At 42.0% G+C, this 41438-nt stretch carries 37 protein-coding genes; 13 read left to right on the top strand and 24 right to left on the bottom strand.

The features are described from left to right. Positions 1–189: 189 nt before the first annotated feature. Genes ACTB00_RS16930 through ACTB00_RS16900 form a run of 7 tightly spaced genes read right to left on the bottom strand, consistent with a single transcriptional unit; the run spans position 190 to position 6593 of the window. The gene (locus tag ACTB00_RS16930; protein WP_463301094.1) at positions 190–1356 is read right to left on the bottom strand and encodes a hypothetical protein; all 1167 of its coding nucleotides are present in this window, start codon (positions 1354–1356) and stop codon (positions 190–192) included. A gap of 24 nt (positions 1357–1380) precedes the next feature. After that, the gene (locus tag ACTB00_RS16925) at positions 1381–2043 is read right to left on the bottom strand and encodes a CAP domain-containing protein (protein ID WP_463301093.1); all 663 of its coding nucleotides are present in this window, start codon (positions 2041–2043) and stop codon (positions 1381–1383) included. Positions 2044–2045: 2 nt separating this feature from the next. Beyond that, positions 2046–2735 carry an ABC transporter ATP-binding protein gene (locus ACTB00_RS16920; RefSeq protein WP_463301092.1) on the bottom strand — a complete coding sequence of 230 codons (690 nt, stop codon included), beginning with the start codon at positions 2733–2735 and terminating at the stop codon, positions 2046–2048. A 23-nt stretch (positions 2736–2758) separates the two neighbouring features. After that, positions 2759–3979: an ABC transporter permease gene (locus ACTB00_RS16915; RefSeq protein ID WP_463301091.1), complete on the bottom strand. Its 1221-nt coding sequence runs from the start codon at positions 3977–3979 to the stop codon at positions 2759–2761. Between the two features lie 18 nt (positions 3980–3997). Continuing rightward, entirely contained in the window at positions 3998–5218 is a 1221-nt protein-coding gene (locus ACTB00_RS16910) for an ABC transporter permease (RefSeq protein ID WP_463301090.1), read from the bottom strand. 23 nt (positions 5219–5241) lie between these two features. Next, complete coding sequence (locus ACTB00_RS16905; RefSeq protein WP_463301089.1) at positions 5242–5991, bottom strand: outer membrane lipoprotein-sorting protein; 750 nt, start codon at positions 5989–5991, stop codon at positions 5242–5244. Then, positions 5988–6593, bottom strand: coding sequence for a TetR/AcrR family transcriptional regulator (locus ACTB00_RS16900; protein ID WP_463301088.1), 606 nt, complete (start codon positions 6591–6593; stop codon positions 5988–5990). The genes ACTB00_RS16905 and ACTB00_RS16900 overlap by 4 nt, the downstream gene beginning before the upstream one ends. 243 nt (positions 6594–6836) lie before the next feature. On the opposite strand from ACTB00_RS16900, the gene ACTB00_RS16895 reads away from it, so the two are divergent. Further along, positions 6837–8156, top strand: a complete 1320-nt coding sequence (locus tag ACTB00_RS16895; RefSeq protein WP_463301087.1) for a Gfo/Idh/MocA family protein — start codon at positions 6837–6839, stop codon at positions 8154–8156. A 26-nt stretch (positions 8157–8182) separates the two neighbouring features. Here the strand turns inward: ACTB00_RS16895 and ACTB00_RS16890 are convergent, their stop codons facing one another. The 3 genes from ACTB00_RS16890 to porQ form a co-directional block, all read right to left on the bottom strand. Next, entirely contained in the window at positions 8183–9049 is an 867-nt protein-coding gene (locus ACTB00_RS16890) for a 4-hydroxy-3-methylbut-2-enyl diphosphate reductase (RefSeq protein ID WP_463301086.1), read from the bottom strand. 97 nt (positions 9050–9146) lie between these two features. Beyond that, positions 9147–9854, bottom strand: coding sequence for a (d)CMP kinase (gene cmk / locus ACTB00_RS16885; protein ID WP_463301085.1), 708 nt, complete (start codon positions 9852–9854; stop codon positions 9147–9149). Positions 9855–9997: 143 nt separating this feature from the next. Further along, positions 9998–11023: a type IX secretion system protein PorQ gene (porQ, locus tag ACTB00_RS16880; RefSeq protein ID WP_463301084.1), complete on the bottom strand. Its 1026-nt coding sequence runs from the start codon at positions 11021–11023 to the stop codon at positions 9998–10000. A gap of 417 nt (positions 11024–11440) precedes the next feature. On the opposite strand from porQ, the gene ACTB00_RS16875 reads away from it, so the two are divergent. The 3 genes from ACTB00_RS16875 to ACTB00_RS16865 all read left to right on the top strand — a co-directional run bounded on the left by ACTB00_RS16875 (position 11441) and on the right by ACTB00_RS16865 (position 14525). Continuing rightward, positions 11441–11827, top strand: coding sequence for an HYC_CC_PP family protein (locus tag ACTB00_RS16875; RefSeq protein WP_463301083.1), 387 nt, complete (start codon positions 11441–11443; stop codon positions 11825–11827). Between the two features lie 80 nt (positions 11828–11907). After that, positions 11908–12270: a heavy-metal-associated domain-containing protein gene (locus ACTB00_RS16870; RefSeq protein WP_463301082.1), complete on the top strand. Its 363-nt coding sequence runs from the start codon at positions 11908–11910 to the stop codon at positions 12268–12270. Between the two features lie 11 nt (positions 12271–12281). After that, positions 12282–14525: a TonB-dependent receptor gene (locus ACTB00_RS16865; RefSeq protein ID WP_463301081.1), complete on the top strand. Its 2244-nt coding sequence runs from the start codon at positions 12282–12284 to the stop codon at positions 14523–14525. 128 nt (positions 14526–14653) lie between these two features. Here ACTB00_RS16865 and ACTB00_RS16860 read toward each other — a convergent pair whose 3' ends face one another. The 5 genes from ACTB00_RS16860 to ACTB00_RS16840 form a co-directional block, all read right to left on the bottom strand. Then, entirely contained in the window at positions 14654–15238 is a 585-nt protein-coding gene (locus ACTB00_RS16860; protein ID WP_463301080.1) for a c-type heme family protein, read from the bottom strand. 487 nt (positions 15239–15725) lie between these two features. Beyond that, positions 15726–16706 (bottom strand): flotillin-like protein FloA, encoded by a 981-nt coding sequence (floA, locus tag ACTB00_RS16855; protein WP_159518050.1) that lies wholly within the window; start codon positions 16704–16706, stop codon positions 15726–15728. A 3-nt stretch (positions 16707–16709) separates the two neighbouring features. Then, positions 16710–17180, bottom strand: a complete 471-nt coding sequence (locus tag ACTB00_RS16850; protein WP_463301079.1) for an NfeD family protein — start codon at positions 17178–17180, stop codon at positions 16710–16712. Between the two features lie 16 nt (positions 17181–17196). Next, positions 17197–17478 carry an ATP-dependent Clp protease adaptor ClpS gene (locus ACTB00_RS16845; RefSeq protein WP_463301078.1) on the bottom strand — a complete coding sequence of 94 codons (282 nt, stop codon included), beginning with the start codon at positions 17476–17478 and terminating at the stop codon, positions 17197–17199. 13 nt (positions 17479–17491) lie between these two features. Beyond that, a complete protein-coding gene (locus ACTB00_RS16840; protein WP_463301077.1) occupies positions 17492–18808 on the bottom strand; it encodes an SPOR domain-containing protein in 1317 nt (438 codons plus the stop codon). 163 nt (positions 18809–18971) lie between these two features. On the opposite strand from ACTB00_RS16840, the gene bcp reads away from it, so the two are divergent. From bcp to ACTB00_RS16805, 7 genes are all read left to right on the top strand, one after another. Next, positions 18972–19439 carry a thioredoxin-dependent thiol peroxidase gene (gene bcp, locus ACTB00_RS16835; protein ID WP_463301076.1) on the top strand — a complete coding sequence of 156 codons (468 nt, stop codon included), beginning with the start codon at positions 18972–18974 and terminating at the stop codon, positions 19437–19439. Between the two features lies 1 nt (position 19440). After that, entirely contained in the window at positions 19441–20463 is a 1023-nt protein-coding gene (gene recA, locus ACTB00_RS16830; protein WP_463301075.1) for a recombinase RecA, read from the top strand. Positions 20464–20659: 196 nt separating this feature from the next. Beyond that, positions 20660–23089 carry a bifunctional aspartate kinase/homoserine dehydrogenase I gene (gene thrA / locus ACTB00_RS16825; protein ID WP_463301074.1) on the top strand — a complete coding sequence of 810 codons (2430 nt, stop codon included), beginning with the start codon at positions 20660–20662 and terminating at the stop codon, positions 23087–23089. A gap of 77 nt (positions 23090–23166) precedes the next feature. Beyond that, the gene (locus ACTB00_RS16820; RefSeq protein ID WP_463301073.1) at positions 23167–23340 is read left to right on the top strand and encodes an acetolactate decarboxylase; all 174 of its coding nucleotides are present in this window, start codon (positions 23167–23169) and stop codon (positions 23338–23340) included. Positions 23341–23477: 137 nt separating this feature from the next. After that, positions 23478–24683 (top strand): cofactor-independent phosphoglycerate mutase, encoded by a 1206-nt coding sequence (locus tag ACTB00_RS16815; RefSeq protein WP_463301072.1) that lies wholly within the window; start codon positions 23478–23480, stop codon positions 24681–24683. 95 nt (positions 24684–24778) lie between these two features. Then, positions 24779–26083, top strand: coding sequence for a threonine synthase (gene thrC / locus ACTB00_RS16810; RefSeq protein ID WP_463301071.1), 1305 nt, complete (start codon positions 24779–24781; stop codon positions 26081–26083). Positions 26084–26311: 228 nt separating this feature from the next. Then, positions 26312–26575: a DUF1456 family protein gene (locus ACTB00_RS16805; RefSeq protein ID WP_463301070.1), complete on the top strand. Its 264-nt coding sequence runs from the start codon at positions 26312–26314 to the stop codon at positions 26573–26575. 121 nt (positions 26576–26696) lie between these two features. Here ACTB00_RS16805 and ACTB00_RS16800 read toward each other — a convergent pair whose 3' ends face one another. From ACTB00_RS16800 to ACTB00_RS16780, 5 genes are all read right to left on the bottom strand, one after another. Then, a complete protein-coding gene (locus ACTB00_RS16800; RefSeq protein WP_463301069.1) occupies positions 26697–28256 on the bottom strand; it encodes a glycoside hydrolase family 28 protein in 1560 nt (519 codons plus the stop codon). Positions 28257–28462: 206 nt separating this feature from the next. Next, a complete protein-coding gene (locus tag ACTB00_RS16795; RefSeq protein ID WP_463301068.1) occupies positions 28463–29464 on the bottom strand; it encodes a cytochrome d ubiquinol oxidase subunit II in 1002 nt (333 codons plus the stop codon). Then, positions 29457–30767 carry a cytochrome ubiquinol oxidase subunit I gene (locus ACTB00_RS16790; protein WP_463301067.1) on the bottom strand — a complete coding sequence of 437 codons (1311 nt, stop codon included), beginning with the start codon at positions 30765–30767 and terminating at the stop codon, positions 29457–29459. The genes ACTB00_RS16795 and ACTB00_RS16790 overlap by 8 nt, the downstream gene beginning before the upstream one ends. Positions 30768–30868: 101 nt before the next feature. Further along, entirely contained in the window at positions 30869–31447 is a 579-nt protein-coding gene (locus tag ACTB00_RS16785) for a uracil-DNA glycosylase family protein (protein WP_463301066.1), read from the bottom strand. 54 nt (positions 31448–31501) lie between these two features. Continuing rightward, on the bottom strand, positions 31502–33076 hold the full coding sequence (locus ACTB00_RS16780; protein ID WP_463301065.1) for an SGNH/GDSL hydrolase family protein: 1575 nt from the start codon (positions 33074–33076) through the stop codon (positions 31502–31504). Positions 33077–33280: 204 nt separating this feature from the next. On the opposite strand from ACTB00_RS16780, the gene ACTB00_RS16775 reads away from it, so the two are divergent. Beyond that, positions 33281–33748, top strand: a complete 468-nt coding sequence (locus tag ACTB00_RS16775; protein ID WP_463301064.1) for a hypothetical protein — start codon at positions 33281–33283, stop codon at positions 33746–33748. A gap of 25 nt (positions 33749–33773) precedes the next feature. On the opposite strand, the gene ACTB00_RS16770 is transcribed toward ACTB00_RS16775, so the two are convergent. Then, positions 33774–37538 (bottom strand): hydantoinase B/oxoprolinase family protein, encoded by a 3765-nt coding sequence (locus ACTB00_RS16770; protein ID WP_463301063.1) that lies wholly within the window; start codon positions 37536–37538, stop codon positions 33774–33776. Positions 37539–37574: 36 nt separating this feature from the next. On the opposite strand from ACTB00_RS16770, the gene ACTB00_RS16765 reads away from it, so the two are divergent. Then, entirely contained in the window at positions 37575–38105 is a 531-nt protein-coding gene (locus ACTB00_RS16765) for a hypothetical protein (RefSeq protein WP_463301062.1), read from the top strand. On the opposite strand, the gene speA is transcribed toward ACTB00_RS16765, so the two are convergent. From speA to ACTB00_RS16750, 3 genes are all read right to left on the bottom strand, one after another. Further along, a complete protein-coding gene (gene speA, locus ACTB00_RS16760; RefSeq protein ID WP_463301061.1) occupies positions 38038–39930 on the bottom strand; it encodes a biosynthetic arginine decarboxylase in 1893 nt (630 codons plus the stop codon). The two genes, ACTB00_RS16765 and speA, sit on opposite strands and share 68 nt — an antisense overlap. 176 nt (positions 39931–40106) lie before the next feature. After that, positions 40107–41165 carry an ACR3 family arsenite efflux transporter gene (gene arsB / locus ACTB00_RS16755; protein WP_463301060.1) on the bottom strand — a complete coding sequence of 353 codons (1059 nt, stop codon included), beginning with the start codon at positions 41163–41165 and terminating at the stop codon, positions 40107–40109. 2 nt (positions 41166–41167) lie between these two features. Then, positions 41168–41438 (bottom strand): low molecular weight phosphatase family protein (locus tag ACTB00_RS16750; RefSeq protein ID WP_463301059.1); only part of this gene is annotated, 271 nt, incomplete at its 5' end.

Genomic DNA, 41438 nt, shown 5'->3' with positions numbered 1-41438 from the left:
TTTAGCTTTTAATGAGTAAGTCATCGGTATTTTATTTTCTAATCCTTTAATTTTAAATTTCCGGTCATCAATCTTCACGGTGTTCTCAAAACAATCATATCCGGCAACCAACCAATCACTCCGTAAGAGGGATACGCTGCCACACTGGAATCTACTCCTCCTGCAGATTCATAGCCATCTGCGTCTAAACTAAAAACTCCATTTCAACCTTCCAAACAGCAATTGTCCGATGTCGCCAAACTCAGAACCGTTTTTGCCGAAAAAGAGCTGGCTGGTGGCCATCAGCTCCAGGTTGTTTTGCAGCGAATAAGTCAGTGATGGGCCAAAGTACCACGAACCATCATTGGGATTGACAATGCCGGAAATGCTTGTGGAAAGCAATGGCGTAACGGAGTAGGAGCATTGTCCGAATAACGAATATTGCGCAAACGAAAGGTATTTGGCTGACAGCTGATTGTTGAAGAAAGGATCAATTCCCCCAGCATTTCCCTTTTTTCCATGGCTATTGTACAGCACACTTGTTTGGAAGTAAAGAGAGCTCGGGAAAGTGTAGTCGGCAGAAATCGATGCGACGGTCGCTTTTTCAGAGCCTAAACTGTTTTCTCTGGGCATGAAATGAGTGATTTCTCCCCGGAATCCCGCACCTCGAATATCGCCTGCCCAGCCGGCGCCAATCACATAGTCAGCTCCAACCCATCCTCCCATAAATTGAAAATCGTAGCTCCATTGAGAGAAATGATAAAGCCCGGCCAAGGCCATCTCATTTTCGTTTTCCCCAATTTGGTAAACCAATTCTGCTGACGAAGTCGTACCGGTGTAGTACTGCACTCTCAGTGCATCGGTTCCCGGGCGTTCTTCATAATCGAAATCAAAATAAGAAAAGGAGTTGAACACGTCATTGGGATTCCACACCAGATTAATTCCCCAGTTAACACGCTGGCGGCCCGCACGAACCTGCCAGTTGCCCGAAATCCAATCAATATAAGCTCGGTCGAACATGGAGTGCATAAACCAACCGTTTCCGTCTATTGGGACAAACGACAGGTCGAAATAACCATTGTCAACATCTACGGTTGATTGATAGGCCGGAAATTTTTTTACAAGACTACCGAACAGAATGCGATTGCGCATTTCCGCCACCACTGTAATTTCATTGCTGGTATACCACTCAAAATTGAGTCGGTTATGTATCGTGTTTGTGGTCAGGTGATCTAAGTTCAAACCCGGAATTTGTTGCTCGGGTGTGTAGTACATAAACAGTTCTTTGACGTAGCCGTTTAGTGTCCAATTTCTCTCTTGGGCAAAAGCCGAAACCGCAAAAATAAGGAGCAGCAGAAGCGTGTAAAAATGTTTCATCGCGTTTTTTTTCTGATCAATTCTTTATTTCGATTGAAAACCGCCAGCCATTTCCATGACGCACATCTTGGTGTATTTGGGATGATCTCCGGCGGCAATTCCAATGGTGCGAAATGCCGTATCCAGAATATTTTTCCGGTGGTTTCTGGAAGGAACACCATCATCAATGAGTAAGTTGACAACCACCCGAAAAGGCGAGTTGTTGCCATAGGTGATATTTTCTGCAAGCTTACCTTTCCAATCTCCAAACTGTTCTACTCGTGTTTGCGGGTTGGAGCCTCGGCGTCCGGTGTGACCAATAGCTCCGGTTTTTTGCTGTTCTTTTACTAAAACATTGGCAGCCTTGCTCAGCCCCTCCGAAGGAGAAAGTAAGGGCAGCGGCTTTTGTTTTTTCATGACACGAATGCATTCAAACAACGCTTTTTTCCCTTCGTGGGTTTTTATTGGAATGGTACCCGGCCAGATAAATAATCGACCATCGAAAGCTTTTAATAGCGGTTCCAGATTCTCTTCAGCGTATTGTGCAGGGTTTGCCCGCACCTTATTCAGTTCGATTAGTACCTGTTTTTCGAAAGCAGTGAGATAAGTGGCACGCTGGATGAGTTGAATGTTCGGTTGCGCTTTGGCATTGAATATGAACAGGCTGAATAAAATCAGGAAGAAAATGGGAAAAATACGTTGGCTCATGATTATCCGTTTTTTCGATCGTCGCTAATTATTTTTCCATCTTCAAGTGTGATCACTCGGTGGGCTTTGTTCACTACGCGTTGATCGTGTGTGCTAAATATAAACGTGATTTCCTCTTGCTTATTGAGTTCCTCCATCATGCTTAGCAAATTCTCTGTTGACTTGGAATCGAGGTTGGCAGTTGGCTCATCGGCTAACACAAAGGTTGGTTTTGATGCCAATGCACGGGCAACCGCCACGCGCTGTTGCTGACCTCCTGACAGTTTCGAAGGCCGACTGTTAATCCGGTCGCCAAGTCCGACTTGGATGAGTAGATCTTTGGCGCGCTGCTGCCGTTGTTTTTTATCCACTCCTTGCATTTGCATGATGAATTCCACATTTTCGAGTGCTGTTAAAACCGGTATCAGGTTGTAAGCCTGAAATACAAAACCGATGTTTTGTAGCCGGAAGTCAATCAATTTTGATGAGCTCAGTTTTCCAATCTCGGTGCCACCAATATTAATATCACCACTGGTTGGTGAGTCTAATCCCCCAAGCATATTCAGAAAAGTTGTTTTCCCCGAACCTGACGGTCCGACAATTGCTGTAAATTCTCCTTTTTCAATGGTCAAATCGATACCATTTAGTGCGTTTACTTTTACTTCAGTGCTGTTGTATATTTTCTTCAGGTCTTTTACTTCTATAACGTTCATGACAATTGGATTTTAGTTATTTGTTAAAGGTCGATTCGAATGGCCTCGGCCGGTTTCAGTTTAAGTGCTTTTAGGGCTGGGTAGATGGCCGCAATAATTCCTGTAATGATGACCATCAGTGCGATTTGCATGGAAACATAAAATGGCAATTGGGTATAAACCAGCGTGTCGAATCCCATCGATTCGTAGGCTGTTGACCAGGTTCCCAAATCAATGCCCTGGTAGCCAAAATAGAAAGTCAGGAGCCATCCCAATGCAATTCCGAACAATCCTCCAACTAGAGAAAGCATCACTGTTTCCAGTAAGATCATGGTGAAAACCCTCGTTTTATTTAATCCGACAGCCATTAGCATCCCCAATTCTTTTTTTCGTTCTAAAACAGCCATTAACATGGTATTAATAATCCCAAAAAGCAGGGCGAGTAAAATGATGCCGATAAAGACAAACATGGTTATTCCAAAGCTGCTTTCAACCAGACTAACTTCAGGCATGATTTCACGCCACGTTTTTATATCCAGGGTTGATAACTCCTCGGTCAATGATGTATTTGTTGATGCTAAATTCTCGTTTTTATCCAGCAAAATTGCAATTTCGTGACTGGCCTGATTATCCAACTGCATAATTCGGCTGATATCCGATTTCCGAACAAATACGCTGGCTTCATCAAAAGCCGTGTTTGATGTTCGGAAAATACCTTCAACCTTAAATGCTGCACCAGTTAAATTTCCTTGCATATCTTGTAAGGTGACAACCACTTTCGACTTCAATTTAACGTTTAGCTTGTTAGCTAGTTCTTCACCAATTACAATCGGGTTTCGTTTCACTTTTTCAAAGTAAGTTCCTTCAATTAGTTTGGTTGAAAGGTTGGTTACTTGTTTTTCTTCTTCAGGATTAATACCTGTAATTTTCACACCGGCTCCGGTTTTTGCCGATTGCGCCATGGTGTTTATAATCACCCGGCTGCTAATTGCTTTTACATGCTCATTAGAGCGGATGATTTGTACCGCTGAGTCTGTATTTGAAATGACGAATTTTTTATCCGGATTATTTAGATATTCTTTGTGGTGAACCTGAATGTGTGAAGCCTCGGTTTTTATGGCTGTGTTGATCCGTTGAACGACCATACCTTTATAAAAAGCCATGTAAAAAATTCCGGAAGCTAAGCCCAGGCAAATAGCAATTAGGATAACCAGGCTTCTGGTTTTATTGCGCCAAATGTTTCTCCAAGCAACTGCTAGTATCATGATTTCAGTTTTTTTAGGTTATGAATGAAGTGCTTTGGTTAGCTTTAAACGGTAGGTTTTAAATAATGGGTAGAGGTAGACCACCATGGTTAAAATGAAGATGATCAATACTTGGCGCGCGAAAATGAACCATTTTGCTGAAAAGTACATGACCGCCTCCAGTCCAAATTGTTCGTAAGCTTTTGCTGCTTCTCCCGTAAGAGGAATAGGATGATAAACCAGGTAGATGATAAACGGTAATGAAATGGCAAATCCGAAGATAACACCAACCAACCCAATTAGCGTTGTTTCGTAGAAAAGGATTTTGCTTAGCCTGCTTTTTTGCATGCCTATTGCAATCATGATTCCCATTTCTTTCCGGCGTTCGGCAATCATCATAATTACCGTCCCAAATATGCCAAAGCCGACAAGAGCATAAAGGATTCCCTTGGTCAGGTAGGCTCCTGAACGATCAGCTTCAATCATATTTTTAGTCACCGGATCCATTTCATCCCAAGTCATAATTTCGTAACGATCTTTCAATTCTGTTTGCAGTTGATGCTTGATTTGATCGACTTTGGAATAATCGTCAATCATGAGTACCAGAGAGGTGAGTTTTTCCGGCACTGAAAAGAATTCCTGTGCGGCTTTGATATCAATATATCCACCGAGATTATTCATTGCCGGGGAGGGGAATTTCAGAATTCCTTTTACCGGAAATAATGCTGCGGCACTGGCTCCATGGTAGCCTTGGCTGATTAAAACCACGGTGTCGTTCACATCAACTCCAAGGTTTTTGGCCAGGTTTAAGGGCAATAGGATTCCATCATCTCCCTGTTTCAGGTATTGGCCTTTTTCAATCCAATGTGACAAATTGGTCATCTGATCTTCTTTCGTTGGATCGATGCCGATTAAAGCTGCTCCCTTGGTGCTATTCCCATACGACATGAGCGTAAATGATTCCAGTCGCGGGACGTAGCTGGTCAGGTGCTGATTTTCTGACAGAACCTCGATTAGCGAGTCATTGGGTTGAAAGGTGTATTCAATGGTTTTATTATCCCAATAATCGTTTTGGTGAATTTGAATATAACCCGAATAGAAACTGACAACATTGTCGATCATTTTCGAATAGGTGCCTTCCTGCATCGATGTCATGAATGTACTGAGCAGAACACCAAAGAAAATAGATGCAACGGTAATGAATGTTCTTCTTCGGTTTCTCCAGATATTCCGCCAGGCTATTTTTAAATTTGTTTTCATTACAATCTAAGTTGTGAGTAGAATTAGCGTAACCTTTTCATATTTTGAATGGAGAAGAATGATTCGTTCAGATCAACGTTGAAATCAATCTCGTCAAAAGTCATGATTGTTTTATGACCTTCTTCGTTTGCCGGTATCATTTCCAGGTGAGTAGGGATCTCCCGGTCATCCATCATTTTAACATCGGTGAGAATTTCAGTATTGACAAGCATGTCATCTTCGTCAAAGTATTCAGCCTTCAACCACAGCAGCTTCTCTTTTGAAACCCACATATAAATCTTTCCCCAAACCACTGCAGCATCTTCGTTCGGAATCAGCTCAATCTTGTAGCACTCGTATCCTTCAATTGTTTCTTTGCCAACGAGTGAGTGCTCATAGTCTTTGACCAGCGAAGATTCTTTTACCAGATCATCGTTGGTAAAGTCCGATCCCATCCAGCTTTGCATCATCATGGAAGGCGGTATTTTAATCATCCGGTCGATATTGGGCACCCAGTTCCACATTTCGTTGTGGCGTTTCAGGAAAACTTGCCCTTTTTCCTTGGCGGGAGCGGTTATTAAAATTAGCGAGTATTCATTGCCAAGGGTCCAGTTTTTCATGGAAATGGTTCGTTCCCATGATGGTCGTTTAATGGTCATCGTAATTTCACCGATACTGGAAGTGCCTCGGAGTTTTTCATCGGCTTGACGAACAATTTCTTTAATGTCGATATCCTGAGCTGATGAAGAGACTGCAATCAGGAGGAGAAAAAAGATGTTTGTAATTGTTTTCATGGCTGTTTGTTTGTGTTGGTGTCAATAATTCGGTGTATCGTTGAGATTATTTTTTCGACAAGTTGGTCGATGGGGAAGATGTCCGGGGTAACTACCGCGTAAAGCATGGCGCCTTCTAACATACTGCCGATGGCCATCAGATCACCTTTCGGGTCCTGACTTCCTTTGGTAACAATGAAGTTGTACATCATGGCCATCACTGGTTTACTGCGATCGATAAACTCATTCGACAGACTATCAGTAACAACAGGTTGGAGCATTAAAGAATAATAGAGTTTCCAGTAGCGTGGATTTTGTTTGACCAGTGCAAAGCTTTTTCGAATGAAAGCATAGAATTCTTCATCAGTAACCTTGTTGTCCTGGTTGACATCGAAACCCCCGAAAAACTCATCAAATCCATTGTATATAATGTCTTTTAGAATGTCAAATTTGCTTTCGAAATAATTGTATGCAAGTCCTTTCGAAATTTTCGCCTTTTGGGCAATTTGGCTGATTGACGTGGCATGAAATCCATTTTCAGCAAATAACCCTAATGCCGTTTCTCTGATGAGCTTCTTCTTTTCGTTCCTGAGTTTTTCAAGTTGTTCTGAGCTACGAGGCATGGTGTTTTGTTTATGATTGAACGTTCGGTCAAATATAAAATACAGTTATTTTATGCGCAACTATCCGGTGTTAAGTAAATGTTAAAATGACCGACCGGTCAATTTAAGTGATGAAATCGTTTTTTTGTGCGGATATTGATTGTGAGGGAAATTTTTTAGCTGGAAATCTACCATTCTGATTCGCTTTTTATTCATTTCAGTTATCTTTATGGCAATCTTTAAAAACCAACTAACAGAATAAACATGGATAATACCCGTAGAAATTTTGTCAAGCAATCTGCTGTAGTTGCAGCCGGAATAGCAGCGTTTCCAACGATTATGAACGCGGGCTGTGCTTCACCAAACGAGAAAATTACTGTTGGATTAATTGGATGCCGGGGTATGGGATTCAGCGATCTCCAATCATTTTTGAAAAACAAGGAAGTTGAATGTATCGCTCTTTGTGATGTTGACCAGCGAGTACTGGATAAACGTGCTGAAGATGTTGAAAAGCTGACCGGAAAACGTCCCCTCTTATATAACGATTTCAGACAAATTATTGACAATAAGGATATTGATGCGGTAATTGTTGGAACTCCTGATCATTGGCATTGTCTACCTATGGTTTATGCCTCGCAAGTTGGAAAACATGTTTATGTTGAAAAGCCTCTTGGAAATACCATTGAGGAATGCAATGTGATGGTGGCTGCGCAAAAACGATATGGAAATGTAGTTCAGGTAGGGCAGTGGCAACGAAGTCATCAGCACTGGAATGATGCTGTGGAGTATTTGCATGCTGGAAATATCGGGCGTATTCGCTCAGTAAAATCATGGTCTAATGTTGGTTGGAAGAATTCCATTCCGGTTGTTCCTGATTCTGACGCTCCTGATGGGGTAGATTACAATATGTGGTTGGGACCCGCTCCTGATCGGCCTTTTAACAAGAATAGGTTTCATTTTACTTTTCGATGGTTTTGGGATTATGCCGGCGGATTAATGACTGACTGGGGGGTTCATCTGCTCGACTATGCTTTGTTTGGGATGAATCAGTATGTCCCCAAATCGGTAACAGCTGTGGGCGGAAAATATGCATTTCCCAAAGATGCTATGCAGACACCGGATACCATGTCAGCTGTTTTCGATTTTGGCGATTTTGGGTTGATTTGGGATCATACCATTGGAATTTATGGAGCCAACTATGGAGGCCGCGGGCATGGCGTTGCTTTTGTGGGAGAATATGGCACGTTGGTCGTTGATCGAAATGGTTGGGAGGTTATCCCAGAAACAAGAAGTACAAGTGCCAAGGAAGGGTATGATGGGGTGGAATTGCATCATGCGGTTGGAAATGGATTAGATTTGCATGTTCAAAATTTTCTGGATTGTATAAGAACAGGGAATAAACCTAATTGTGATATTGAAACCGGAGCACATATTGCCCGCTTTGCACACTTGGGAAATATCTCATACCGTTTAGGACGTAAAGTAAACTGGAATTCGGAAAAACAAGAGTTTGAAAATGATGCCGAAGCGAATCGATTGGTAAAAGCAAATTACCGATTGCCCTGGACTTTGCCAGAAATTTAAAAGGGAATTCGGACTCAAGAAGAGCGTTAGGTGTCCGATGTTTCGTATTTCTTTATTTGGCCTGCTACTATTTCCATCAACCATTGTGGGGTTGAAGTGGCACCACATATTCCTACTGAATTTTCACTGGAAAACCAGTTGGGATTTAGTTCGTCAGGATTTGAAATAAAGTGACTATTCGGGTTGCTTTGTTTACAAACTTCAAATAGAAATTGAGCATTGGAACTTTTCTTGCCACCAACAAAAACGATCACATCATGTTGGTTGGCAAATTCTTTCATACGGGGAACCCGATTGGCAACCTGTCGGCAAATGGTATCTTTAATGGTTATTTCCTGTTTTGAGTTTTGTTTCAGTTCGGCTGCTATTTCATTGAATTTTTCGAGTGATTTGGTGGTTTGTGAAAACAAGTAAGCCGGCTTTTCAGGATCTACTTCAGATAGATCATCTTTGTTCTCAACAATGATAGCTTTATTATCAGTTTGTCCATCCAGACTCACTACTTCAGCATGTCCTTTTTTCCCAAACAAGATAATTTGTCCATTTTTTTTGTTCATTTCTTGGGCAGCCTTTTTAACCCGCTGCTGAAGTTTGAGAACCACCGGGCAGGTCGCATCAATCAGTTCAATATTGTTTGCTTTGGCGTATTCGTAAGTTGAAGGTGGCTCACCGTGAGCGCGAAGGAGCACCTGACAATTTTTGAGGGTGAAAAATATTTCTCGGTCAATGGTGATGAGCCCCAGCTCTTCAAGCCTTTCTACTTCCATTCCATTGTGTACAATATCACCCAGACAATAAAGTTTGCCACTCTTGTCAAGTGTTTCTTCAGCCTTTTTGATGGCGTTTACAACACCAAAACAAAATCCTGATTTATGATCAATCTCAATCTGCATTAAACGCTAAGTTTCAAATTTCAAGTTTCAAAAAACACTCCTGATCTCATCGGGGATTCTTTGGCTGGCAAACTGAAAGTTTTGCAGCTATGTACGACTAGTCCTCTGCGATTTCCTTTACTTTTTCAATCACCCATTTTAATTGCTCTTCCCGACTGATCGTGCTATTGTCAAGAATCAAAGCATCGTCGGCTTGCTTTAGCGGACTTTCTTTTCTCCCCGAATCAATACGATCGCGATCTTGTACATTTTTCAATATTTCGTCAAAGCTAACTTGCTTGCCTTTTTCTGTCAGTTCATCATACCGGCGTTGCGCACGAACTTCCGGGCTGGCAGTCATAAATATTTTCAACTCTGCATCAGGGAAAACAACTGTGCCAATGTCGCGACCATCCATAACAATGCCCTTGTTTTTTCCCATTGCTTGCTGTTGCCTAACCATGGCCTGACGAACTTCGCGAATGGTTGCAACAGGGCTAACGTGATTGGCTACCGGAAGTTGACGAATTTCGTCTTCCACGTTTTCTCCATTCAAATAGGTATCATTCTGTTTGGTAGCCTCATTAAACCGGAACTCAATTTTTATTTCTTCCAAACGATCAATTAAGCCTTGTTCATCCACTTTTCCATGGCCTGCTAATTGGTTGCGTAAAGCAAATAAAGTAACAGCCCGGTACATTGCTCCACTGTCTAAATAGATGTACCCTAACTGTTTGGCAAGTTGTTTGGCTACGGTGCTTTTTCCACACGAGGAGTGGCCATCAATGGCAATTACAATTTTATTGTTGTCAGCTTTTTGATTCATGTTGACAAATATATTGTTTTTCGATGGAAGAAATTGTTCTACGCGCAGAAATAGAACCGGTCGTTAATTGTTACTGAAAATTGTTTCAATTCGGTGTGAACTTTATGATTCAGATGGCTGCTTCTGAAGTTGAATAAATTCAGCTAGTTGAAACTATTATGCAAGTTGATAGCCACTGAAATATGATTACTGGTTGCTGCCAAATGATAGCGTGCTGATCCGTAGTTGAAGTGAAAGCGGTTTATTTTAAACCCAAATCCCCATGAAAAACCGACTGTTGATGCCTTGTCTTTGAAAAGTAATTCTTGTCGCCTTTGGTAATTGTATCCGGCGCGTACTGTGAAATTTTCGGAAGGGAGCAATTCAACACCAAGAACGAAATGTCGTAGGAATTTCTTGCCAAAATTGTCTTCTTCAATTGTTGTTTCAAAGCCATTGTCAACTTTTTCTGGTTGAGCCAAAGTCCATTTTTGTAAGTGCTGTAAGGTAGCAGTCAGACGGAATGGGGCGTGAGCCAGTCTCTTTGAAACCCCCAGCTGGACATCAAATGGAATAGACTCACGATTAGCTCCTTCGTAGTAAGTCGTTATTTGCCCTCCCATATTTTTAAGTACAAGAGCAATATTGGTCAGTTTATCCAGGCTGGCATAGCTAACGCCGGCATCAACGGCCAACCCAAATGACTGGTACGCTTCAAACGACGATAAAATTGGTTTTAAGGTAGCACCAACCTGAAACCGATTAAATTGCTTAGCCCAGATAATGTTTAGCGCATATTCTGATGCATTGAAAGTTCCACCACGCTGCCCGACTTCGTCAGCATAAGTAAATTTTCCATAGTTGATATAATGCATTCCCAAGGCAAAAGTTCCAATGTCTCCATAATCTTTTGCAAACGAGGCATAGCCAAACTTAATATCATCAAAATAGCTGACGTAGTTCATCAACAGTTTCTGGTTCATGGATGGGTGTAGCAAGGCCGGGTTGTTATAGGCGACATTTAAATCGGCAGAGTCGTTAATTGCTACCTGATTGCCCCCAAGTGCTGCCATGCGTGCCGAGTTTGGCAAATTTAAAAACTCGTAAGTTGATTCACCTCCTACTTGAGCGTTCGAGCTAAAAGCTGTGAATAATAAAAATGAAAGTAAAATGAGCTGTCTGGTCATCATCCCTGTGGGCTGGTTTTACATCTAACGGCAAAGTTATTTTTTTATTTTAACAGCAAGATAGTTTTTAAAGAATTTTCCCAAACAATCGACTTTGCAGAGTTTGTAAGTAGTGCGAATAATTTAGTGTCATGTTTTGAGTCTTTAACAATTTGTGATAGAAGCGAAACCGAAAACATCAAATAGGTCCGTGACCTTAGAATATTGATGTTCCTTTTTTGTTGATTTTGGATTGAAAGAGAGAGCTTATTTCTCATTGACACAGGTATTCACTTCAAGGAGTTTTGGTTCTGGTAATTGAAGGTGTTGATAGGATTTTGAATTTCTGTGATGATTTGTTCAACTTTAAAAGATGCTCGAAATTATAATGTTTGTTAACAGAATAATGCGGTTCATTTTTTATTTTTATTTTTGCAAGAGATGAAACGAGCACTGGTCTTCATACTATCCGTATTTTATTTGCTGGTTACCGTTGGGTTGGCAGTTCAAGTACAATATTGCTCGGGCGAAATTGCATCTGTACAGCTTTTTTCAGAAACAAATTCTTGTTGTGGCGAAGAGAGTTCCTGTGATACAGACTGCTGCCACAATCAATCTCAGGTGATTCAGTTTGAAGAACAACAAACACTTCTGTGTAATTCTAGGCTGAATGTAGAACAACCGACGTTTCAACAGACTGTTTCTACCTTGGATTATTCGCCTGATTTTTCTACGAAACAGGATGCCCCAATCATTATAAATATTTTTTATCCACAACCAAACGAGCCGGTTTGGTTACTGCATTGTTCCTTGGTTTACTACGGTTAGCTTTTAATCGATCAACACTTAACGGGCCTTTAATTTTGATGGCCCGAATAGTCTTATGGTATCAATTAAAAACTAACAAAATGAGAACATCAATTTTATTTTCAGTTATACTTGGCCTGTTTTTTTCAGTGGCCGTTTTTGCCGAAAATGGCGAAAAGAAGAAAAAAGTAGAAACTCTTGAATTTGAAGTTTCCGGAGTTTGCGGTGCGTGTGAAAAACGTATTGAAAAAGCGGCCTTAATAAAAGGCGTAAAAATGGCTGAATGGGACAAACAAACCCAAAAAATCAAAGTTATTTATTCCACAAAAAAGACGGATGAGAAAGCCATTCATCAGGCCATTGCGAAGGCCGGGCACGACACAAAAAAAGTGAAAGCCACCGATGAAGCTTACGCTCAACTAAACGATTGTTGCAAGTACCGCGACGGAGTAGAAATTCACTAATTCAATTCAATATGATTCAAAAGGGATGGCTAATTTCCCTGCTACTCGTATTTCCGTTTTTCGGATTGGCGCAGCTTGCTCCAAACTTGGTGGAAGGAAGTGTAGCAGAGAGAACAGAAGATGGGAAAACGGCGCCGCTCGTTGGTGTAAACGTGTATTGGGAAGGCACTTCGATTGGCACCAGCTCGGACAATACCGGGCAATTTATCATTGAACGGACCAATAAAACCAACCAACTGGTGTTTAGTTATATCGGTTATCGCAACGACACATTGGAGGTTAACACCGACAAAATTCCGGTGGTGGTGATGGATGCTTCGCGCGAGTTAGGCGAAGTGGAGGTTGTACACCGACAGAAATCGACGGAGATCTCCATGCTTGGCTCCGTCAAGGTGGAGCATATTGGGGAGAAGGAGTTGTGTAAAGCAGCCTGCTGTAATCTGAGTGAAAGTTTTGAAACCAGCCCAAGTATCGACGTTTCGTTTACTGATGCGGTAACCGGGTCGCGCCAGATTCAGATGCTGGGGCTGGCTGGTCCATACGTTCAGATGACCCGTGAAAATATACCGGATATGCGCGGACTGGCTTCAATTTATGGGTTGACACTCGTTCCGGGAACCTGGATTGAGAGCATTCAGCTGAACAAAGGAACGGGTTCGGTGGTGAACGGTTACGAAAGTATTGCCGGGCAAATCAACCTCGAAATGAGAAAGCCTGAGGTGGCGGATCGGCTGTATTTGAACTTGTTTGCCAATGCGGAAAGTCGTTTGGAGGCCAACCTGAACCTGGCCCATCGGTTTAAAAATGAAAATTGGTCAACAGCCTTGTTGTTGCATGGAAAGAACAATTCTGGAAAGCTTGATCACAACAATGACGGGTTTATGGATATGCCGATCGGCAGCACGTTTACCGCACTGAACCGCTGGACGTATAACGGCGGGCAGGGAATCCATCTGCAATTTGGCATCAAGGGGTCGGCCATGACCAGTGAAGGAGGGGAATTGGATTTTCAACCTGAAGATGCTCTGATGACTAATGGTTGGGGAATGAACGTTGATGTGAAGCGACTGGAAGGCTGGGCGAAAATAGGCAAGGTGTTTTACGATCTGCCATGGAAATCAATGGGTTTACAACTGGCTGCAACAACACATGAGCAGGATAGTTATTTTGGTTTGAATGCCTATCACGCGGAGCAGCAATCGGCCTATGCCAATTTCATTTATCAGAGTATTATTGGGAACACCAACCATGAGTTTAAAACAGGTGCCTCACTTCAGTATGATGATTTTCGAGAAACCTTGAATGACACAATATTCAACCGCGAAGAATCGGTGCCGGGCGTCTTTTTCGAGTATAGCTGGTTACCGTCCGACGCGTTTAGTTTGGTGGCAGGTATACGGGCTGATTATCACAATTTGTATGGCGCATTTCTAACGCCACGCCTGCATGTTCGATACGCTCCGGCAGAACAAACGGTGTTGCGGCTTTCGGCCGGGAGAGGGCAGCGCACAGCCAGTGTGATCAGTGAAAATAGTGGCATACTGGCCAGTTCGCGTCAAATTGTATTTCAGGGTAAAGCCAATGATTATCCTTATGGATTTGGTCCCGAGGTAGCCTGGAACTATGGGCTAAACCTGACTCAAAAGTTTGAATTGGGGTATCGTCCCGGAAGCATCAGCTTTGATTTTTACCAGACTGATTTTTCAAACCAAGTAGTTTTGGATTTGGATCAAGATCCACAGCAGGCCTTGTTTTTTGAGTCGAATGAAAAATCTTATTCCACCAGTTTTCAGGCGCAACTTGACTATGAGCTGGCTCAACGTTTGGATGCGCGTCTGGCTTATCGTTGGTATGATGTAAAAACGACCTATCAGCAGGGTTTGTTGGCGAAGCCGCTATTGGCCAGTCATCGGGCATTTCTTAACCTGGCTTACGAAACCCGTAATTCGTGGAGCTTTGACTATACCATTAATTGGCAAGGCGAAAAGCGGATTCCAAATACGGTTTCTAATCCTCAGGAATTTCAACGAGATGGTTATTCACCCGATTTTTTTCTGATGAATGCACAGGTTAGCAAAAGTTTTAGTGAATGGTTTGAGATTTATGTGGGAGTTGAAAATCTGACCGGCTACAAACAGCATAATCCGATTATAGCCAGCGATCAACCGTTTAGTCCTTATTTTGACAGCTCATTGATTTGGGGTCCCATTTTTGGACGGAAATCGTATGTTGGTCTCCGTTTTAGAATTCAGTAAGAGAACGGTTTTCTGCCTAAAAAGGGATGCGTAAATAGTAGATATAATAGAGATAAGCCACTTGGATTACTTAAGTCCCAAGTGGCTTATCGCTTTTTCCCATCGAATATCTTGAATTGCTGACGCTCTTAATTTTCCTGAGCAAGCTCAATTTTCCATAATCCCCGGAGTTCGTTTAATTTGTAGCCTGTGGCCTTGTCGTTGGGGTAAAGTGCTTGCAGCTTTTCGTAGGTGTCAGGCTGAATGGTCTCTGCTGATCCGTGACATTGCAGGCAAGCCGGCATTGCCGTTCGGATTGGTTTATAGTAAATAGCCTGCGATTTAACCACAACCAGCGTATCTTTCAGAACATCCTGTTGGGTTGCCCAGTTCCAAAGTTGCTTGTCTGTTGCTGTTTTTAGGCTATTCCCCGGATTTCTGTTCTTATCCGAAACGCGAGATATCGTGCAGTTGAAATGGTTGCTCAGACTGTCGGTAATTGAGGAGGCTTGCAGATTGCAAAATTCCACCGCGTAAAGACCGCCGCCTTTTTTCATGGCGCCCGAAACATGAGATAGTAAGGAGGTTTGTGCTTGTGCCGAAATGTGGTCGCCGATTTTCAGAAGTCTGGAGTAAGCTTCTGCATCCATTTCATTTTTAGCGTTTCTTTGCCCGCAAGAAAAAAGCGTTAAGCTGATTAGGATTGAAATTGAAAAGAACAGTTTTTGTTTCATTTTCTGAATTTTAGTCGATTCGTTTTGTCAATACCTACGAAGAGTGGATTCATTTGGGTTACGCGCAAAAAAAAAGAGTAGATCTTTATCTACCCTTTTCTAACCTAACTAAACCAATAAAACTAATCAAACCTAAACTTATGAAATAAAATCTATCACAAAGATATGTTGAAAAACACAAATTTGTGTTATGTGAATGTTAAAAAACATGTTTCGCAGTATTTTTTTGATTTTGTTCAATGTTGAAAAAAAAAAGAGTAGATCTCTATCTACCCTTTTCTAACCTAACTAAACCAATAAAACTAATCAAACCTAAACTTATGAAATAAAATCTACCACAAAGGTAAGCTGAAAAACACGATTGTGTGTTAAGCGAATATTAAAAAACGTGCTGTAGAACATTTTTTAACAAATGAATTATTTGTAGGGTACGAAAAAGGGTGCTTCCAATCAGAAGCACCCTTTTGAGGATTAATCAATATCTTATCTATTTCTTTTTGCCTTTACCTTTTTCGTCTCCGGCTATTGAGTCTCGCATAGACGTGTCGGCCATGATATTTTTGTATTTCATGTAATCCATAATTCCCAGATTACCGAGTTTAAATGCTTCTGCAATTGCCAAGGGAACTTGAGCTTCAGCTTCGATTACTTTGGCACGCATTTCCTGCGCCATTGCAATCATCTCTTGCTCTAATGCAACAGCCATTGCGCGACGCTCTTCTGCTTTCGCTTGGGCAATATTCTTATCAGCATCAGCTTGGTCAATTTGTAGCCCTGCTCCAATGTTTTTACCAATGTCGATGTCGGCGATATCAATCGAAAGAATTTCGAATGCAGTACCCGCATCCAATCCTTTGTTTAGTACAACCTTGGAAATAGAGTCTGGATTTTCCAGCACCGCTTTGTGGGTGTGCGATGAACCGATAGAAGAAACAATGCCTTCGCCAACTCGCGCCAAAATAGTGTCTTCTCCTGCACCTCCAACCAGCTGTTTGATATTGGCACGAACAGTCACCCTTGCTTTGGCTATGAGCTGAATGCCGTCTTTGGCAACTGCAGCAACCGGAGGTGTGTCAATTACCTTAGGGTTCACCGACATTTGTACAGCCTCAAATACATCGCGGCCAGCCAGGTCAATAGCAGTGGCCATATTAAATGTAAGATCAATGTTGGCTTTTTCGGCCGAAACTAATGCGTGAACAACCATGTCAACTTTTCCGCCTGCTAAATAGTGAGCTTCAAGTTTGTCGCGGTCTAACTTAATGCCGGCTTTGGTTCCTTCAATTAAAGCACGAACAATTACAGAAGGGGGAACCTTCCTGAAACGCATCAGGAACAGTTGCATAAGTGAGATACGAACTCCGGAAACTAAGGCTGAAAACCAAAGTCCGATTGGTATAAAATACAGGATGATGATGAGTAGGACAAAAATCCCAACAACTAATCCTAAAGTTCCAAAATATTCCATTATTTATTGATTTATTGGTTCAACAATTACTTGCGTTCTTAAAACTTCAATAACCTTGATTTTGACATGTTGATCAACAAAGCCCCCTGCGGATTTGGCTTCCATGCTAAGCTTGTTTATTTTGACCCTTCCTGTAGGAGCTAGTCTTCCGAGGGTTATTCCTTCATCACCAACACGAATAAGCTGCTCATCTATTTTGTCGATATGACTATCGATTTCAGAATTCAAAAGCATGTGTTTACCTGTTTTACTTTGAAAAAGTTGGTAGACAATGATAGGGGAGGCAATGATAACGAAAGCGAGTGTGATAATTCCCACTAAAACACCATAAGTATCAAAAGCTAAATAAACACTTGCACCAAGTAAAACGACACCCCCAATTCCGGCAATGGTGATTCCCGGGATCACAACAAATTCTAAAAGCAATAGCAGAATTCCCAGTAAGATCAGGAATAAGATGATTAGAATGGTCATTTGTTTTTTTTTTTTGTTAATCGATGGTGGCCGTTAATTCTCGGGCAACCAAGGCGTTCTTTAGTGGACTAAGGTAAGTAAAACTTCCCTTTTTAACATCACATTTTCCTTTATAATGTGTGATTAAAGTGCATTGGGTTGCTTGCTCGGCATCATGCTCACAGACTTTTATCAGGGCATCAATCACATAATCAAAGCTATGGTTGTCATCATTATGAAGAATGAGAAACCGGTTATTCTTCCATTCTGTCTTATTATCTTGTTCCGGTTGCTTTTTTGTTTGTTCTCCTGGCTTCATTTTGTTCTCCATATTATCCTTCAGTAATACTTCGGGCTTCTTTTACAGGTATTCGGGTTCCGTTTTTATAGGCCGCAATAAATGCGTCTTTAACTCCTTCAGTTCGCACTTGAGATTGCATTTGCAGTGCATCGTCGTACGATTTCAGTTCACCAACAGTATAAACTGTGACTCCATTCTCGTCGGTATATTGATCAATGCGACGAATGACCGACAATTTTTCAAATAAACGTTGAACCCAGTCAGGAGGTGTTTTACTATAAGCGCCAATTTGTATCTTATAGGTTACCCCATGGTCAGCTGTCGCGGGTTCATCAGGCATCAAGTTTTTAACAAGGCTATCGGGCAATACCACTGGCTTTTCAGCTTCCAGCTTCTTGATGCGTTCTGCTTCGCGAGCTTGCCGAATGCTGTCCTCCAGAGTCTTAATTTTTTTACTGAACGACTGGATGTCCTCCTGGCCAGCCTGCTCCCAATAATTGATTTCCCTTTTCCGGGCCTCAAAATATTGTTCGTTAATAGCTTGGTTTTTAGAGTAAGTTTCTTTTTCTAAAGTAAGAATTTTATTGGCAATGTCCTCTTTTTCGTTGGCTAAAGCTGAATGATATTTATCACGAAGATTGTTTGTTTTTGTCAATATTTGATTCAGTTCCTGCTCGTTTTGCCAAGCTTGAATAAAAGCCTGAAGTGACTTAGAGTTTTTAAAATGCTCAATTTTCAGATACTTAATGGTTGAATTAATCTGGAAATTGATCAGGCTATCTTCCAGCCCGGCTGGTATCTCTATTTTAATCGGCTTTTGTTTTTCAAGCGTGTCAATTTTTTGTATTTCCTCTTCTTTAACGTCTTGCTCAATGTCAACTTGCTGTTCCGGTTTGCGAAACGGATTAATTTGCTTTTCAGAAAACTCAATCAGCTCATCCAGGTTTGTCGAGCGCTTTACCCGGTTTTTAGCTTCATCATCAAACTGTTTGTAGTAGCTGAGTGCTTCGGTGTAATTTCCTTCTGCATGAAAGCATTGTGCGAGGTAGTACAGGCTTTTTGCAGGTGTATCTTTTCCCAATGATATTTGCAGTGCTTCTTTTGTTTCACGTCCAAACTGTTCGGTTTCGGCCAGGCACACGCCCAGGTAGTAATTTAACTCTTTATTCTGGGGATACAAATGAACCAGATCCTTGAAATAGGGCAGAGCTTCGGTGTATTTTTCTTCTTCAATTAAATCCTTCGCCAGCTGTTCCGGATCGTTTTGTGCAAGGGCTGTTTTTCCGAAGAAACAAAGGCCGACTAAAAACAATAAAAGAAATGAAGTTGTTCTGTGAAAAGTTGTCATGTTTATATGCATAATGGCGATATCGTTTTCGATCTAAAATTACAAAAAATGTTGAAAGCTAATTTTTCTTTAACTGTTAAGTTTTTGTTCGTTTTTCAACTCGTATTAAACTGAAATTTATCATTAATTCAAGTATATTTGTCTAATTAAAGCAAAAAAATGTATGGCACTTCTGAACAAAGGTGATGTTGCACCTGAATTTAAAGGACTTAATCAAAATAATGAATCCGTTTCTCTGTCTGATTTTAGAGGCAAGAAATTAATTTTATACTTTTACCCTAAAGACAATACGCCGGGATGTACGGCTGAATCCTGTAATCTGAACGACAATTATGATGCCTGGATTGAAAAAGGCTATGAGGTTGTGGGCGTTAGTCCGGATAGCGTCGATTCTCACAAAAAATTTGCGGATAAGTTCGGCTTCAATTTTAACCTGATTGCCGATACGGAAAACGAAATTTTGCAGGCTTATGGTGTGTGGGGCGAAAAAAACATGTATGGTCGAAAATACATGGGAGTTATTCGCACAACCTATGTGATAGATGAAGAGGGTGTTGTTGAAGAGGTATTTAAAAAGGTAAAAACAAAAGATCACACAAATCAAATAATCAAAGCTTTAGACTTAGCATAGTATGGCAAAAGAAGAATCAAATGTAAATAAAGAGAAGCTGAAAGCCCTTCAGCTTACAATGGATAAAATTGAAAAAAGTTACGGCAAAGGTGCCATCATGAAGATGGGTGATCGTGCTGTTGAAGACGTTCCTGCAATTTCATCAGGTTCAATTGGATTGGATATTGCCCTGGGAGTTGGTGGATTTCCCAAAGGCCGGGTAATTGAGATCTATGGGCCGGAATCATCTGGTAAAACAACCTTGGCAATCCATGCGATTGCTGAAGCACAAAAGGCTGGAGGTATCGCGGCCATTATTGATGCCGAACATGCATTTGATCCTTACTATGCAAAAAAATTAGGTGTTGATACCGATGAATTGTTGATCTCTCAGCCTGACAACGGTGAGCAAGCCTTGGAAATTGCAGACAACCTGATTCGCTCGGGAGCGATTGATATCGTCGTTATTGACTCGGTAGCTGCCTTAACTCCCAAAGCGGAAATTGAAGGTGAAATGGGCGACTCAAAAATGGGGCTTCAAGCTCGATTGATGTCGCAGGCATTGCGTAAGCTAACGGCCAACATTAATCGAACCAAAACCTGCTGTATTTTCATTAACCAGTTGCGTGAGAAAATTGGAGTCATGTTTGGAAACCCGGAGACAACAACCGGTGGTAATGCCCTGAAATTTTATGCTTCAGTTCGGTTGGATATTCGTCGTATTGGTCAAATTAAAGATGGCGAAGAAGTGATGGGTAACCATACTCGTGTGAAAGTGGTGAAAAACAAAGTGGCTCCACCATTTCGGAAAGCTGAATTTGATATCATGTATGGTGAAGGAATTTCAAAGGTTGGTGAAATCATTGATTTGGGTGTAAATTATAACATCATTAAAAAGAGCGGCTCATGGTTTAGTTACGGCGAAACAAAACTGGGACAAGGACGTGAAGGCGTTAAAAATATCTTGCGCGACAATCAGGAGTTGGCTCACGAATTGGAAACAAAAATTATTGAAGCGGTAGCTACAGCAGCCACGGTTGAATAGTAGAAATGATATTGCAGTGATGTCTGGATGAGGCGCTAAACTGCTTCATCCAGATTTTTTTTGATAAGGAGTGGACTGCTACTGCAACCGTCTTCTGGAAAGATTTCCAGCTTGTTATCATTTAATTTTAAATAGTTGTTTGAATTCGAACTGATCAGGTATTACAGGTCAGGAATCGAGAATCTAATTATCAAGTATGAAAGTGTTGAAATTTGGAGGTACTTCTGTTGGAAGTGCTGAAAACATCCGAAAGGTAAAGGAAATTGTGAAAGGTCAGTCAGGCGACGTGATTGTTATCGTTTCTGCTTTGGGCGGAATAACTGACAAGATATTAAATGCAGCAAAAATGGCTGTCTTAGCAACGGAATATTTCAATACGGAAATTACGGCAATTAAGGAGAGGCACGATGAAGTTGTTGACGCTCTGTTTGACGGCGAACAAAAGGAAAAGGTAAAAGCAGAAGTCAATCAATTGTTGGATGAACTGTCTAAAGTGATACAGGGAGTTTCTATGATTGGAGAGTTAACACCCAAAACCTTGGATAAAATTGGGGGCTTTGGCGAGCGTTTATCTTCCTATATTATTAGCGAATTCATTGAAGGATCGCAATGGGTTGATGCTTCAAAAATGATAAAAACCGATAGCGCTTTTGGCCGCGCCCTGGTCGATTTTAAATTGACGAATAAAAAGGTAAAAAAAGCATTTGAGAATTTTTCAGGTGTTTGTGTTGCTCCGGGCTTTGTTTCAAGCAACAGTGCCGGAGAATTTACAACTCTTGGACGCGGAGGTTCTGATTATACCGCAGCAATTCTGGCGGCGGCATTAAATGTTGAGGTGCTTGAGATCTGGACCGATGTCAATGGTTTTATGACTGCTGATCCTCGCATCATCAGTAAAGCTTACACCATTCAATCGCTGAGTTATTCCGAGGCGATGGAACTTTCACATTTTGGAGCGAAAGTCATTTACCCACCAACCATTTTGCCGGTTTTCCAGAAGGGAATACCCGTGCAAATAAAAAATACGCTGGATCCTGAACACGAAGGAACCTTGGTTCGTCCAAGTCAGCCGAATGGCAAAGACCGCCCAATTAAAGGTATTTCTTCTATTTCAAACATCAGCCTTATTACTGTTCAAGGCCTGGGAATGGTTGGTGTAACCGGTATCTCGAGCCGTTTGTTTGGAGCATTGGCCAAGGAAAATATCAATGTGATTTTGATTTCTCAGGCATCATCTGAAAACTCGATTTCGTTTGCTGTTGACACCCTGAAAGCTGAAACGGCCGAAGAAGCTATTCGAATTGAATTTGATCGTGAGATTGCAGCGCAACAAATCAATAAAATTGAGATTGAGAGTGATTTGTCGATTGTGGCGATTGTTGGTGAAAACATGAAGCATACGACCGGAATAGCCGGCAAGTTGTTTAATACCATCGGGAAAAATGGTATTAATATTATCGCAATTGCACAAGGCGCTTCGGAGTTAAATATTTCCTGGGTTGTAAAGGACTCTGATTTACGCAAAACCCTGAATGTGGTGCACGAATCATTCTTCCTTTCCGAGAATATCGAAGTTAATATCTTTATGCTTGGAATTGGTTTGGTTGGAGGCAATCTGTTAAGTCAAATTCAACAACAACAGGAAAAACTATTGAAAGACAAGCACCTGAAGTTGAAAGTGGTTGGTGTGGCCAATTCGAAAAAAATGTTGTTCGATCGCGACGGAATTAGCATTGATGGGTTTAAAGAACGCCTGGATGCTGAAGGCGAAAGCTCCGGATTGGATGCCTATAAACAGGAAATTATCGATATGAACATATACAATTCCGTGTTTGTGGATTGTACCGCATCTGATGCAGCGGCTGAAGTATATGGGGACTTGTTGAATGCCAACGTTTCTATTGTAACGGCCAATAAGGTTGCAGCTTCTTCGGAATATGAAAATTACCTGAAACTAAAGAAAATTGCCAAGCAAAAAGGAGTCAAATTCCTGTTTGAAACCAATGTTGGTGCCGGACTTCCAATCATCAATACGTTGAATGACCTGGTAAATGCCGGAGATGAAATATTGAAAATTGAAGCGGTCCTCTCAGGAACGCTGAACTTTATTTTCAATACAATTTCAGCTGATGTTCCGTTGAGTAAAACGATTCAAATGGCTAAAGAAGAAGGTTATTCAGAGCCTGACCCAAGAGTTGACCTCAGTGGGATTGATGTAGTTCGTAAACTGCTGATTCTGGTACGCGAGTCAGGTTATCGAATTGATAAAGAAGATGTGATCATCAATAAATTCGTGCCTGATGAGTTTTTCGATGGCAGCATGGAAGATTTCTGGAATGGGATTTCTGGTCTGGATGCAGATTTTGAAAATAAAAGAAAAGTACTGGAAGCCGAAAATAAGTGCTGGCGCTTTGTTGCCAAATACGAAGATGGCAAAGCTGAAGTTGGCTTGCAGGAAATAGAGCAGGGACATCCGTTTTTCGACTTGCAGGGAAGTAACAACCTGGTCATGTTTACATCGGAGCGCTACAACGAGTTTCCAATGATTATTAAGGGATTTGGCGCGGGAGCAGAGGTAACCGCGGCCGGTGTATTTGCCGACATCATTCGGGTATCAAATATCTAACTGAATGAGTTTCCGAAAGCAGATATTATTTAGTCTGTTTGTGGACTGCCTGCATCACCGGATATCATCTCCATTAGTTGTCTGACGATAAAAAGGTCAGGGAACACTTGTTAGATTTTCAGTTAAAACCGGCCATGTTAAAACTGGATCGAATTCAAGAATTTGAAGTGCAGTTACCGGATACGGATGGTTTTCAGGAAAGCGAATTTAAGACTGATCGAACGGAGCAGGTAACAGAAATTGAAGGATAGTAGGACACGAGAACTGCAGAGAGTTAAATTGAAAAAAAAGAAGCACATGAAACGAGCATGTAAAGACCATCACACACAGGAGAATCATTATAAGCGAGTTCCATCGAATACCGTTGAAAATTTTAAATTATAATGACATGAAATATATAATTGTTTTAGGGGATGGAATGGCTGATGAGCCACTGAAGAATTACGGAGGAAAAACCCCTTTACAACTAGCAAATATTCCTGCGATTGATCGCCTTGCCAAACTTGGGCGGTGTGGACAATTGCAGACTGTTCCAGAAGGAATGCACCCGGGAAGCGAGATTGCCAACATGTCGGTTTTAGGCTATGATGTTGCTAAGGTGTTTGAAGGGCGTGGAACATTGGAAGCTGCCAGCATGAGAGTGACCTTGGAGAAAGGTGATTTGGCATTGCGTTGCAACCTGATTAGTGTTGAAGGTGAAAATATTAAAAACCATTCGGCAGGGCATATTTCCAATGAAGAGTCGCATGAACTTATCGATTTTCTAAATGAGAAATTGGGTTCTGAAACGATCATCTTTCACAAGGGGGTTTCGTACCGTCACTTGCTGGTCATTAAAGGTGGTAAAAAGCAAATGGCCTGCACACCTCCGCACGATGTGCCCGGAAAACCGTTTAAAGATTATTTGCCGAAAGCAAAAGAAGATGAAGCAATATCAACAGCTGAATTGCTGAATGAGCTGATTTTGAAATCGATGGAGCTACTGTCGGAGCATCCGATTAACCAAAAACGGAAAGCTGCCGGAAAAGATATGGCTAATAGCATTTGGCCGTGGTCGCCGGGTTACAAACCGCAAATGCCAACGCTGAAGGAAATGTTTGGCGTTGAAAAGTCGGCTGTTATTTCTGCAGTTGACCTGATTCAGGGAATTGGCGTTTACGCCGGCATGGATGTTATCCACGTTGAAGGTGCCACCGGACTTTACGATACCAACTACGAAGGCAAAGCAAAAGCCACAATGGAAGCACTGAAAGATCATGACTTGATCTACCTGCATATTGAGGCTAGCGATGAAGCCGGACATGAAGGCGATGTGGAGCTTAAAACCAAAACGATTGAGTACCTCGATTATCGTGTGGTGAAGTATTTGGTGGAGGAAACCTCCAAAATGGATGAGTCGGTTGCCATTGCTGTTTTACCCGACCACCCGACGCCATGCGCCACCACCGTTCATACGAGCGACCCGGTACCATTCATCATTTATAAACCCGAGGTTGAAGGTGATGGCGTCGAGGCTTATGACGAATTTACAGTTCAGAAAGGCGATTACGGTTTGTTGCACGGCGCTGAATTCATAAAAGCACTAATTAGTTGATAGAATAAAATATAAAATACTGATTTTCGAGAAGGATAGTTTAGGCCGTGGTCGAACAGTCTAAAACTTGAAACTTGAAACTTGAAACTCATAGCATGAAATATTACAGTACCAATAAATCTGTTTCGGAGGTGTCGCTAAAAGATGCGGTAATCAAAGGACTGGCAGATGACAAAGGCTTGTTTATGCCCGAGCGCATTGAAGCGTTGCCGCAATCATTTTTCGACAACATCCACAAGCTGTCGTTTCAGGAAATCTCTTTTGAGGTGGCCAAAAAATTCTTCGGAGAAGATGTTCCTGAGGCCGATTTGAAAGAGCTGGTTTACGATACCCTTTGTTTTGATTGCCCTGTTGTGCATGTGAACGACAACATTTACTCGCTGGAGCTTTGGCACGGACCTACGCTGGCATTTAAAGATGTTGGTGGTCGGTTTATGGCACGTTTGCTTGCTTATTTCCTAAAAGGAAATACTGAGCAGGTCAATGTTTTGGTGGCCACTTCGGGAGATACCGGAAGTGCGGTTGCCAATGGCTTTTTAGGAGTTGATGGCATTCATGTTTATGTGCTGTATCCAAAAGGATTGGTCAGCGAAATTCAGGAAAAGCAATTCACCACCCTTGGGCAAAACATTACGGCCATTGAAGTAGATGGAACATTTGACGATTGTCAGCGGCTAGTGAAAACGGCGTTTCTGGATCAGGAATTAAAAGCCGGTTTGACATTGACATCAGCCAACTCAATCAATGTCGCGCGTTTTCTGCCACAGGCATTTTATTATTTTAATGCCTACGCACGACTTCGTGAAAAGGGAATTACCAATGACATTGTGATGTCGGTGCCAAGTGGAAACTTTGGTAACCTGACTGCCGGTTTGTTTGCCAAGAAAATGGGCTTGCCAATCAAGCGGTTTATTGCAGCGAACAACGAAAACGACATCGTTTATAAATACCTGCAAAGTGGCAATTATGAGCCCCGGGCTTCCGTGTCAACTATTGCCAATGCGATGGATGTTGGCGATCCGAGTAACTTTGCCCGTATTCTGGATTTGTACGATCATTCGCACGAAGCCATTAAGGCTGAAATGAAAGGCTACCGCTATTCGGATGCTGAGATTCGCGAAGTGCTGAAAGCAGTGTATGATCAATACGATTATTTGTCCGATCCGCATGGTGCAACCGGCTACAAAGCTTTGGAGCAAGATTTGGCCGATGGCGAAGTTGGGGTTTTCCTGGAAACGGCTCATCCGGCTAAATTCACGGAAACAGTTGAAAAAATTATCGGTGTTGGAAACGTTCCATTGCCCGAAAAACTAGCTGAGTTTATGAAAGGTGAAAAGCTTTCGATCCCACTCAGCAAAGATTTTGACGATTTCAGAGACTTCTTATTAAAACAAGCATAAAAAAATAAGAGCGACACTTTTCAATAAATGTCGCTCTTGTTATTTCACCTACTGACAGGAAGTGTTGCTAATTGTAACCGCCGAAGAGATAAACTTTCCTGCAAGACGAAATGAATAGCAGTCAAACCGTATTTAATTGATTACTTTTGGCAGATAGCTCATTCGGTGGTTTCTTGAAAAATGGTATCACGAGCTTAAGAATCAGTTATCAATTTAATAGTTAAAAGCATGCCTCTTACAAACAACGACATCCTGAAAAAATTACGAGTAGCGTTGAAATTGCGCGATGATGATATTGTAGAAATATTAGATCTGGTGGATTATAAAATTTCGAAAAGTGAGCTGGGTGCTTTTTTTCGGAAGATTGAGCACCCCAACTATAAACCACTTCAGGATCAAATTCTGCGAAACTTTCTGAATGGTTTAGTTATTTATAAGCGGGGTCCCAAAGAGCAGCCGCCCGAAAAAGATGCAGATAAGAAGGCGGAGTGATCGCTGGTTTTCCGTAGTAATTCTCGGTTAAATTAGACACTAAGATTATAGACTAAAAAAGATCCAACTCGCATGAGTTGGATCTTTTTTAATCTCTTTATTTCGGTTGTCGTCTGTTGTATTATTCGATTTTAATTACCGAATCATCGGCTTTTTCATCGCTGGAGTAGGGTTTCTTGAAATCTGCTTGGTTCGTCCCTTTAAAGCGGATTGCCTTGTTGTTACCTGTTAGTTTCACCATCGCTTCGGTGTCAGCTTTAAATACTGAATTGGAGAATGTCAGATTGGTTCCGTCTTCAATTTGAACGGGCTCACCTGATTCAGCGCTTATTTGCAAGTCGGTGAAGGTGCAATTTTCAAGGTCGTTAGCCACAATACCATATTTGCCGTCCATCTTCATATTATTGAAGAACATACTATCGATTTTATGACCGTCGATGCCTTCCATGCGCACCGCATATTGCGAATTGGAAGAGCTGATTTTGTCAAAATAGAAATTCTTAAATGTCGGTACCGAGTCGGTTCTTGGAGCGATAGAGCTGGAGCCATAGAACATATTAATCTTGATGGCTTCGCGTTGAATGCTGTCCATTTTAATATCTTCGAACCAAAGGTTTTCAACCAGACCGCCTCTTCCTTTCATCGATTTTACGCGTAGTCCACGTTCGGTATGTCCAAAGTCGCAATCATGGGCATACACATGATTTACGCCACCCGACATTTCGCTGCCGATAACTACGCCACCGTGGCCATGCTTGGTTTTACAGTCTTTAATGATAATCCGCTGGCTTGGTTTTCCAACACGCCATCCGTCTTCATTTAATCCGGATTTGATCACGATACAATCGTCGCCGGTCGAAAAGAAGCAGTTGTCGATTAATACTTTGGTGCTCGAATCCGGAATAATTCCATCGTTGTTCATTCCAACGGTAATGACTTTCAAGTTTCGGGCAATTACATTTTCAGAATAAACAAAATGAACGGTCCACATGGGGCCAGATCCAATTTCAAGACCTTCAACCAAAATATTTTTACAGTTGACCGTTTGAATTAGTGAAGGGCGAAGATACGACATGGGCTCGTAGGCAAGGCAGTTGCGTTCCTCGGGAGCAACACCGGCCTGCACCTGATCGTAAAGTATGGTGAGCGTTTCTTCTCTTTTTCCACGAGCCATATCCCACCATTTTTCCCCGTTGCCATCAATTCTACCTTTACCGGTTATGGCAATATTTTGTTCGTCGCGGGCATAAATCAGGGGGTGGTAATTCATGCACTCGAGCCCTTCCCACCGTGTGAAGGTTGGTACGGCATATAAATCAATATTGTCGCTAAAAAACAATACGGCACCTTCTTCTATTAAAAGGTGAACATTCGATTTCAACTTCAGGTAGGAAGTTTCCCACTGACCTGCAGGGATTTTAACTGTTCCACCACCTTGCGCGGCGCACTTGTCGATGGTTGCCTGAATGGCTTCCTGGTTGTTGAATCCTTCAGTCGTTTGAGCTCCGAAATCGGTAATTGAAAACACCGCGTCGGGAAAGCTTGTTTGATCAAAGATTTCGACTCCCCAAGGTGTTTCTTCCCGGATGGTTTCAACTGCTGACGGTTTTGGCTGTTGGCACGATTGACTAATAAAAATTACAGCGATTAGTAAGAATAAATTGCGAGTGGTTTTTTTCATGTGATGCATGATAAATGAGAATAATATTCAGATTTTTTTGATTTAGACAAATTTAGCGATATAATCTTGATCTGTCAATTCTGAAAAAGCGAAAACAGTCTATTTTTCGGATGAAGCAATTATCCGAATTTGCTCTGCATGCTGAGTTGCTTGAGCCCTTACCGAAAAAAAATCCGCTACCAATACTTTGGATCGGATCAACTAATTTATGATGTTTTCTTATCGAATTTAAATGTTTTATACAAGTAGCCCATGTATGGAAAGATGATTAAAACCCCAACGATTAAAGCAATTAGTAACTGTAACTGCACTTGCTTTGGCGCGGCGGCACTTTGCATGGTAATATCAGTGCCGTCGTTAATTTTAACCAACACAGGAAACTGGATCGCAAACCAACCCATCACGATCATCGAGGTTTGAAAAGCTGCAATGATCCGAACTTTGGTTCGTCTGTTCTGGTTGAGATATATCCATAAAAACGGCAAGGCGATCGTGGCCAGAATGAAACAGATCATGCTGGGAATTGAATGGTAAAACTCGTAAAAAAGCGGATGTCCTTCAATTTCGGCAGTAGCAAAAACCAAGGCTCCTGAGCCAACCAGCGCAATAAGCAAGTATTTCCCAATACGAGTGAAACGCTTGATGTGCTCCTTCTCTTTGGTTTCGCCAATGGTGTAAATGTTGGCCAGAAACGCAAACAGAATAACCAAAAACACACCCATGCTAAACGAGAACAGATTGAGCCACGGGTGCATGTAAATGGTAAAAAAGCCTTTGCTATAGTCTTGCGAAATTTCTCCCAAAATAATACCACCAATAGTTACTCCGAGGAAGAAGGTTGTTATTAAACTGGAATACCGAAAGATGGATGAGTAGATGGCTTTCGGGCGTTCTTCTTCAATATCGTAATGGCGAAAGGTGAAGGCCGATCCGCGCATAATAATGCCGAGGAGCACGAGAAGAACGGGAATGTGAAGCGCTGTTAGCACCGTTGAATAAACAGTTGGAAATCCGACAAAAAGGATCACAACAACAAGTATTAACCACACATGGTTGGCTTCCCATACAGGGGCTATGGCACGTGCTACAATTCCAGAGGCTTTTCCTCGGGAGATCAATTCAAGAATTCCACCCCCAAAGTCGGCGCCACCAAGCAGCACGTATAATAAAAGGCAAATGCCAAGTATAATAATAATCGTTTCAGTCATTGGATTGGTATTTGGATTGAAGCATTTTTATTTGTCGGCTCATAAGCCAGATAACAATAAAACTCAAAAGCAGGTAAACTGCCGATACCGTATAAAAAGTATACTGAATGCCGGGCATTGGCGTCAACGAATCTTTGGTTTTCATGATCCCGTAAATGATCCAGGGTTGTCGTCCAACTTCGGTAACAATCCAGCCTGCCTGTATGGCGATGAAGCCCAATGGAGTGGCTATAAACAGCAAGGTCAGCCACCATCGTTTTTCGAGCCAGTGTTTCCATTTCCAACTTCCCAAAAGAAAAATAATGCCCAATGCAGCCAGAAATATACCGATGGCAACCATCAACTGAAAGGAATAATGGGTGATTGGAACCGGTGGCCATTCATCTTCCGGAAACTCTTCCAGCCCTTTTACTTCAGCATTGAAATCGCCATGAGCCAGAAAACTTAAAAAGCCAGGGATTTTGATGGCATAGTTGACCTCGCGATTTTCAACGTCCGGAATACCACCAATAATCAGGGAAGCGCCTTTTTCTGTTTCGAAGTGGGACTCAAAAGCGGCCAGCTTGGCCGGTTGTAATTCGGCAACAGTTTTAGCTGCATGGTCGCCACTGAGGGGTTGTAAAAGTGCAGCTACCGAAGCAAAGGCCAACGAAATGGTAATGGCTTTGGCATGAATCTCCAGCTTGTTTTTCAGGTACAAAATCGCATGAATTCCGGCAACAGCAAACCCTGTGGCCGAAAAAGCGGCAATGATCATGTGGTGCGACTGTGCAAACCATGCTTTGTTGAACATCGCAGTAACGGGATCAATATTTTCAGCTTGACCATTCACCCAATCAAATCCCGACGGAGCATTCATCCACGCGTTGGCCGAAATAACGAATATACCCGAAAGTACTCCGGCAATACCAACCACCATTCCGGTGTATAGGTGAACTTTATCATTGAGGCGATTCCAACCATAAAGCCACAGGCCTAGCGCAATTGCTTCAACAAAAAAGGCTGTTCCTTCCCACGAAAACGGCATCCCGAAAATGGGGCCTGCATGTTCCATAAAGGTGGGCCAAAGCATGCCCAGTTCAAACGAAAGCACCGTGCCACTAACAGCCCCAACTGCAAAAAAGATAGCCACGCCTTTTGCCCAAGCTTTGGCCAAGTCGAGGTAAACCTCTTTTTTTGTTTTCAGCCATTTCCATTCGGCTACAAACATAAACCAAGGCATCACCATTCCAATGCATGCAAAAATGATGTGAAACCCCAGCGAGACGCCCATCTGTAAACGAGCCGCCATAAATTCATCCATATTTTTAGCTTTTTATTTTTAAACCAATCGTTACCTGAATCAACACCTCAAATTGATTTCTGTTTGATTAATGAAAAGATAAAAGTTGAGCTGTTTAGTTATCAGTTCGTTGTTAGGATTTTTTTGATGCTTGATTTTAATGTGGGAAGCACGAGTTCGGAAAACCATTCATTTTTAGCTTGCCAGATATTGTTACGTGGAGAAGGGTGGGGAAGCACAAAGTACCTGGGCAGGTAATCGTCAAAATGGCGAACAGTTTCTGTTAGTGTTCGCTTTGTTTGATTGCCCAAATAATAGTCCTGAGCATATTGACCAACCAGAATAATCAGCTCAACGTCGTTCATCTGACTGAGCAACTTTTGATGCCAAAGGGGAGCACATTCTTTTCGAGGAGGAAGGTCGCCCGATTTCCCTTTGCCGGGATAGCAAAATCCCATAGGAATCAAGGCTATTTGATCCGGATCGTAAAAAGTTTGCTTGTCCACCTGCATCCATTTTCGAAGGTTGTCGCCACTTTTGTCATCCCAGGGAATACCACTTTGGTGAACCGCTAATCCCGGTGCTTGCCCGACAATAATGATTTTACTTGTTGGACTTGCCGTAATAACTGGTCGAGCTCCCATCGCTAAATGAGAAGCACAAACTTGACACGCTGCTACTTGATCGAGCAATTGTTTCATTGCCAAAAACATATTGGTGATACCACAAAACAAGCAAATAAATATTGCTTTTGTTTATAGGTTTTCTAAAATAATTTCAGCAATCAACTGTTGGCCTGACGACTTCAGATGGATGCCATCCAAGGTCACCTGATTCCAAATAGGCAGTAGTTTGTTATACACATCGATGAACTTGCAGTCTTCATCCTGCGCCACTTTTTGAAATTTTGGAAACAGCCAGGCAATATCATCTGCGCCACCCTTATATTTGGCTATTAGTTTGTTGTCCGGAGCATACGGCGGTGGAGAGACAATATAGATTTTAGGCTGAAATAGCAGGTAGGCTTTGTGGGCTTTTATTTTATGAATCAAGGTTCTCAGGTTTTCGGGAATCGCTTTTAGCTGATCGTCGAAAACAGCTTTGCAATCGTTGGTTCCCAGCATGATGATAATTCTATCCAATCGCTTTAAACTTTCGACTGCCGAACTCAGGTACTGATCAATATTTTTAAGCGTATTTAAATCCTCGCGGCCATTGTTGTCAAACCCAATGGTGTTTCCAGAAATGGCCGTATTAAAAATGAAATCTTTAAAATCGATCTTTTTAAGTTGATTAACCCATCCCATTTCAATAGCTCCATTTGAGTCTCCGATCGCCAGAATGTTTTCTCCTTCCAATGGTGCTAATGCCTGATCCGCGATTAGTTCGTGTGTGCCTTCAAAAACCTGAACCATCACTTTATCATCATATGTTTTTTGGAGATGAGCCTCTCCCTTTTTAATTTTTGAAGGATGCGAAATTTCGCTATTTTGACTTTCAACCAATCGCAACATTTCTTCGGTTGAAATAAGGTCAGCTTCAGCTGAAGGATCAAAGTCCAACACAACTTTGTTGAAAAATTTCAGGCTGTGAGTAATTGGAACCGACCCGGTATAACCATCGTGAACGCCTGTGTGAATATAAAGTTTGCTGGATTTTCGCTTTTCAACAGGTGTCTCCATGAAGAATGGGGATCGGCTGCGGGCTTCCTTTTCATCGAGATAGTAATAGTCGCTTTCAAACGTCTTGCCTGTAGTTGCCTGGGCAATGTCTTTGGCATATTTTTGCTTTCGGCCAACCGATTCGTAATACCAGTCTTCCAAATTGGAAATCGGCACCCATGCCGAGAAGGTCTTTACCGGATGTTTCGTTTTCATATACGCCAGTAAGGTGGAATATCCGCCGCCGCTTACTCCGATGATGTGGATTTCGGAGGTATCCACATTTCCGTGCTCAATAGCATAGGCAATCGCATCGTCAATATCTTGAATAGCCAGCGGGCTTCCACAGGCTTCCGGTTTATTGTTTTTGCCTCTGAAATTTGGATGAATGTAGTTGTAGTTTTTTTCAATACACATCCACGACAGCGTATCTTTTTGCTCATAACCGCCACTCCAGGTGTGCAAGCTAATGATCAATGGTCTGGCTATTTCTCCTTTCGAAATGTAAAAATATGCCGGTTGGATCGCTTGATCAATGGAAGAAGTGATTTCTATTTTCTGGCAAGCCGCTGGCCAGTCTTTAGATTGGGTATCATCCCATTGAGGATCGTTTTGAGCCATGGCAATATTCATAATCAGCAAACAAATGAGCAGTGTAACAATTTTCATTTATATTTATTTTCGATTCACGGAAAATGTTCCTCCTTGAATAATCTCAAAAAGGAATTCGTCTTTTTTTGAAGATTTAAAGTGAGCTAAATTTAGCTTTTTGTCGGTCTATTCCCAAACAGGAGTTTCGATTGATCCGTATTTTCCATTGATTTTTTTGTTGAAATTAGGTATTTTATAAATACTAACTAAAAGAATATGATTATGATAAGGATACAAAAAAAGAAAAAAATTTATGGTTGGGTTGTTATTCCTGTTTTAATTATTCTTCCACTTGTTATTGCTATCCTTCTCCCAGAGGAATGTCATGTAAATATTTTTAATAGGAAATTTGATGAATTGAATTTTTTAGCTGTTGTCATTGCATTGGCAACATACATTTCTGCCGTTAGGTTAGGCCTGTTGACACGATTATGGACTAGGGATGACTCTGTAATTCGCTTAAAGTCCGATAAGCCAAAATGTGTCATCTTGTCTTTGATTCCCATCGATTTTAACCTTATTTTATGCGGGGTAGGGATTGCTACGATTTATTTTTTCCCTGGCCTTTTAGACGAGAATTATACGAAATCAGGTATCAGTATAATTTTTATAATTACGATCATTTACCTGATTGCTGAACACGTTATTGCGTGGATCGATAGTTATATTAAATTTTTCTCAAAAAAGTAGTCGCCTTTTCTGATTGTCGATACAACTAATCCGTTTTTCCATAGCCACCACCTCCGGGCGTTTCAATCACAAACTGGTCGCCAGCTTGTAAATCCATATTCTGAATGGATTGAAGTTGGACGACTTCACCATTCTTTCGAATGACCTTTTGCTTGCCGGCTTGCCCATTTTGTCCGCCTTTCAAACCATACGGGCCGGAGTTGCGCCGCTGGGTGAGTACCGATAAATTAACCGGCTCCAGAAAAGTCAGTTTGCGAACGATGCCATCGCCGCCGTTCCATTTTCCGGCTCCTCCCGAGTTTTGTCGAATGGTAAATTCATCCAGCCGAACCGGGTAGCGCAGTTCCATGATTTCAGGATCGGTAATCCGGGTGTTGGTCATGTGATGATGCACTGCACTCGCTCCGTTTAACCCATTGCCTGCTCCACAACCACCACAAATCGTTTCATAATACCCGAATTTTTCATTTCCAAACAGGGTGTTATTCATGGTTCCCTGGCTGGCAGCTACCACGCCAAAGGCTTTTAGCAAGGTGTCGGTCAGGCGCATGCTGATTTCCACGTTGCCACCAACTACGGCTGGGCACTTGGTCGGATCATCGTCAAAAACAGGATTTAGCAAGCCATTGGGCAGATGAATAGAGACAGGTTTCAATAGTCCATCATTTAACGGAATCGACTCTTTTAAAAGCAGGCGCAAGACATAAATGGTTACACTTTGTACAATGGCTTCGGTAGCATTCATATTGCCGGCATGAACCTCCGCACTTCCCGTAAAATCGATTTTGCACTCACCATCTTTCAAATCAACTTTTACTTTCAATAGTGAACCATCATCTAAGCGTTCTTCTGCTTTGTAAGTACCGTTCGAAAACTTGGCTAAGGTCTCGCGCATCTTGTCTGCGGCATGTTTTTTCAATAAACTGAAGTAGTTGCTTACTGTTTCTGCCCCATGTTGTTCTATGAGGTTTAGCAGCGCATCTTGTCCGTTTTTATTTGCCGCAATTGCTGCATTCAAATCGGCCAGGTTTTCTTCAACCGAGCGGGTCGGAAAGGAGCCTTTCAGTAGAATATCGCGCATGCCATCCCAATCCACCTGATTTGCTTTTACAAGGTGAAAAGGGAAAATAACCACGCCTTCTTCGGCCAGGTTTTTGGCGTTCGGTGGCATCGAACCCGGACTGATTCCTCCAATTTCGCTATGATGCGCCCGGTTGACGACAAAGGCAACTCGTTTTCCTTCATGAAAGACAGGAGTCACCAAGGTTACATCAGGAAGATGAGAACCACCATATTTGGGGTGATTAGTCACAACCGTGTCACCCTCTTCAAACAGAAAATGTTTTAACAAGCTTTTTACACAAACGCCCAATCCGCCAAGGTGAACAGGAATGTGAGGCGCATTGGCTACCAGCCCTCCGTCAGCATCTAAAAGGGCGCACGAAAAATCAAGCCGCTCCTTAATGTTAACCGACAAAGCTGTTCGTTGCAACAAGGCGCCCATGTTTTCGGCAATCGACATAAACCGATTCGCAAACAGTTCCAATTCGGTTTCCTGGGTCTGCTCTTTGATGTCGGCGTTTACTTCAGTTTTCGATAGCACAGCTGTTCCATGCGAATTGAGTTGTAGCTGCCAGCCTTTTTTTAGATAGGTTGTGGCGTAATTGTCCAGAAAAAGAGCTGGGCCCGTAATTTCTGCTCCGGGGTTCAAGTCATCGCGCACAAATACGGGAATCTGTTCACCTCGAATACGGTAACTTGGCTCGGGGATATACGATTCGGCTTGTGCGGTCGGCTGGGCTTTTTCATTCGATTTTACTGAAGCAATGGTGCGAATAGCCTCCAATTCAATGGGGCGGTTTTTCACCTGATGTCCGTATAATTTTTTGTATTGTTCGTGAAACTTCGAGATGGCATCTTCTTCTTTCTCGTATTGAATTTCCAGACTGCTGTCTTGCCCTTTAAAACGAAGAAACAGCATGCGTTGCCGGATTTCAATCTGATTTGCTTGAAAGCCTTCGTCTTCTAATAATTTAGTGGCGTTGTTTTCAATCTCTTCAAATTGATTCGCTAATGAAGATTCTACTTCATCCCAATGTGCGAGGATTTGTTTCTCGGCAAAGCGTTCGATACGAGCGTGTCCAATTCCGTATGCACTCAGCAATCCCGCATCTTGCGGAAGAAGAACGGTTTTCATTGCTAGCATGTCTGCGATGTCACAAGCGTGAAGTCCGCCGGCACCACCAAAAGCAACTAAGGAAAAATCCTTCGGATTATAGCCTTGCGAGATTGATATCTTGCGAATTGCTCCGGCCATTATCTCGTTGGCAATATCGATGAATCCGAGCAATATCTTTTGCGTCGATTGTTTTTTGTACGATTTTTCTTCCACTTGGTGGATTAATTCATTCAACCGTTCCTGAGCCGCTTCAGGAAAAACAGGGATGGAAAAACGGGAGGTGTCTAACCGACCGAGTAGCAAGTTGACATCAGTTATTGTTAGCGGTCCGCCGGCGCCATAGCAAGCCGGGCCGGGGAAAGCGCTGGCACTCTCCGGCCCAACAAAAAGTTTATAGCCATCGAAACCACAAATGGAGCCACCACCGGCAGCCACCGTTTCGATGGCGATTGCTGAACTGTTGATCGTAGAATCGCCCACTTCCAGCTCATAGCGATAATCAAAAGCACCGCTGTAGCGCGAAACATCGGTGCTGGTGCCGCCCATATCGAAAGTAATCAGGTTTTGCCGCCCACAATTTTTACCGATCAACGATGCGCCAACAACTCCTCCGGCGGGGCCACTCAATAAACTGTCTTTGGGTTGAAAATTGTTGGCTGCCAGCAAGCCTCCGGCACTGGTCATTACCTGAAAAGAGTGTTTGCCGATTCGTTCAACAATGTTATTCACGTAGTTATGAATGATGGGAGAGAGGCAGGCATTGACAACAGTCGTTTCGGCCCGCGGGACGATTTTTACAAGCGGTGTTAATTCGGCTGACGCAGAGATCGATTGAAACCCAAGTTCTTCGAGGATCTTTTTTGTCTCTTCTTCGTGAATCGGGTTTTTATACGCATTCATCAATGCAACGGCAACTGATTCAATTTGTTGGTGTTCAAGATCCTGAAGTTGTTGCCGAAGTTTGTCTTTATCCAGTGCCAGCAAAATGTTCCCTTGTGCGTCAATACGTTCATCAAGCTCCAAAACTGAGTTTGCGATTTGCTGTCGTTTTTCAACGTTCATAGCAAAAATGTCGGGCCGAGCCTGGTTGCCAATCGTTAGCAGGTCTTTAAAACCTTTGGTGACCAGAAAAAGCGTTTTTGCACCCTTTCTTTCGAGCAGGGCATTTGTTCCTTTGGTCGATCCCAATTTGAGCTGTAGGTTTGGGAACGTTTCAGTCAGTGCAGTTTGCGTAATCAGTCGTGCTCCCAAAACCGGCGCTTCTTCGTGCGAGGAAATCTCAAAATTAGCACCCTGCTGTAACTTTTCAGAGGAGATTGGCTGGCTGATTTCCAATCGCTTTTGTCGGATGTCAAAGGAGACAATTTTAAAATTTGTATACTCTTCACCCAACAAACGAAAGGAAAAGCCTTGGATGATATCGCGTTCCAACTCCCAGGTCTCGAGAATGATTAATGAAGTCGCTGATTCTATTTTTTTGATGTTTCCCCGAAGACTGCTGTTGCTTAAAACTTTGCGTCGATACTCCTTTCCGTTTTGATCAATCCCAATACAATCGGTAAAAGTACCACCGGTGTCAATAAACAACTGAAAATGTCTTTTCTTTTCCATACATATTTTTTTGAAGCATTACGAAAATACAATAAAATGAGAAATTTCTGTCTGGTGCTGAGGATTCTGATGCATGTATTTATTGAATGTTTTACCTGTATAGTTTGTGTGCTTGACAACAACGAACAAGAAGGTCTGAATGTATTACAGGTCAGCGAAATTGGTGGTGTGATGCGGATATTGGTATTTATTGTATGTTTTACCATTATGTTAATTCGCGGGCGGGCATATAAAAACGGAGGACTTGATATGCGTATTTTAATGACAGCAGATTTACCGATTGATCCTTTCAATCAGTTGTTACGAAATGGCACGGAGAGAGAGGTGATCATGAAAGTTTTGGAAGATATAAAACCGGAAGCGGTCTATTTTTCTGAAAATAATGAGTTCTGCAGATTCTGGTTTTGGTTTTCAGGTCATGACTCTGAATTTTACATCAAGTTAAAATCAAAAAAGGAGATCAGCAGACCTCCTTTTTTTGAATCGTATGTTATTTTATTTATTCTAAATAGGTGTATCCGTATAGTCCCGATCGGTAGTTGGACAAGAATTCTTTGCCTTCGGTAGCTGAAATTTTTCCTGCTTTAACCGAAGACGTTACCCAGGTTTCGACGGTACGAACCATCTTCTTCGGATTGTATTGCACGTAGTCCAATACTTCGGCAACGGTTTCTCCATCAATAATCTGATCAATCGAATAACCATCTTTATCAACCGATACGTGAACGGCATTCGTATCACCAAACAAATTGTGCAAGTCGCCTAAAATTTCCTGATAGGCACCTACCAGAAATACACCGATATAGTAAGGTTCTTTTGCTTTTAGTTTATGCACAGGAAGATAATGCGATAGGTTTCGTGTGGCAATGAAATTGTCGATTTTACCGTCCGAATCACAGGTAATGTCTTGCAAGGTAGCTGATTGATCCGGTTTTTCATCCAATCGGTGTATTGGCATAATGGGGAATATCTGGTCGATAGCCCACGAGTCAGGTAAAGACTGAAACAATGAGAAGTTGCAGAAATATTTGTCAGCCAGCAGTTTTTCTAACTGGTTTAATTCGTGAGGTACGTGCCTTATTTTTCCAACCATCTGGTGAATTTCGCGTGCGATTGACCAAAACAGGCGTTCTACCTGGGCACGGGTTTTTAAGTCGAGCATTCCAAGGCTGAAACGGTCAAGTGCCTCTTCGCGAATTTGCTGGGCATCGTGCCAAATCTCCAGCATCCGTGGTTGATTAATCGCATCCCAGAGCGTGTAAAGCTCTTTGACCAACTCATGATCTTCCGGATGTAGTTCTTCTTCGTCATCCCATTCAGGAAGCGAGGCTGATTCCAACACCTCAAATATCAAAATAGAATGATGTGCTGTTAATGAACGGCCTGATTCAGTGATGATGTTGGGGTGTGGAATATTATTTTTTTCGCTGACGTCGACCATGGTAGAGATCGCATCGTTAACGTACTCCTGAATGCTGTAGTTTACGCTACTTTCGTTATTCGCTGATCGGGTGCCATCATAATCTACACCAAGGCCACCACCGATATCTACAAATTCGATATTGAAACCACTCAGGCACATTTGAGCATAAAACTGTGAAGCTTCGCGCAAGGCAATTTTTATACGACGTATTTTATTCACCTGGCTACCAATATGAAAGTGAACCAGCTTGAGACAGTCGGTTAATTTTTGCTCACTCAAATAGTCCATTGCTTCCAAAAGCTCGCTCGATGTTAATCCAAATTTACTAACATCGCCGCCTGAGTTTTCCCATTTTCCACTTCCAGAACTGGCCAGTTTTATCCTAATTCCGAGGTTGGGTTTCACTTTCAGTCGTTTAGCGATTCGGGCAATCAGTTTTAGCTCATTCAATTTTTCAACAACGATGTAAATCCGTCGTCCCATTTTTTGGGCTAGCAGAGCCAGTTCAATGTAATCTTCGTCTTTGTAACCATTGCAAATAATAAGCGAATCGTTGTTTGTATTGGTTGCAATTACAGCATGTAATTCTGGTTTTGAGCCAGCTTCGAGTCCAATGTTGAATTTTTTGCCGTGACTGACAATCTCTTCAACAACCGGTCGCATTTGATTGACCTTGATTGGGTAGATGATAAAGTTTTGCGCTTTATAGTTGTATTCTTCCGAAGCAATTTTAAAACAACTAGACATTTTTTCAATACGGCTATCAAGAATGTCGGGAAAACGAAGCAGCATTGGAGCAGCAACATCTCTTACTTGTAGTTCGTCAATTAATTCTTTAAGGTCAATTTCAACTCCTCCTTTTTTAGGAGTAACAACCACGTTGCCTTTGCTATTAATCGAAAAAAAGTTGATTCCCCAACCATTAATATTATAAAGTTCTTCTGTGTCTTCAATACGCCATTTTCTCATGTTAAACTGTCCTATTTATGTTTTTGGTAGACTTTTTTTTTGTTTCAAATATAGTTTTTCAAACAATACAATAAGCAATATTAAAACACAAATAAGAAGGCAGCAATTTTTTCGTAAAAAAAAGCTGTTAGCCGAGCGCTACCAACAGCTTTTTATTTTCATTTTTGGTGCAAGTTTTATCCGTTTTGAATGGCAGTATCGGTAAAGTATTTTCGCTTGAAATACAGTGCAACACTAACCAGTGCAATTAATACAGGAACTTCAACTAAGGGACCAATCACGGCAGCAAAAGCTTCACCGGAGTTAATGCCAAATACGGCAACCGCAACGGCGATGGCCAGTTCAAAATTATTGGATGCTGCTGTAAACGAGATGGACGTTGTTTTAGAATAGTCAGCACCCGAGCGTTTTCCCATCAGAAACGAAACTAAGAACATGATGACGAAATAAATTACCAGCGGTATGGCAATGCGAACCACGTCGAGTGGAATTTTTACGATGTATTCGCCTTTTAATGAAAACATGACGAAAATGGTAAAAAGCAATGCAATTAAGGTAATTGGACTGATTTTAGGTAAAAACTTTGTTTTGTACCATTCGTCGCTTTTTATTCGAATTAAGCTGAAGCGGGTTAAAAAGCCCGCAGCAAAAGGAATTCCAAGGTAAATTAAGACGGACTCAGCGATTTGTCCGATGGTAATATTGACTTCGAGATTTTGTAAACCCAACCAACCGGGCAAAATGCCAAGAAATACCCAGGCGTAAACTGAAAAGAACAAAATCTGAAAAATGGAGTTGAATGCGACCAAGCCAGCGGCGTATTCGCGATTTCCTTCCGCCAAATCGTTCCAAACAATTACCATGGCAATACATCGTGCCAGCCCAATTAGAATGACTCCGGCCATGTAGTGCGGGTAATCATGCAGAAACAGAATGGCCAAAGCAAACATCAGGACAGGGCCGATCAGCCAGTTTTGGATCAGTGAAATCCCCAGCAGTTTGACATCTTTGAAAACCAATCCCAGCTCTTCGTAACGAACTTTTGCCAGTGGGGGATACATCATTAAAATTAACCCAATGGCAAGTGGGACATTCGTTGTTCCCGCCTGAAAGCTGTTCCAAAAAGTACCAACTTCTGGTTGCAGGTATCCAATAAAAACACCGGCAGCCATTGCGAGTAGAATCCAAAGAGTCAGGTAGCGGTCTAAAAATGACAAGCGCTTCTTTTTAGCCATGCTTATTTTATATTTTGCAGGTAGAATTCATGAAAACGGGCTTTAATTTCGTCGCGAACCCGATAAAACTCACTCATAATAAATTCGTCGGTTCCCACGGCATGCGACGGATCGTCGAACCCAATGTGCACACGTTTTTTTACCTTACCGATAAAGGCCGGACAACTTTCATTAGCTCCTCCACAAACTGTTATTACGTAGTCCCATTCATCATTCAGGTACTTATCAACCGGATCTGAGGTGTGCTGGCTGATGTCGATGCCAATCTCTGAC

The organism is Sunxiuqinia sp. (assembly GCF_055140945.1).
The sequence above is the reverse complement of the archived record's forward strand: the minus strand, read 5'-3'. Positions and strand labels throughout refer to the sequence as shown.

Coding starts and splice junctions, on each gene's coding strand:
- ACTB00_RS16815 (WP_463301072.1), top strand. CDS start 23,478: ATGAAATATATAATTGTTTTAGGGGATGGAATGGCTGATGAGCCACTG.
- ACTB00_RS16900 (WP_463301088.1), bottom strand. CDS start 6,593: ATGCCTCGTAGCTCAGAACAACTTGAAAAACTCAGGAACGAAAAGAAG.
- ACTB00_RS16905 (WP_463301089.1), bottom strand. CDS start 5,991: ATGAAAACAATTACAAACATCTTTTTTCTCCTCCTGATTGCAGTCTCT.
- ACTB00_RS16870 (WP_463301082.1), top strand. CDS start 11,908: ATGAGAACATCAATTTTATTTTCAGTTATACTTGGCCTGTTTTTTTCA.
- ACTB00_RS16770 (WP_463301063.1), bottom strand. CDS start 37,538: ATGGAAAAGAAAAGACATTTTCAGTTGTTTATTGACACCGGTGGTACT.
- ACTB00_RS16860 (WP_463301080.1), bottom strand. CDS start 15,238: ATGAAACAAAAACTGTTCTTTTCAATTTCAATCCTAATCAGCTTAACG.
- ACTB00_RS16775 (WP_463301064.1), top strand. CDS start 33,281: ATGATAAGGATACAAAAAAAGAAAAAAATTTATGGTTGGGTTGTTATT.
- ACTB00_RS16795 (WP_463301068.1), bottom strand. CDS start 29,464: ATGACTGAAACGATTATTATTATACTTGGCATTTGCCTTTTATTATAC.
- ACTB00_RS16895 (WP_463301087.1), top strand. CDS start 6,837: ATGGATAATACCCGTAGAAATTTTGTCAAGCAATCTGCTGTAGTTGCA.
- porQ (WP_463301084.1), bottom strand. CDS start 11,023: ATGATGACCAGACAGCTCATTTTACTTTCATTTTTATTATTCACAGCT.
- thrA (WP_463301074.1), top strand. CDS start 20,660: ATGAAAGTGTTGAAATTTGGAGGTACTTCTGTTGGAAGTGCTGAAAAC.
- ACTB00_RS16780 (WP_463301065.1), bottom strand. CDS start 33,076: ATGAAAATTGTTACACTGCTCATTTGTTTGCTGATTATGAATATTGCC.
- ACTB00_RS16915 (WP_463301091.1), bottom strand. CDS start 3,979: ATGATACTAGCAGTTGCTTGGAGAAACATTTGGCGCAATAAAACCAGA.
- bcp (WP_463301076.1), top strand. CDS start 18,972: ATGGCACTTCTGAACAAAGGTGATGTTGCACCTGAATTTAAAGGACTT.
- ACTB00_RS16890 (WP_463301086.1), bottom strand. CDS start 9,049: ATGCAGATTGAGATTGATCATAAATCAGGATTTTGTTTTGGTGTTGTA.
- ACTB00_RS16845 (WP_463301078.1), bottom strand. CDS start 17,478: ATGAAGCCAGGAGAACAAACAAAAAAGCAACCGGAACAAGATAATAAG.
- ACTB00_RS16800 (WP_463301069.1), bottom strand. CDS start 28,256: ATGAAAAAAACCACTCGCAATTTATTCTTACTAATCGCTGTAATTTTT.
- floA (WP_159518050.1), bottom strand. CDS start 16,706: ATGGAATATTTTGGAACTTTAGGATTAGTTGTTGGGATTTTTGTCCTA.
- ACTB00_RS16850 (WP_463301079.1), bottom strand. CDS start 17,180: ATGACCATTCTAATCATCTTATTCCTGATCTTACTGGGAATTCTGCTA.
- ACTB00_RS16930 (WP_463301094.1), bottom strand. CDS start 1,356: ATGAAACATTTTTACACGCTTCTGCTGCTCCTTATTTTTGCGGTTTCG.
- ACTB00_RS16785 (WP_463301066.1), bottom strand. CDS start 31,447: ATGAAACAATTGCTCGATCAAGTAGCAGCGTGTCAAGTTTGTGCTTCT.
- ACTB00_RS16910 (WP_463301090.1), bottom strand. CDS start 5,218: ATGAAAACAAATTTAAAAATAGCCTGGCGGAATATCTGGAGAAACCGA.
- recA (WP_463301075.1), top strand. CDS start 19,441: ATGGCAAAAGAAGAATCAAATGTAAATAAAGAGAAGCTGAAAGCCCTT.
- ACTB00_RS16840 (WP_463301077.1), bottom strand. CDS start 18,808: ATGACAACTTTTCACAGAACAACTTCATTTCTTTTATTGTTTTTAGTC.
- cmk (WP_463301085.1), bottom strand. CDS start 9,854: ATGAATCAAAAAGCTGACAACAATAAAATTGTAATTGCCATTGATGGC.
- ACTB00_RS16805 (WP_463301070.1), top strand. CDS start 26,312: ATGCCTCTTACAAACAACGACATCCTGAAAAAATTACGAGTAGCGTTG.
- ACTB00_RS16920 (WP_463301092.1), bottom strand. CDS start 2,735: ATGAACGTTATAGAAGTAAAAGACCTGAAGAAAATATACAACAGCACT.
- thrC (WP_463301071.1), top strand. CDS start 24,779: ATGAAATATTACAGTACCAATAAATCTGTTTCGGAGGTGTCGCTAAAA.
- speA (WP_463301061.1), bottom strand. CDS start 39,930: ATGAGAAAATGGCGTATTGAAGACACAGAAGAACTTTATAATATTAAT.
- ACTB00_RS16875 (WP_463301083.1), top strand. CDS start 11,441: ATGAAACGAGCACTGGTCTTCATACTATCCGTATTTTATTTGCTGGTT.
- ACTB00_RS16765 (WP_463301062.1), top strand. CDS start 37,575: ATGAGAAATTTCTGTCTGGTGCTGAGGATTCTGATGCATGTATTTATT.
- ACTB00_RS16790 (WP_463301067.1), bottom strand. CDS start 30,767: ATGGATGAATTTATGGCGGCTCGTTTACAGATGGGCGTCTCGCTGGGG.
- ACTB00_RS16925 (WP_463301093.1), bottom strand. CDS start 2,043: ATGAGCCAACGTATTTTTCCCATTTTCTTCCTGATTTTATTCAGCCTG.
- arsB (WP_463301060.1), bottom strand. CDS start 41,165: ATGGCTAAAAAGAAGCGCTTGTCATTTTTAGACCGCTACCTGACTCTT.
- ACTB00_RS16865 (WP_463301081.1), top strand. CDS start 12,282: ATGATTCAAAAGGGATGGCTAATTTCCCTGCTACTCGTATTTCCGTTT.